A 54358-nucleotide genomic window follows, 5' to 3' on the forward strand; every position below is an offset into this window, starting at 1 on the left:
GCTCGCCGTCGAGCGATGTCGGCATGATGTTCCGCTACTTCGCAGCGGCGAATTCCTCTCCGACGGGGTCCAACTTCGAGCAATGGAACGACGAGAAGTTCGAAGCGGCGCTCAAGACACTCGCCGAGGCCACCGACGATGCGACCATCCTGAAGTACTTCAAGGAGGCGCACGAGCGGCTGGTCGACAACCCGCCGTGGCTCTACATCGTGCACGACCTGAACCCGCGCGCCTTCAGCAAGAACGTGCAGGGTTTCCAGCCGGCGCAATCGTGGTTCGTCGATCTGACGACCGTCAGCTTGAAGTAGGAGCGGCCTGAGGCATCGTCCGCTGACGCCAGCGCGTCAGCGGACGCACAGTTTCGGAATCTTCGATAGCATCTCGAGCGAGCAGATTTCGGCTGGGAAGAGGGCCCAGACGGCCGCGAGGATGACGGCCAGGAAGATGAAGGGCCGCAGGACGCGAAAGACCACGGGCAGCAGCAACTGCAGCACCCAGTAGCCGACGAGCAGGCCGACGACGACCGCGAGCACGCGGTATTGCATGCTCCAGCTGTCCCATGGACCGAGATTCGCGCGGGCGAGCAGTTCGTTGAGATATTCCACGATCAATCGCGGAACGGATCGGTCATCAGGATCGTATCCTCGCGCTGTGGGCTTGTGCTGAGCAGCGCGACCGGACAGCCGACCAGTTCCTCGACGCGTCGCACGTACTTGATGCAGGTTGCGGGCAGCTCGGCGAAGGAGCGCGCGCCCTGGGTGCTTTCGCTCCAGCCCTCGAACTCTTCCCAGATCGGCTTCAGCTTGGCTTGTGCGCCCATGGTGAAGGGAAAGCGCTCGATGCGCTTGCCGTCAAGCTCGTAGCCGACGCAGACCTTGATCACCTCCTCGCCGTCGAGCACGTCGAGCTTGGTGAGGGCGATGCCGTCGATGCCGTTCAGCTTCACCGCCTGACGCACCATCACCGCGTCGAACCAGCCGCAGCGGCGACGGCGACCCGTGTTGGTGCCGAACTCCTTGCCGCGATCGCCCAGGCGCTGGCCGATCTCGTTCGTCAGCTCGGTGGGGAAGGGGCCATCGCCGACGCGCGTCGTATAGGCCTTGGCGATGCCCAGCACATAGCCGACCGAACCGTTGCCCATGCCGCTGCCGATCATGGCCTGCGCCGCCACGGTGTTGGACGAGGTGACGTAGGGATAGGTGCCATGGTCGATGTCGAGCATGGTAGCCTGCGCGCCTTCGAACAGGATGCGCTTGCCGGCGGCGCGCAGCCCGTCGAGCCGCTCCCACACATCTTCCGCGAAGGGCAGGAGCTTCGGCGCGAGTTCCAGCAGCTCGGCCGTCAGCCTGGCCGGATCGATGGTCGGCTGGCCGAGGCCCGTGCGCAGTGCATTGTGATGCGCGAGCAGCGTATTGACCTTGAGCGGCAGCATGTCCGGTTCGGCGAGATCGCCGACGCGGATGGCGCGGCGGCCGACCTTGTCCTCGTAGGCGGGGCCGATACCGCGGCGCGTCGTGCCGACCCGGATCACGCCGGGCGCGTCCTCGCGCCAGCCGTCGAGGTCGCGGTGCAGCGGCAGGATCAGCACGGCATGGTTGGCGATCTTCAGGCTGGCCGGAGTCACCGACAGGCCCTGCTCGGTGACCTTGCGCACTTCCTCGAGGAAGTGCCACGGGTCGATCACCACCCCGTTGCCGATGATCGAAAGCTTGCCCTCGCGCACCACGCCGGAGGGCAGCAGCGCCAGCTTGTAGGTCTGGTTGCCGATGACCAGCGTATGGCCGGCATTGTGACCACCCTGGAAACGCACCACGACCTCGGCGCGCTCGCTCAGCCAGTCGACGATCTTGCCTTTGCCTTCGTCGCCCCACTGGGCGCCGATCACTGCCACGTTGGCCATTGCATTTTCCTTCGGCCGGTTCCCTTCACACACGAAAACGCCTCCCCGGGGCCGGTTCCGGAGAGGCGTGATGTCGGATAGCACTTCCCCCCGCTCGTAGCGAGGCGAAATGCATCCTCAGAGGGGAACGGCCTCTCCGTCGATCAGGGCATGGCTGCAGCGCAGCCGCTTTGCTTCGGCTCGCGGCTCGGGTGCTGCGACGACAGCGCGCACGACGGCATAGCCCTTCGCCTGCCAGAACGACGCATCATCCCACCGCGTTCCCATCCCGACATAGAGCCGTGGCCGTTCCTGCGGCGGCTCGGAGGCGGCCAGCACGGCGTCCATGTAGACGGTGAAACCGGTCGCCGGCTCGCTGACGCCGTCCTCTGGATAGCCTGCAGAATAGCGCCCGCCCCGTGCCAGCTCCTCGCGGCCCTTGAGGGCGAATACCGAGAAGGAAACACCCGTCTGGTACTCGAGGCCACGATACTCCACCGGATCGATCGTCAGCGGCAGGTCGGGCTCGGCCGCGACGATGAGCTTCACGACGTCGGCGAGGCGTGCAGCTTCCGAGGCGGCCGCTGCCGGTAGTTCCAGGGCGGCGAGCTGCGCGATACCCTTGTCGGCAGGCCCGGCGGCGCGCAGGAGGCCGGCAAAAAGATCCGCCACCTTCTTGTCGTCGGCCGCCTTGGTGATGCCGCCTTCGTCCTTGCGATCGAGCGCCCGCCGCAGGCGGTTCAACGCCTCGCCGGACTGTTTCAGGCCATTGGCCACGGCGGCGACCAGTGTTGGCAGGTTGAGATCGACCGTCAGGTCGGAAACGCCGATGGTGCGCAGCGCATCGACCGCCAGCAGGACGGCTTCGGCATCGGCCTCGGCGCTATCGACGCCAATCAGCTCGGTGCCGACCTGGGCGAACTGCCGCTCGGGCTTGAGTGCGCTGCCGCGCACCCGGATCACGTTGCCGCCGTAGGACAGGCGCAGCGGCCGCGGTTCGTGCTTGAGACGCGTCACGGCAATGCGGGCGACCTGGACCGTCATGTCGGGACGCACACCCATCATGCGCTGCGAGACCGGATCCATGAGGCGGAAGGTCTGCGAGGCGAGCGCGGCGCCCGGCCCACCCAGCAGCGACTCCTCGAATTCCACCAAAGGCGGTTTCACACGCTCGTAGCCGAACGCGGCGAAGCGCTCGATGGCGACGTCGATGGCACGTGCTTCGCGCGCGGCATCGGGCGGCAGCAGATCGGCCAGTCCTGCCGGGAGCAGGCCGCGATGGTCGTTGTCGTTGGATGTCATGGTGCCGCTTGATAGCCGATTGCGCCGTCTTTGGGGAGACGGGCGCGAGACGGTGAGGGGGAGGGGCCGCTCGTTTTCCCGACGCGCATGGGTTATTGCTCCCCCGCTATGAGTTCCGCACCCCGCCCGGCCGTTTCCGTGGTGGCGCCCTGCTACAACGAGCAGGACGCCCTGCCCGAGTTCTTGCGCCGGGTCGGCGCCGTCCTGGACGGGATCGGAGGGACCAGCGAAATGGTGCTCGTCGATGACGGGTCGCGCGATCGCACCTGGGATGTCCTGGCGGAGGCGGCCGGCCGCGATTCCCGGATCGTCGCCGTGCGCCTGATGCGTAATCACGGCCACCAGCTCGCCCTCACGGCCGGGCTCTCCGTTTGCCGGGGCGAGCGTATCCTGATCATCGACGCCGACCTGCAGGATCCGCCCGAGCTGTTGCCCGACATGATGGCGCTGGTCGATCAGGGGGCCGACGTGGTGTACGGCCAGCGTCGGCAGCGCGAGGGCGAGAGCCTTTTCAAGCGCGCCACGGCCGCCGCGTTCTATCGTCTGATCGCCCGCCTGACCGACGTGCAGATCCCGCCCGATGCCGGCGACTTCCGCCTCGTCACGCGGCGGGTGCTCGACCTGCTGCTCGCCATGCCCGAGCGCCATCGCTTCATTCGCGGCATGGTGGCCTGGATCGGCGGACGGCAGGTGCCATTGATCTACGACCGGCACGCGCGGGTGGCGGGCGAGAGCAAGTATCCGATCGCCAAGATGGTCCGGTTCGCCGCCGACGCGATCACGTCTTTCTCCGTCGTGCCGCTGATGGCGTCGATGACCATCGGCTGGATCATGGCGGCGCTGGGCTTCGGCTTCTTCATCTACTCGATCGTGGGCTGGTGGGGCGGCCACACGCTGCCCGGCTGGACGTCGCTGATGGCCGCGGTCGGCCTTCTGGGCGGCATGCAGTTCCTGATGCTGGGCATCATCGGCGCCTATCTCGGCCGCCTCTACGACCAGAGCAAGGGACGGCCCTTGTTCATGATCCGCGACATCGTCGGCGGCCGGAATGGGGGCGCGGAGTGAGCGCGTCCGATCCGCAATCCTGGTCGGGCGAGCCGGCCGAGTTCGACGACTATGCGGCCGAATACGAGGGCGGTCTCGACAATCCGATCAAGCGCCTGATGGGGAGTTCACCAGACCAGTTTATCGCCGTGAAGGCGCGCTGGCTGCTGCGCCGTGAGCCCGCCCTGCAGAGCGGCGGGCTTTCGGTGCTCGACTATGGCTGCGGCATCGGCAGCCTGATGCGTGTCCTGATCGGGCTCGGCGCCAAGGGATCCTTCACCGGCTGTGACATCTCGACCGGCATGCTGCGCCAGGTCGAGCGCCGCTGGCCGCGCGAACTGGGCGCGCCGCCGCACCTGGCGCCGCAGCAGGGCGCCCGCACGCCCTTCGCCGACGCAAGCTTCGACATCGTCATGATCAGTGCCGTGTTGCATCACGTGCCGGTCGTGGACCGGCCGGCGGTCTATGCCGAGCTGGGTCGCGTGCTCAAGCCCGGCGGCCGGATCCATGTCTTCGAGCACAATCCGCGCAATCCGCTGGTGCCCTACGTCATCGCCCGCACGCCGATCGACCGCAACGCCATTCTCCTCGACGCGAACGAGGTCCGGCACGGGTTGCTCGACGCCGCACGCTACGAGCTCGACACCGACTACCTCATGTTCATGCCGCCCGGCCTGGCCTTTCTGCGCGGCATCGATCGCCTGCTGACATGGCTGCCGATGGGCGCGCAGTATGCGGTCACGGCCCGCAAAGCGGCGTGAGGAGGGATGGATGGATCGACAGGTTTTCGAGGCCGAGCTGAAAAGTGAAGGCTACGACGAGATCGCTAACGGGACGACGCAGGGACCGAAGCACAATGCCGAGCACAGCCATCCCTACGATGTGAAGGCGATGGTGATCGACGGAGCGATAACGCTCGCGTGGGAAGGTCGGACGCAGACCTTCCGCCCCGGCGAGGTCTTCACCATGGCGCGCGGCTGTCTGCATACCGAGACGTTCGGCCCCGAAGGCGTCGTGACCCTGGTCGGTCGCAAGCACTAGTGACGAGGACGGCGCCAGCCTGGCAGCTTCTGCTGGCGTTCATATTGTCCCTGGCGATGCTCTGCGGCCTGATCGCCTGGCTGCAGAACGTCCACATCATCAGCTCGAATGGGATGTACAAGAGCATCCAGGCCGAGCCGTGGATCGCCAGCCCGTCGACCGCCCGACTCGACCCGTCGAACTACCTGTTCTTCCCGCTCTATGGCGTCAGCGCCCAATTGCTCGATGCGCTGGGCGTCCTGCGCGGCGTGCCGTGGAAGCAGTTCGCCTATCTCAATGCGTTCTGGGCAAGCATCGGCACAGCGATCGTCTACGGCTTTGTCCATCGTCTGACGGGCAGGGCTGCTCTCGCGGCATTGGCGTCGGTGTTCCATCTCGGATGCGGCTTTGTCCTGCTGCTATCGGTCATCAGCGAGGACATCATGCCGGGTTACGTGTTCGTCCTCGCCTCGATGGCGCTGGCCGGGCTGTGGTTCGACCGGCCGACATGGCGGCGCATCGCCATCGTCGGCGTGCTGTTCACCCTGGGCTGGCTGATCGAATGGCGGTTGATGTTCCCGACTCTGCCAGCGCTCGCGCTGGCGCTGCTGGTCGCGCCGGAGCCGATCGGGCGACGCCTCGGCCATGTGCTCGTACTGGTCGCGTCGATCCTCGCGACGTCGGGCATCGTCCAGCTCTCGTGGGAGGGACACAACGGTGCCATTGGGCTGCACGACATCCTGTGGACCGGCAAGGGCGTGGCCACCGGCTGGGCCGGAGTCACCTGGGAAAAGGCTTGGATGATGCTGTCCGGGGTCGGCAACTATCTGCTGCTGGTCGGCGGGTTCGTCGATCCTCGCTCGGCGCGCGAGGCCATGCTGCCGTTGTCGCTTTCCGTCCTGTTGCAGGCCGCGATCTTCGTTGCGAGCGTGATCGTCCTCTGGCCGCGGCGGCACGAGCCACGCCTGCGCGCCGTTGCCATCGTCTTCCTCGGCACGCTGGGCGCGGGGCAGGTCCTGAACTTCTATTCACAGCCGCAGGACCCGCAGATGCAGATCAACGTCATGCCGTGGCTCACGGTGGCGTGGGCGCTGCTGCTCGCGGCGGCACTGCCGGTGCGGCGAGGCGCTGCCATCGTGCTCGCGGTCCTGTCGTTCGCCCCCTTCGCCTGGAACGTCCCGGCGCTCGCCAGGTGGCGGGGCGACGACACGCGCTGGCTTGCGGCCACAGCGGCGCTGGAGAAGCGCTTCCCGCCGGACTCCACCGTTTTCCTCTACTTCGGCTACGAGCCGATCACGACCTGGAAATACGCTCTGTGGAGCCGCACCTGGGACTGGGACAACAAGGTCGCCATCCCGCCGGCACCGTCGGCCGATCCGAAGTTCAAGTGGATCGCGGTCAATGCTGGCGCGATTCGCCATCCCGGATGGACAGGGCCCGAGCACGCGGCGGCGCTGAAGCGGGACATCGACCTGGCACTGGATCGCGGCTATCGCGTCGTCGTCTCCGACATGTGGGCCTGGCCACCCGATATATTGGCGGCCTATCTCGGCACCGTTGCCGCCGCCGGTCGCAGCGATGCGATCTACCGCATGCTGCACGACCACTTCCGCGCGACCGAGGCGTTCAGGAATCCGATCGCCGGAACCTATTACGAGTTGCAGCGTCGCTGAGGCGACACGCGACAATCTCTCCACATTGACGGCGCACTCGTCGGCCCGTATATCGGCGGCGGGCCACGCTCCCCCACCGGAGTGCATTTCTTCTGTAAGGGAGAATGACAATGACGAAGCCGTCCATGCGTCCCGCGCGTCCCGATTTTTCTTCGGGCCCCTGCGCCAAGCGTCCGGGTTGGACACCGGAAGTTCTCAAAGATGCCGCCGTCGGGCGGTCCCATCGTTCGAAGCTCGGTAAGAAGAAGATTGTCGAGGCGGTCGACCGCACGCGCGCGATCCTCGGCATTCCGGCCGACCACCGCATCGCCATCGTTCCCGCGTCCGACACCGGCGCGGTCGAGATGGCGCTGTGGTCGCTGCTCGGCGCCCGCCCGGTCGACATGCTGACCTGGGAAAGCTTCGGCGAAGGCTGGGTCACCGACGTGGTGAAGCAGCTCAAGCTCAAGGACACCCGAACGCTCAAGGCGCCCTACGGTCAGATCGCCGACCTGAAGGCGGTCGACTGGACGCATGACGTCGTCTTCACCTGGAACGGCACGACCTCCGGCGTGAAGGTCCCCAACGGCGAGTGGATCGCCGACGACCGCGAGGGCCTCGCGATCTGCGACGCGACCTCGGCCGTGTTCGCCATGGACCTGCCGTGGGCCAAGCTCGATGTCGTGACCTGGTCCTGGCAGAAGGTCATGGGCGGCGAGGGCGCGCACGGCATGCTGGTGCTGTCGCCGCGCGCCATCCAGCGGCTCGAAAGCTACACGCCGGCCTGGCCGATGCCGAAGATCTTCCGCCTGACCTCGGGCGGCAAGTTCTCGGAGGCGATCTTCAAGGGCGACACGATCAACACGCCGTCGCTGCTCTGCATCGAGGACGCGATCGACGGGCTGAAGTGGGGCGAGGCTGTCGGTGGCCTCAAGGGCCTGATGGCGCGGTCCGAGGCCAATCTCGCCGTGCTCGAGAAGTTCGTCGAGGCGCGGCCGTGGGCGGCGTTCCTCGCGGCCGACAGGGCGATCCGCTCCAACACCTCGGTGTGCCTCGTGATCAAGGCGCCGTGGTTCACCGCGCTGCCGGCCGACAAGCAGGCTGCGGCCGCGAAGAAGATGGGCGATCTGCTCGAGACCGAGAAGGCAGGCTACGACGTCGGTTCCTACCGCGACGCCCCGCCGGGCTTGCGCATCTGGTGCGGCGCCACAGTCGAGAAGGCCGATCTGGAAGCGCTGCTGCCGTGGCTCGACTGGGCCTACGGCGAGATCGAGCGCGAGTTCAGCGCCAAAGCCGCCTGACCTTTCATTGGAGCGCGCCACTCCAGTGGCGCTCAAGAATCATGATTGCGCCACTGGAGTGGCGCGCTCCCCTGACTTGAGGAGTCTTTAGTAATGGCAAAGCCCAAGGTTCTCATTTCCGATGAGCTGTCCCCGCGCGCCGTCGAGATCTTCTCGGAGCGCGGTTGCGACGTCGATTTCAAGCCGGGCCTGAAGCCCGCCGAGCTGCGCGAGATCGTCGGCAACTACGAGGGCCTGGCGATCCGCTCGGCCACCAAGGTCACGGCCGAGGTCCTGGCCGTGGCCAAGAAACTCAAGGTCGTGGGCCGCGCCGGCATCGGCGTCGACAATGTCGACATCAAGGCCGCGACCGCGCACGGCGTCGTCGTGATGAACACGCCGTTCGGCAATGCCATCACCACCGCCGAGCACGCCATCGCGCTGATGTTCGCCGTGGCGCGCCAGGTGCCGGAGGCCAATGCCAGCACGCAGGCGGGCAAGTGGGAAAAGAACAAGTTCATGGGCACCGAGCTCAGCTTCAAGACGCTGGGCCTGATCGGCTGCGGCAACATCGGCTCGATCGTCGCGGAGCGCGCCATCGGCCTCAAGATGCGCGTCGTGGCCTACGACCCGTTCCTGAGCGACCAGCGCGCCACCGAGCTGGGTGTCGAGAAGGCGACGCTGGAGCAGGTGCTGGCCCGCGCCGACTTCATCACGGTGCACACGCCGCTCACCGAGCAGACGAAGAACATCCTGTCGCGCGCCAACCTGATGAAGACCAAGAAGGGCGTGCGCATCGTCAACTGCGCGCGCGGCGGCTTGGTCGACGAGCTGGCCGTCCGTGATTTGCTGGTCTCGGGCCACATCGCGGGCGCCGGTTTCGACGTGTTCGTCGAGGAGCCGGCCAAGAGCAACGTCCTGTTCGGCGCGCCAAACCTGGTCTGCACGCCGCATCTCGGCGCCTCGACAGTGGAGGCGCAGGAGAACGTGGCGCTGCAGGTCGCCGAGCAGATGGCCGACTACCTGCTTACAGGCGCGGTGACCAACTCACTCAACATGCCGAACGTCTCGGCCGAGGATGCGCCCAAGCTGGCACCGTATCTCGACCTCGCCGAGAAGCTGGGTGCCTTCGCCGGCCAGCTCACCGACACCGACATCAAGGCCGTGTCGATCGAGTACGAGGGCCAGGTGGCGAAGCTCAACGTCAAGCCGCTGACCCAGGTGGCGCTGATGGGCGTGCTGCGCCCGCAGCTCACCTCGGTGAACATGGTCAATGCGCCGGTGATCGCGCGCGAGCGCGGCATCGAGGTGGCGGAGGTCAAGCACGAGCGCGAAACCGACTACAATTCGATGATCCGCCTGTCGGTCACGACCGAGAAGTACACGCGCTCGGTGACCGGCACGCTGTTCGGCGGCAAGCATCCGCGCATCGTCGAGATCAAGGGCATCGAGATCGACGCCGAGTTCGCGCCGCACATGCTCTACATCACCAACGACGACAAGCCGGGCTTCATCGGGCGCCTCGGCACGCTGCTGGGCGAGGGCAAGGTCAACATCGCGACCTTCCATCTCGGCCGCGACAAGCCGGGTGGATCGGCCATTGCGCTGGTCCAGGTCGATCAGCCGATCTCGGCCGATCTGATGGGCAAGATCGTCGGCATTGAGGGCGTGGTGCAGGCCAAGGTCCTGGGCTTTTAGACCCGCCGACCGCGTGGGCGCGACCCTGCCGCGCCCACTTCGACGACCCTCCCTGCGGCCTCAGAGATCGATCTGGTCGAGGCCCCAGGTGATGCCGGCGACGTCGGGAAGCTCGCGCCCGTCATCCTTGCCGATTTCGGCCTTGATGAGTGCCGACAGCTTGCCGTTCATCGTCACGATGACTTCGGCGTTGCCCTTCCGGTCGATGGCGAGATTGTTCATCTCCATGGGATCGGTGGCGAGATCGTAGAGCTCGACATCGTTCCACTTGAACAGTTCGTCGATCGTCGCCGGATCGTTGTGGTCGACCGGTGCAAAGTAGCGGGTGAACCGATAGCGTCCGTCGAACGCCGACCGGACATGGCCCCGCTTCTTGAGATCGGGGCGGAAACCCTGCTTCTTGGCCTCTTCCTTCGGGTCCTTCCCGGCCATGACCGCCTTGGCGGCGAAGTCGAAGACGGACGCATCGTTGCTGGCGAGGCCGCTGTAGGTGAACAGGGTCGCAGGGCGGGCGGCGTCGATCGCCTGGCTGGCCGGATTGACGAGCAGCGGCGACAGGTCCCTGCCGGGCAGCACCTGTCCGGCGAGTTCTGCGGCACGATCAGCTTTCACGCCCGCCATTGAAAACATGGTGGGCAGCAGGTCGATGTGGCTGCTCAACGACCTGCATTTCTGGCCGCCCTGGACATCGGGATGCACGACGTAGAAGGGCAGGTGGTTCGTCTGCTGGTAGGCGAACGGGCCCTTGCCGCGCAGACCGTGCGCGCCGGCCATCTCGCCGTGATCGGACGTGAAGATGACGATCGTATTCTGGTCGAGCTGCAGCGCCTCCAGCTCGGCGAGCAGTGCCTCGATCGAGCGATCCACGTTGCGGATGCAGTTGATGTAGTAGTCGTTGAACCGCTTCCAGCGTGTTTCGTCGGGGGGTATGTGGCCCAGGATATAGTCCCAGACGCGGTCGAATTCGCCGTGCGCCCTGGGGCGGCCGGGCGCATCGAACGGTTGCCGCAGATTGTCGGGAACGGATACGTCCCAGGTCGACTGGTAGAGCTTGTGCTCGGGCGCGCGCGCCGCCTGAAGGCGCAGCTTGCCGGTGTCCTGCACGTTTTCGCCCGGTGCGTCCGTGTTGAAATACATGACGTCGTGCGGATTGACGAAGCTCACATACATGCACCACGGCTTGCCGTCGTCGCTCAGCGGGCGCCCCTTGGTGCGCAGCCAGTTGATGGCGCTGCCGGCCGTGATGTGGTCGAAGCCGTAGCCGCCCAGCGTGTGGCCGATCAGGTCGCCCGGGGAGAAATTGTCGGCAAAGCCATACCTCTCCATGTGTGGCGTCATGAACTTGTCGACGGACGTGGTGTCGAAATCCCGGCTCAGGTGCCACTTGCCCTTGTAGGCGGTGTAGTAGCCCGCCTTACGCAGCATCTGGCCGGAGGTCGGCGCCGCCAGGTCCTTCATCCAGGGCACGTCGAGATTCTCGAACATGCCGTTGTTCGCGGTCTGCAGGCCCGTCACGATCACCGACCGGGACGAGGTGCACATCGTCGCCGGGCACTGGTGGTTGGTGAAGGTCGTACCGGTGCGCTCCAGGCGCTCGTGGCCCGGCAGCGACAGGCCCTTCGGCCACCTGTCGTGGAAGCGTTCCTGATCGGTGAAGACGAAGAGGATGTTCAGCGGACCGCGGCTGCGCGAGACGGCGGGGGCAGTGCCCTGCGTCTGCGCCTGGGCGATCTCGACGGGCCCTCCAACGAGGGAGGCCGACGCCACGGCGGCCGAGGATTTCAGGAAGGTGCGTCGTGTCGTCGTGTGGGTGATAGTCATGGGTCGGGGGCCTGTCTCGATGAACGCCGCAAGCAGCGGCCGAAATTGAATGCACTGTCCAAATTTGAACGACAAGTTGAAAAAATGTAATCAACTCCGCGACATGAAGAAGCTCCCTCGACCGCGGCGAGAGGCACCTGCGACCAGACTGCCCAAGCGCGAACGCACGCGACGGCAGATCATAGAGGCTGCAATCGAGGTGATGGCGGAGCAGGGGCCGGCTAAGGCGTCCGTCCAGGAAATCGCGGCGCGCGCGAAAGTGACGACGGGCACCTTCTACAATCATTTCACGAGCAAGGCCGAGATCGTCGAAGCCGTCGCCGGCTGGTTCTCGACGACGATGCTGGAGGCGGCGCAGGATGCCCACCTGGCCTTTCACACCGGCGCCGAACGGATGGTCGATGGTTGCCGGCGCTATCTGCGGATCGCCCGGGAGAACCCACCGACCGCGATGTTGATCCTCGAACTCGCAACGACCTCGCCCCGAATGCTGAAGGCGATCGGCAAGTTCGTGCTGGCCGACGTGAGGCTGGGCATCCGCCAGAAGGAGTTTGCGATCTTCAGCGAGCAGGCGGCCGTGGACCTCGTCCATGGCTACATCATGCTTGCCATGCGCCACATTGCGTTGCGTCAACCATCGTCGAGCTACGAGCGCTCGGTCGTCGCGACCATTCTCCAGGGCCTCGGCGTGCCGTCGCAGCGAGCGCTGGCCCTGGCCGGTCGGGGGACGGGTCGCGGTAATTCTTGATCGCCGAAGCGGTCTGCACGACGTTGGGGCGGACCTTCGGAGCGTTGCCGGGCGGTCATCCCGGGGGAAGAGACATGGCGTCCGCGCGAAGCAGAACGTATCGTACCGTAGCCGGTTTCGTGGTCGCACCGATGATGCCGGCGCTCGTTCTCGCCGGCGTCGTGCTTGCAGCGGGCGGCGATTCGCAGACCTTGGGCTATGCCGCGTTCGCGGGTTACATCTCCTATCCCTTCACCCTGCTGGTCGGCCTGCCGGCGTTCCTGCTCATGCGCCGCAAGCGCTGGGACGGATTGCGGGCCTACGCCCTTGCCGGGCTGGCGCTGGGACTGACGTTCGTGGTCCTGTTTGCCGGCCTTGCGGGTTTTGACGGCGATGCGGCCGATCCTGCCTGGCTGAACCTGCTGGCCAACCTGGCGTTCATGCTGCCATTCGTTCTGGCCTGCGCAGTGGTGTCGTCCGTTGTGTTCTGGTTGATCGCGCGGCCCGACCTTCAGCGGGCTTGATGTCCGGGCGATGCCTTCATCCGCCTCATATCGCTATTAGAAGATATCCGTCGTGTCGTGTCCGGGCGGGACGTTAACGTCCGTGTCCCCGAAACGACGAGGTTCCGATGCCCCGTGTCAGTGAAATCGAAGAGGACGGCGGCGATCCCGTCCTAAAGATGGCCTTCGACCGGCAGCGCGAGATGTTCGGCGGCCTGCTGAATCCGACCAAGGTGATGGCGCACTGCCCGCCGATCCTTCGGGCAGCCGGCATGCTGGGACAGTCGATCGAGGAGTCCGGCCTTCTGCCGAAAGGTCTGCCGGCGCTGCTCTATGTGCGTGTCGCGACGATCAACGGTTGCCCGTTTTGAATCGACATCAATTCCAGCCGTGTGCTGGAAACGACGGAAGGCGGGATGGAGAAGCTGGCCGAGGTTACGGCCTGGCGCGACAGCACGCTCTTCAGCGAGGCCGAGCGGCTGGCTCTCGAATATGCGGAGCGGATCACCTACACCGACCGCAAGGTCGACGATGCGCTGGTCGATGACCTGAAGAAGCACTACAGCGACGCGCAGATCGTCGAGCTGACGGCGGCAATCGCGATGGAGAACTTCCGCTCGAAGTTCAATCCGGCCCTCGGCATCGAGGCGCAGGGCTTCTGCATGGTGCCCAGACGCGGCTAGACTGAGGGCAACGACAAAAGCCGGTGGGAACGATGACCGAGACCGTCCACTACATGGAGCGCACGAGGGACTACTATCGCGCGCTCGGCTATCCGTCCGACTATGTCTGGTCCCGCTTCGACACGGTCCCGTTCACGCATCTCGCCAAGCCCCTGCCACAGGTGAAGATCGGCCTCGTCACGACCGCAAGTCCGCCCGACCTCGGCAATCGCGATGCTTCCGGCAAGCGGCAGGTCTGGTCGGGCACGGTCTCGCTCGCACCGGCCAGGCTCTTCACCGGCAACCTCGCCTGGGACAAGGAATCGACCCATACCGACGATCGCGCCAGCTTCCTGCCGATCGAGGCGATCCAGCGGTGGGCATCGGAGGGCATGGTTGCCGATTTGACGGCGCGATTCCATGGCGTGCCCACCGAATACAGCCAGCGCAAGACGATGGAGATCGATGCGCCGCAGGTCCTGGGGCGATTGCGAGCCGACGGTGCCGACGCAGCGTTGCTGTCGCCGCTTTGACCCGTCTGCCACCAAACCGTGAGTTTGGTCGCCCGTCATCTCGAGGCTAACGGAATGCCGACCGTGATCATCGGTTCCGCCCTCGACGTCGTCGAACATTGCGGCGTGCCGCGCTTCCTGTTCACGGATTTCCCGCTGGGCAATCCGTGTGGGCCGCCGTGGCGACAGGACCTGCAGCGTACGATCGCGGGGCAGGCGCTTGCTCTCCTGCGCGATGCCGACGCGCCGCGCACCACGCGGCGGTCGGATGTGTCGTGGCCGTCGGACGACGACTGGCGCCCGCGCTATGGGCGCGTGAAGCCGGAGGATGCCGAACGACTGAGGGCACTGGGCGAAGAAAGACGCCGCACGCAGACTCAGGCACGGACGCCGGGGTAGAGCGGTTCGAAACCGCTATTCCATCTGGACGTTGAGTTCGCGCAGCTTCTTGCCCCAGAAGGCGTGCTCGTCGGCGACGAACTTGGTGAACTGGGCGCGGGTCCGGTCGGGCGGCATTTCCAGCCCGTCGCGCGCCAGCGCCTCCTCCCACTTGGGGTTCTTCATCGCTTCCTTGGTCGCCTTCTCAATCTTGTCGAGGATGTCGGGCGGCGTCTTGGCCGGGGCGAATAGGCCCTGCCAGCTGGTGACGACGACGTCGATCCCCTGTTCCTTCAGGGTCGGCACGTCCGGCATGGAACTGACACGCTTGTTGCCGGTCACCGCCAGCGCCTTGAGATTGCCCCCCTTCACCTGCGAGACCGCCGGGGGCAGCGACGAGAAGTTCATGGTGATCTGGCCGCCAATCACGTCGGCCACCGCCGGTCCCGTGCCCTTGTAGGGCACATGGGTGATCTTGACGCCGGCCGCTTCGGCGAACAGCGCACCGGCCAGGTGATTGTTGCCGCCCACGCCTGACGACGAGAAGGTGAGCTTGTCAGGATCCTTCTTGGCCAGGGCGACGAGTTCGGCGGCGTTCTTCACCGGCACCGAATTACCCACGACCAGCACGTATTGGTAGTCCGTGATCTGGCAGATCGGCGCCAGCGAAGCGATGGTGTCGATCATCCCTTTCTGGACGTGCGGGTTGATGATCACGTTGGTGCCGACCGCGACGAACAGCGTCTGGCCGTCCGGCTTGGCATTTGCGACGGCCCGCAGGCCGATCGATCCGGCCGCGCCGCCCTTGTTGTCGATGATGATCTGTTGCCCGATGACCGGCGTCATGACATGCGCCAGCTCGCGGGCGTTGATGTCCGTGCTGCCACCGGCGGCATAGCCGACGACGAAGGTGACCGGGCCGGTCGGCCAGTTGGCCTGGGCGCGCGAGACGGACGGCAGCAGCAGCGACGAGCCGCCGAGAGCCAGGGCGTGACGCCGGGTGATGGGGAGCATGCTCTTCCTCCTGTGGCGCGCGCGGTTCATCCGCGTCGCGCAACCTCGGTTTGTCGGGACCTTGAAGCCAATTCGTCCGGCCGGCAAGCGGGGCTCAGTTCTTCCCCGCGGCGTACTTGCCGGCGCCGTCGCCCGCGAGCTTGCCCAGCACCGCGCCGGAGACCAGGCCCGTGCCGCCGGGGTAGTTGTGATAGAACAGTCCGCCGACCAGCTCGCCCGCCGCGAACAGGCCGGGGATGACGTGGCCGTCGCTGCCCTCGACCTCGCCTTCGTTGGTGATCTTCAGTCCGCCGAAGGTGAAGGTGAGGCCGCAGGTCACGGCATAGGCCTCGAACGGACCCTGGTCGATCGTGTTGGCCCAGTTCGTCTTCGGGACCGCGAGGCCCCGCGTGCCGCGGCCGTCCTTGATCGCCGGGTTGAACGGTACCTCGGTCATGACGGCCGCGTTCCATTCCTTGATGGTCTTCAGGAACTGCTGCTCGTCCACGCCCTCGAGCTTCTTCGCCAGCTCCTCGATCGTGTCGGCGCGCACTTTCGTCATGCGCTTGATGCGATATTCGTCCCTCAGCTTGTCGAGCACCTTCGAGTCGAAGATCTGCCACGCGAACTGCTGAGGCTGGGACAGGATCACCGCGCCGTACTTGGCGTAGGTATAGTTGCGGAAGTCCGCGCCCTCGTCGACGAAGCGGAGCCCATTGGCGTTCACCATGATGCCGAGCGGGTAGGAGTGCTTCTGGAAATTGTCGCCGACATCGAGGTCGCCGAACTCCGGCGCGTTCATGTCCCAGCCCACGGCGTGGCTGCCCGACCAGTTGCCGTGCGGCTTGGCCCCGATCGCCAGCGCCATGTTGATGCCGGCGCCCGTGTTGAAGCGGGTGCCGCGCACCTTGGCGAGATCCCAGGTCGGCCCGAGATAGCGCGTGCGCATCTCGGCATTGCTCTCGAAGCCGCCGCAGGCCAGCACGACCGCCTTGGCGCCGATCTTCACCTTGCGGCCCTTGTGGCGGGCGATGACGCCGCGCACCACGCCGTCTTCCTCGATCAGCGACACCGCCGCCGTCTCGTAGTGAATCGGAATGCCGGCCTTCACCGCGGCCTTGTGCTCGAGGTCGACCAGGCCCGGCCCGCCGCCCCAGGCCTCGACCGCGAGGCCGCCCCAGAACTTGTACTTGCCGTTCACCTTGAAGGCCTGGCGGCCGTAGGAGGGCTGGAAGCGCACGCCCTTGGAGCGCATCCACTTCATGGTCTCGAAGGAGCGGCCGATCAGGATGTCGGTCAGTTCCGGGTCGCATCGATAGTTGGTCACGCGGCCCATATCGTCGAGATACTGGTCGGCGGTGTAGCTGCCGAAATCGACGTCGCGCTTCTCGTCCTCGGTGAGGTCGTAGAGCTGCACGAGGTCGTCGACGCCATGGAACACCACGCGCATGGCGCCGGCCGTGTAGGTGCTGTTGCCGCCGCGCTCCTCCTCGGGGGCCGCCTCAAGCATGGCGACCGAGGCGCCCGTCTCACGCGCCGCGAGAGCCGCGCACGCCGCCGCGTTCCCGGCACCCACCACCAACACATCGACCTGAAAATCGTCCACGCCTCGCTCCTCGATTCCGGCACCAGAATTGCAGTACAATAGGCGCAATGGGTGATCGTTTCGACCGTCTTGCGGCCCGGCACGCCAACGTCGAGGTCCTGCTACGCCGTCCCGGCATCGGGCACAACAACGGGCCGACCTTCGACATGTCGTGGGGGGCCTGGGTCTGGCGCCGCGCCGCCGCCAAGGCGTGGAAGTCACCCAGCCCCGAAGTGGCGAAAATGCGCGTGCGGCGGGCAGAACGTCTTGGAATCACCTACAAGGAACTGACCGCCGCGCTGATGAACACCGGCGCCAATCTGGGGGCCGCAGTGATGCCGCTGTCGCTCGCGGCCCGGGTACGCCGGGGTCCCAACCGGGAGGTCATCGTCGAAGCCCGTAACTCTGTGGCTGCGCTGGTCGCGAAATTCGGTGGCCGGCTGTTTCTGCTCGGCGATATCGATGCCGTGCCGGCCCTCACCGACGAGGAGCGCGCCCAGTTCCTGTCGATCGTCAACCGTGCCTTCGACGGCAAGGTCGAGGCGATCGGCTGGGGCCATGACGGCAAGGCGATCCGCACGATGCTCAAGGCGAATGCCGTCCCGCATCAGGAAGCGTTCCTGATCGGCGCCGGCGTCGTCCATCAAGTGCTGGGCGAGGCTGCGGGCCTGCCGTTCACCAAGGATATCGACACGTGGCTCAGCCCCTCGGGGTGAGGTATTTGATGGGGCATGACCTCATCGTTTGAACCGCCTCTCAAGGGCGTCCGCGTCGTCGAACTCACCCACACCATCCTGGGCCCGTCCTGCGGCATGATTCTGGCCGACCTCGGTGCCGAGGTGATCAAGGTCGAGCCGGTCGACGGCGACCGCACGCGCAAGCTGCGCGGCTTCGGCGCCGGATTCTTTGGTTACTTCAATCGCAACAAGAAGAGTTTGGCGCTCGACGCGGACTCGCCCGAGGGCCGCAAGGTGCTGGTGAAGCTGCTCGAGAAGGCCGACGTGCTGATCGAGAACTTTGCACCAGGCTCGATGGCCAAGCGGAAGTTGGGGCCGGCGGACCTCGAGAAGATCAACCCACGCCTCGTCTACTGCGCACTCAAGGGCTTCCTGCCCGGGCCGTACGAAAGGCGGCCGGCGCTCGACGAGGTCGTGCAGATGATGGGCGGGCTGGCCTACATGACCGGCCCCAGCGGCCGGCCGCTGCGGGCCGGCACCTCGGTAATCGACATCGTGGGCGGCATGTTCGGCGCCTTCGGGACCGTGCTCGCGCTGAAGCAGCGGGACCGGACGGGGAAGGGCGGGCTGGTCGAGAGCGCGCTGTTCGAATCGGTGGTCTTCCTGATGGGACAGCATCTGGCGATCACCGCGATCAACGGCGCCGCGCCGCCGCCGATGCCCGAGCGCGTGAGTTCGTGGGCGGTCTACGAGATCTTCAACACGGCCGATGACCTGCAGGTCTTCGTCGGCATCACCAGCGACGGCCAGTGGAAGCGCTTCTGCGAGTTCTTCAAGCAGCCGGAGCTCGCGGCCGATCCCAAACTCGCCACCAACAACCTGCGCATCGAGGCGCGGCCGTGGCTGGTGCCGAAGGTTGCCGCCGTGTTCAAGGCCTACACCAAGGAAGCACTCGAGCAGATGTGCCTCGAGGCTGATATTTCCTTCGCGCCCGTCGCCCGGCCGCAGGACCTGTTCGAGCATCCGCACCTGCTGGCCAACGGCTCGCTGGCGCCGACGACCCTGCCGGGCGGCGTGCAGACCCGGTTGCCGCTGCTGCCCTTCCAGATGATGGGCTGGCGTCCGCCGCTCGTCTCCAACCCGCCGGAGATCGGCCAGCACAATGACGAGGTGCTGGGGACGCTGGGCTATGGCCTCGCGGAGGTCGGCAGGCTGAAGGAAGCCGGCACGCTCGGTCCGCGATAGGACTGGCCTCGGATCCCGCGGGGAAGACGCACCGGCGCTCCAAGGGCGCCGTGACCGCTGCCCCTTTATTCCCCGACCTCCTGCGAATCCATCAGGCTCTTGACGGAATTCTGGCGAATAAACGAAACCAACGGAATAAACGAAACAAACGATTTGAAAAAACGCGACTTGGCACGTCGCGTGATCCCCCCGCCTGGGTGCCACCATCCGCGCCCGGGGTGGCATGAGAGAAACTGTCCAGATCAGGGGATAACTCTCAGGGAACGTATCTAGAACTTGTGTCAAGAACATTAGTTCTATCAGGGGGTTATTTGTTCCATTGCGGATTGGAACAAAATGGGTACATTGGCGCCACCAGACATTCGAACCTGCTGCGGACTTATCCGCATTGCCGCTCCTGACAGGGGCATGGGAAGAAGGAGAGAGCCAATGTCGGCGATGCTCAAGGTGGTCGAAAAAGAAGGCATGGAAAACAAGAACAAGGCGCTGGATGCCGCTCTCGCCCAGATCGAGCGTGCCTTCGGCAAGGGTTCCATCATGAAGCTCGGCCAGCGCGAGGCGCTGGAGATCGAGGCGATCTCGACCGGCTCGCTGGGCCTCGATATCGCGCTGGGCATCGGCGGCCTGCCCAAGGGCCGTATCGTCGAAATCTACGGTCCGGAAAGCTCGGGCAAGACGACGCTCGCGCTGCACGTGATTGCCGAGGCGCAGAAGAAAGGCGGTTCCTGCGCCTTCGTCGACGCCGAGCATGCGCTCGATCCGGGCTATGCCAAGAAGCTGGGCGTCGACATCGGCAACCTACTGATTTCGCAGCCCGACGCCGGCGAGCAGGCGCTCGAGATCGCCGATACGCTGGTGCGCTCCGGAGCCATCGACGTGCTGGTGATCGACTCGGTGGCCGCCCTCGTGCCGCGCGCCGAACTCGAAGGCGAGATGGGCGACTCCCTGCCAGGCCTGCATGCCCGCCTGATGAGCCAGGCGCTGCGCAAGCTCACCGCCTCGATCTCCAAGTCCAACACGCTGGTGATCTTCATCAACCAGATCCGCATGAAGATCGGCGTCATGTTCGGCAGCCCCGAGACGACGACGGGTGGCAATGCGCTGAAGTTCTACGCCTCGGTCCGCCTCGACATCCGTCGGATCGGCGCGCTCAAGGACAAGGACGAAGTCGTCGGCAACGCCACGCGCGTCAAGGTCGTGAAGAACAAGGTGGCGCCGCCATTCAAGGTCGTCGAGTTCGACATCATGTACGGCGAGGGTGTTTCCAAGAACGGCGAATTGATCGATCTCGGCGAGAAGGCCGGCGTCGTCGAGAAATCGGGCTCTTGGTACTCCTACGACGGCACCCGCATCGGGCAGGGCCGCGAGAACGCCAAGAATTACCTCAGGGAGCATCCCGAGGTCGCCAATGCGATCGAGAACAAGGTGCGCGCCAATGCCGGCATCCTTGCCAACGCCCTGATGGAGGGTGGCACGGAGGACGACGACGAGGAATAGGGAACCCCGATCCCCTGTCTCCGGGTCCCTAAGGGCGGTACCGCACCCCACGCGCGGTACCGCCCATTTTCTTATGCGCAAAGCGCATAAGAAAATGGGCGGTCAGGGCCGCTTGGCCGACATCCCCTTTAGGAACCGCTGGATCCACTCCGGCCCCGTGCGCCGTGCACTGGCCCTGGGACGGTTCTTCGCCCAATCCATCAGCAGCGCCAGCGGAAACCACTCCTCGCGCTCGTCCTGCAGTCCTCGGGCCGCCAGCGAGACCTTCGGCACCGGGACGGGTGTCACGCCTTTCTGCTCGGGCTCGGCACAAAGGTCCGCCGGCGAGGTAACGAGGTACTCGCGGCAGACCAGCGGCCGGTCCGGATGGATCGAGCAGCTCTCTTCCTCGAGGAAGGGGCAGGGGATACCCAGCGCGAAATAGGCGGTCGACAGCTCCCGGTCCGGCCGGCCCTTGCGCTCCTTGAGGTCGGCGGCGGCGAGGGCGGCCTCGGCGGCAGCGAACCGGCCTTCCAGCACGCCGCGCCGTTCTGCCGGCAGGGCGGCGACGGTTGACAGCAGCCGTTCACCCTCCGTGCGCGAGATCGGCACGAGCTGGCGACAACAGGCCCCGCAGCCCTTGCGGCAGGAGATCGCCTTGCCGGCCTCGGCCGCCGCGACCACGGCGTTCACCAGCCCCTGCAGGGCCGGGACGATGTCGGCCGCGGGCACCGGCCCGCTCGGTACGGTGATCGGATGGGCGATCCGGAGGTCGCCCACGGAGAGGCGAAGAGTGGCGGTAGAATGGGCCTCGGCGGCCATTTCCCCTGGGTTCCCTGTTCTGGACTTGGCGGGCGGGCGCACGCTACAAGGCCGGCATGCAAAGCGTCAGCGAAATCCGTCGTACCTTCCTAGAGTACTTCCGCAAGAACGGCCACGAAGTCGTGGAGTCGAGCCCGTTGGTGCCTCGCAACGACCCGACGCTGATGTTCACGAACGCCGGCATGGTGCAGTTCAAGAACGTCTTCACCGGGCTGGAGACGCGTTCCTATTCGCGGGCGGCGACCTCGCAGAAGTGCGTGCGCGCCGGCGGCAAGCACAACGATCTCGAGAATGTGGGCTACACGGCCCGCCACCACACCTTCTTCGAAATGCTGGGCAACTTCTCGTTCGGCGACTATTTCAAGGAACATGCGATCGAGCTGGCCTGGACCCTCCTGACGAAGGATTACGGCCTGCCCAGGGAGAAGCTGCTGGTCACGGTGTTCCACACCGACGACGAGGCGGCCGGCCACTGGAAGAAGATCGCGGGCCTTTCGGACGACAGGATCATCCGCATCCCGACCTCGGACAATTTCTGGGCGATGGGCGATACCGGCCCCTGCGGCCCGTGCTCGGAGATCTTCTACGACCACGGCGAGGGCATCCCCGGCGGCCCGCCGGGCAGCCCCGACCAGGATGGCGACCGGTTCATCGAGATCTGGAACCTGGTCTTCATGCAGTTCGAGCAGGTGACCAAGGAGGAGCGCGTCGCGCTGCCCAAGCCGTCGATCGACACCGGCATGGGCCTGGAGCGTCTCGCGGCCGTGCTGCAGCACAAGCACAACAACTATGACATCGACCTGTTCCGGGCACTGATCGAGGCGGTGGCGCACGAAACCGGCGTCGATCCCGACGGCAAGCAGGGCGCCTCCCACAAGGTGATCGCCGACCATCTGCGCGCGACGTCGTTCCTGATCGCCGACGGCGTGCTGCCGTCGAACGAGGGCCGCGGTTACGTGCTGCGCCGGATCATGCGCCGCGCGATGCGCCATGCGCACATCCTGGGGGCGCAGGATCCAGTGGTCTTCAAGCTGGTACCGACCCTGGTGCGCGAGATGGGCGATGCCTATCCCGAGCTCTCGCGTGCCCAGCCGCTGATCACCGAGACGCTGAAGCTCGAGGAGACGCGCTTCAAGAAGACCTTGGGCACCGGCCTCAAGCTGCTCGAGGACGAGACGAAGGAGCTGAGCGCCGGCGGCACCCTGAAGGGCGAGGTTGCCTTCAAGCTCTACGACACTTACGGCTTTCCGCTCGACCTCACGCAGGACGTGCTGCGGGCGCGCGACATCAAGGTCGACACCGACGGCTTCGAGAAGTCGATGGACGAGCAGCGCGCCAAGGCGCGCGCGGCCTGGGCGGGCTCGGGCGAGACGGCGGACCAGGCGATCTGGTTCGACGTGCGCCAGAAGGCCGGCGCCACCGAATTCCTGGGCTATGACACCGAGCGCGCCGAGGGGCAGATCAAGGCGATCCTGCTCGACGGCAAGGAAGTCCAATCGCTGAAGGCGGGACAGACCGGCTGGATCGTGACCAACCAGACGCCGTTTTATGCGGAGTCGGGCGGCCAGCAGGGCGATACCGGCCGCCTGGTGAGCGGCGCCAACGAGGCGACGGTCGCCGACGTCCAGAAGATGGTGGGCGGCCTCCATGCCCATCACACCACGGTCGAGAAGGGCGAGCTCAAGGTCGGCGACGACCTGGTCATGACCATCGACCCGATCCGCCGCGCCCAGCTCCGCGCGCATCACTCGGCCACCCATCTGCTGCACGAGGCGCTGCGCCGCCATCTCGGCAAGCACGTCACACAGAAGGGCTCGCTGGTGGCGCCCGACCGGCTGCGCTTCGACATCAGCCACACCAAGGCGGTCTCGCCCGAGGAACTGCGCAAGATCGAGGACGAGGTGAACGATCGCATTCGCCACAATTCGGCGGTCGAGACGCGCCTCATGACCCCGGACGAGGCGATCGCCGCCGGCGCCATGGCGCTGTTCGGCGAGAAGTACGGCGACGAGGTGCGCGTGCTCTCGATGGGCGGCGACGCCGACGTTCCCGGTGGCGAGAGGTATTCGGTCGAGTTGTGCGGCGGCACCCATGCGCGCCGCACCGGCGACATCGGCCTGTTCAAGATCGTGGGCGAGGGCGCGGTCGCGGCCGGCGTCCGCCGCATCGAGGCGCTGGCCGGCAATGCGGCCGAGGCCTTCGTCCGCCACCAGGCCGACCTGCTGGCCGAGGCGGCGGCGACTTTGAAGGTGCGGCCCGAGGATCTGCCGGCGCGTCTGGCGGCGCTGGTCGAGGGCCAGAAGAAGATCGAGCGGGAACTGTCCGATGCGCGCAAGGCGCTGGCACTGGCCGGCGGCGGAGCAGACGGTGCTTCCGCGGCCGACGAGGTGCGTGACGTTGGCGGAGTCAAGCTGATCGGCCGTGTGCTGAACGGCGTGCCGGGCAAGGACCTGAAGGGCATGGCCGATGAGTTCAAGAAGAAGCTGGGCTCGGGCGTCGTGGCGCTGATCGGCGTCGAGGACGGCAAGGCCTCGGCTGTGGTCGGCGTGACCGAGGATCTCGCCAAGACCCACAGCGCGGTGGAACTCGTGAAGGCGGGGGTGGCGGCGCTGGGCGGCAAGGGCGGCGGCGGCCGGCCCGACATGGCGCAGGGCGGCGGGCCCGACGGAACCAAGGCGTCCGATGCGCTGAAGGCGATCGAGGCGGCGCTGGCTGGCACGGCATGAAGCTCGCTATCGCCCTCGTGATGGCGGCGGCGGTGATCTCGGCCTGCGCGCCCAAGGACTTCTCCAAGGAAGGCAGCGACGCGGAGCAGTTCACCAAGGACGAGTCGCAGTGCCGCACCCAGGTCCGCGCGCGGGCCCAGCAGGAGCGCAACATCGACGACCAGCGGCGGGCGACTTTCGCGGCCGAGCGGGAGCGTTACGGCCAGCAGGGCCTGTACTCCGACATGGCCAACCAAGGGTACAAGTATAACTTCGAGCGTGGCATGGCGACCTGCATGGAGGCCCGTGGCTGGGCGCCCAAGCAGAACGGGCCGATCCCCATGCCCAAGCTGACCTGGTGAGATGGGCGTACTGACGGTTCTCCTGCTTTATCTGGCCTGCGGCGCGGCGACCTTCCCCCTCACCATCATGCTGGTCCGGGGCGCCGTGTCGGTAGCGGCGCCGTCGCGCGCCACACCCGCCTTTCACCGGCGGCTGGACAGTGCCATGGGCTGGTCGATCACCGTCTGGATCCTGGGCGTCTTCGTCTTCTATGCGACGGCCGTCCTGCTCGAGCGACAGAAGCCCTGCGAGGACCAGCGAACCAACCAGCTCACCTACGAGTGCAAGAAGTTCCTCGGCGCCATCAAGTAGGGCGCCATCAAATGGAACGGCGGCGTTTCGACAGCACCGTCCATAGGCCACGCGCCGCGAACTCCACGAGGATGCCGAACAGGACCAGGATGAAGGCGTTCACCGGCAGGGCATACATGTGGCTGGGCAGCGCCAGGATCGCCTGGGCGAGGAACAGGCCGAGAAAGGCCAGCGATATGGCTTCAATCGGCAGACCCTGCGGAAGGCCCACGCGCCGCCACAGACCCAACCAGGTCGATACCAGCAGGTGCACGAGACCGATCGCCAGGACGATGCCGAAGGGCGGGCCCGGATGCAGCGTCGGCACGGCGAGCAACTGCAGCGCCTTCTCCCAGTAGATGCGTGCCAACTCGACCGGATCCTCGACGATGCGGTCGACGTAGAGCCTCCACATCAGTCGGAAATATTCGGGCGAGCAGAAGACGATCCCGGCCTTGTTGGCGAGATCCTCGCCATAGTCGTCGTCGTAGCGGATGCCCCACTTGTTCTCGACGAAGCCGAGCCCGAGATAGAGCGTGTGCGACAGGCCGTGCGTCTGCAGGCGTTCGGCCGGCGCCATGGGGAAGGCGGCATCGCGCGCCAGTGTCACCCATTTCGGCGCGAGCAATGCGCCGGCGGCCAGCACGATGACGAGCGCGGAGCGGAGGAGGGCGCGGGCCGGGCGTGGTCGCTGCAGGAACGCCATCGCCGCAACCGCGCCCAGGGTCAGCGCGAAGCCCATCAGGCCGATCGACTCGCGGACCAGAGTGACCACGGCGAGCGCCACGATCCCGCCCGCGATCCAGGCCCGGCCGCTGCGCGTCGCGATCGCCAGCGGCAGGATGCCCGCCAGGCTCACCATGCCGATGAAGGCCCAGTGCGGCGAGGTGCCCATCCAGCCCAGGAACTCGGCCGGCCCCAGCGCCAGCAGCACGATCGAGGCAATCCAGGCCCGCAGCGAGAACAGCAGCCCCGCCAGGGCCACCAGGCCGATCGTGTTGAGGAGCGTGCTGAGCCGCGCCACGTCGACCAGGGTGGCGCGCTTGCCCGTGATCGCGGCCCAGGCGCTGAGCAGCAGGGCGTGGCCCGGATCGTCGGCGATGGCGCGCTCGGAGATCGGGATCAGCCGGCCGTCCTCGCACAGCGCCAGCCAGACGCCGCGCGACACCGTGCATTCGGTACTGTCGAGCCAGATGTTGGTGGCGCGCCAGTCGGACGGCATGATGTCGGCCATGTAGCCGTAGCGCCGGACGTCCTCGAAGGTTCGCGCGAATGGCCCCCATACCAGCCCTGCCACGCAAACCGCGAAGGCGAGCCACTTCACCGCCGATCCCATCCGGTCTTCCTGATCCTCTCGCGGACCAGGTTCGGTCCTCACGGGGGAACATCCTCGACCGGAACGTGAATGCCAAGCCATTGCGCGCTAGGATGAACGACATGTCGATCAAACGGCTGTTGGCGGTCTTCTCCATACTGGCCCTGTCGCCCGGCTGCGAAACACGGGCGGAACGCGAGGCGGCGTTCGACAATCAGCTTCGCGCGATGGCGGGCGCGCCGGAGGCCGGGCTGCTGAACAACATGGGCCGAATCCCCGACAATACCTACCAGCTCGAGGACGGAAGCAAGATCCTGCAATGGCGGTGGGATACGTCGTACATCGATCCGGGGATGCCGCCGATGTACACGCGCTTCGGCGGCTGGGGGTGGGGCTGGGGCGGTGGCTGGTGGGTCCCGATGGGCGGGTTTCCGCCGACCCTGGTGCGCCAGAGCTGCATCGTCGAATGGACGATGGTGGCGGGCACGGCGCAGGGATATCGCTGGCAGGGCGCGGGCTGCCAGAAGGTGACGCCATGAATAAGCCGGCCGGTCACCTCCAGATGGGGGTCGCCGACCGGCTCATCGAGGGCCGTCCTTACCAGTAGGTCGGGACGCCGTAGTACTTGTCGACCTGGCGGCCGTAGTCCGGCGTCCAGCTGAAATTCTCCGCATCGTCGTAGGTCGGAGCGCCTTCCAGGATCTTCTTGTCGAGGGCCACGACATAGCCGCCCTGGCGCTCGTCGTACTTCAGCGTCGACCACGGCAGCGGATGATGCTTCTCGCCAATGCCGAGGAAGCCGCCGAACGACATGACGGCGTAGATGGCGCGGCCGCTCACCTTGTCGATCATGATGTCCTCGACGGTGCCGAGCTTGTCGCCCTGCAGATTGTAGACGTCGGTTCCGGTGACGCGCTCGGCGGCGATCAGGTTTCTCGGCGTCAAGGTAAGGTCGGTCATCGCTCTCTCCTGTTCGATGGTTGGGGTGCCTGAGGAACGCGGGCTTACCCAGCCAGTTGCCGGAGGTCGCAAAGACTTCACATTCCGGAACGCCTCATTCCGCCGACTTGCGCAACCTTTCGCCGACGGCGGCGACCATCGCCTCGTAGGAGGAGAGGTCCCGGGCAGTGCCGGCGCGGGGCAGCGCGCTGTAGCGCTGGCGGCCGAAGTCGGTCAGGCGCGCAACGCCGGCCTCGATCTCGACCAGCGACAGGGCTTTCAGGCGCATGAGGTCGCGCGGTGCCAGGTCCTTCAGCGGGGATATGCCGAGCGCGACACGGCGTAGCGTCACTTCCTCGTTGGGACTGAGTGGAGCATCCAGGCTGCGTGACATCGTCTTCCCCGTACACAACTAGAGGCCCATCCTGCCTGCTGGGCAAGCGCAACTGGCCGCATCTCCGGTGCGGTTTCTCCTTGGGAGGTTAACTAGCGGACGGAAGCGGCGATGGCATGACGCCGCCTGTGACATTGCTGCGACCGGAAGGGCGCTTTTCCACCGCCCCTCGTCGTCGCTGTCGCTGCCGGGCGTCAGGCCCGTGCGTGGGCGTGGAAGACCTTGCTGTCGATGCGCCAATCGCCGTCGCGCCGGACCATCACGAAGAAATCCGTGTAGCGCGTGCCGCGCCAGTCGAGCGCTTCGAGCCGCGCCATCGCCGCACCTCCGGCCGGCTCGATCGACACGACGCGCGCCTGCAGCCCGGGCGCGGGACCGCCGCGTGTGACGGCATCGCAGAATTCGCCGAGGCTCCAGGTCACAGGCTTGCCGCCGTAGCTGCCGCTCACGCGGGCGCCCTCCGCGAAGGCCGAGCGCAGCAGGGCGATGTCGCCCGTCCGCGCGCCGTCGATGTAGCGCTGCAGCGTCTCCGCGATGGCGCCGGGCACGGCAAAGCTCTCGATCTCGTCGTTCAAGGTCATGTCTGCCTCCTCTGAATGGCGGCTACAATCCAGCAAACCGGGCGGGCATGTCCTTGCGTTCATGCCTCGGATGGCGGCATTCAATGGCATGGTATTGCTCGAATCAGGGCCGAGGAGGCGATAGGTGCCAAACGACGATCTCGACGCTATCGACCGGCGAATCCTCGCGGTGCTGCAGGCCGACGGCCGTCTCAGCAACGTCGACCTCGCCGAGAAGGTCGGCCTGTCGCCGTCACCGTGTCTGCGCCGGGTCAACCGACTGGAGCGCGAGGGCTATGTCGAAGGCTATCGCGCGGTGCTGGGCCGCAAGCGCATCGGGCTCGGCCTCACCGTGTTCGTCGGCGTGAAGATCGAGGGCCATGCCGACGATCGCGCCACGACCTTCGAGCAGGAGGTCGTCGCCTGCCCGGAGGTCGTCGCCTGCCACATGGTGGCGGGCGATGCCGACTATCTGCTCGAAGTCACGGTGCCCGACCTCGACGCCTACCAGCGCTTCCTCGTCGGAAAGCTGCTCAACCTGCCGCTGGTCCGCGAGGTGAAGAGCACCATCGCGATCCAGACGTTGAAGGCAGGGGCCGTCCTGCCGCTGGGGCATCTGGCGCCGTAGAGTTTCTTTCGCCTCGTCCGTACCCATCTACCTCACCCTGAGGAGGCCGCATCGCGGCCGTCTCGAAGGGTGGGCTGCAGGCGTGGTGCTCGTGCCCATGCTTCGAGACGCGCTCCGCTGGAGCGCTCCTCAGCATGAGGTGGAAGGTGAGTCTCGGCGCGTCGTTACTCTGCGGCGCGCACACCCTGCGTAGCGGGCGCGATGCCCTTCATCGTGCCGCCGTAGCGGTCGGTGAAGGCGGTCGTGTCGATCTCCTCCAGCTCGACCTCGCGGTTGAGCACGCGCTCCTTCCACTTCAGCAGTTCGGGGTGCGCGCCCTGGAACTCGGGCATGACTTCCTTCGCGAACAGCTCGAGCGATTCGCAGATATCCTCGTGGCGGTTCTTGCCGGCCTGGTTCAGCAGCACGACCTGGTCGATGTTCGAGGCCTGGAACTTCTTCAGCTTGCGGCGGATGGTTTCCGGTGAGCCGATCAGGCCGCCGCGCAGCGCCGCGGCATGCTGCTCCGGATTGGCCTTCTTCCACTTCTGGTATTCGTCCCACATGTTGACCGTGCCGGCGGCCGGCCGGCGCCGGTCGGCCGACTGGCCGTAGAAGCGCAGCGCGAACTGGAAGAACGTGTCGCCGTCGGCGCGCTCGCGCGCCTCCTCGTCGGTCTTGGCACACATGAAGAAGCTGACCAGCGCGATGTTGGGATTGCTCCTGTAGTCGGCGAGCTTCTTCTGCCGCTTCACGAAGGCGTTGTAGTAGGCGTGCACCCAGGCGTGCGCGGCATCGGCCGAGACGAACTGGAAGCCCAGCGCGCCCATGCCCCATTCGCCGGCCTTGGTCAGCGTCTGCAGCTGCGAGCAGGCGACCCAGAGCGGCGGGTGCGGCTTCTGCAAGGGCTTCGGCACGACCATGCGCAGCGGGATGTTCCAGACCTTGCCCGCGTGCTCGCTGGGCCCGTCCTTGAACATCGGCATGATGGCGCGGACCGCTTCCTCGAAGATCTCGCGCTTGTTCTCCATGGTGACGCCGAACGGCTCGAGCTCGGTGATCGAGGCGCTCTCGCCCATGCCGAACTCGCAGCGCCCGTTCGACAGCAGGTCGAGCGTCGCCACGCGCTCGGCGACGCGCGTCGGATGGTTGGTCGTCAGCTGGAAGATGCCGTGCCCCAGCCGGATGTTCCTGGTCCGCTGGCTCGCCGCCGCGAGGAAGGACTCAGGCGAGGGCGAGTGGGAATATTCTTCCAGGAAGTGATGCTCGACCTGCCACGCATGGTCGTAGCCCAGCCGGTCCGCCAGCTCGACCTGGTCGAGCGCGTTCTGATAGAGCCGATGCTCGTCTCCCGGCGCCCACGGACGGGGCAGTTGCAGCTCGTAGAAGATGCCGAATTTCATGTCGTTCCTCCTTGGACGGGAGCATGACGTGGATTTGCGCTGGCGCAAATGGGCTGCAGCCGATCAATGAACTGGGGGACGGAGGCGCAGGGGTACAATATCTAGCGCCAGCGGTATTATAATACCCCTTCAAAATCAGCGAATTTCTATTTCGTCTGAATCGTTTATTGCGTTTGTTTCGTTTATTCGCCGGAACGCCGACTTTCCGACGGCCTGCTGATCGACATCCGGCCTGGGTGATATCATACCACATCAACCCACTATGGCGCAGCTTCTGGGCGCCCCCCGCAATTTCAGCAGTGTGATGATCTATCGCTTGCACCTGTGATAGCGAGTGATATCATGCGGATATGGCGCAACTCCTGGTCCGAGACCTCCCTGAAGCCCTCGTGCTGGCGCTCAAGGAACGTGCCGCCGCCAACGGCCGCAGCGCCGAGGCCGAGCACCGCCTGATCCTGGAAGAAGCCCTGAGAAGCGGCCGCAACGAGTTCCGCAAGCGCGCTGCGCGCCTCCGCGCCGGAACTGTCGGCAGGATACAGGGCGAGTCGGCCGATCTCATCCGCGAGGATCGCGACTCCCGATGACCATCGTCGTCGACGCCTCGATCGCACTGAAGTGGGTGCTTGAGGAGCCGGGGAGCGACGCCGCCGAAGAGCTGCTGGAGAGGGATCTCGCGGCTCCCTCGCTCTGGTTGCTGGAGGCCGGGAACGCCCTATGGCGCCGCACGGTCCGCGGAGAGTTGACGCAAGCGGAAGCCGGGGAGCGGCTGGCCGAGCTCACGAAAGCGCCGGTTGCGAGCGTGCCGCTGGAGCACGACCTTCCGGAGGCGATGCGCCTGGCGCTCCAACTCAACCACCCGGTCTACGACTGCCTCTACCTGGCGCTCGCGAAGCGCCTCGGGACCTACGTCGTCACCGCCGACGCCCGATTCTGTCAGGCGGTGGCGAGCCATGGGACGCATATCGGGCACATTCGGGTTTTGTCGCCGAAGATTCGAGGCCCAGGCCCACGCATGTAGCGGACCATTAGGGCTGTCCCGCGTCCAGCGTGTCAGTGCACGCGTTACATCAGTTCGTAATATGCCAGTGCGCCTTGGCGAGATCGATTAATTCAACGCGAGTGTACTGGTGGACCTTGCCATTGTTGTCACGAGGATAGCGGAACTTCTGTCCATTAGGGTCGATGTCGTGAATATGCTTCACAAGTTGACCGCAATAGTTCGTCCAACTGTCTGCTGAAGAAATGCCGACACCAGAATCTACAGCGACATAGGCGAGCTTCCACAAGCCTAACAGATCGTGTCGCCGCGAAGTATCCGCCTCGATGCCTGTCGCTTCGCTGTACCGAGCAATGACTTCCTTAAGGTGAAGTTCGACAGAGTGTCGGGCAAGGCTGAATGCAGGCATCAACAAGTAGTCGCGGTTTGGCCACCATCGAATAAGAGGTATGACTATTTCCTCGAAAGCGTTTCGGTATCCGTAAGCATAGAAGGCGGTTGTCTGCGTCCATGAAGCGGGAGGGCGCTCATGGCGAAGGAACGGTCGAAATTTGGGAGAGACAAGATCGAAGTCTTTCTCTTCGAGTAACGAAAAGAAATCAGTGGTCACTTCTGCTTATCCGTCGACAGCCACTAGTGCCTGGCGGCGACTCTGTCCTCACTCCGCCGCCGCTTTCATCGCCTCCGGGTTGCGCCACTGGTGGAGCAGGTCGGCTTCCTTCTTCTTGGCCTTTTCCAGATGCGCGTCCTTCACGTGGCCGTAGCCGCGGATGTCGTCGGGGATGCTCGCGAGCTTGATGGCGAGCGCGTGGTTCTGGGCTGACAGGCCGGCCAGCAGTTCGGCGACCAGCGCCTCGTAGTCGGCGATCAGGCGGCGTTCGGTCTTGCGTTCCTCGGTGTAGCCGAACACGTCGAACCTGGTGCCGCGCAGGCCCTTGAGCTTGGCCAGCATCCGGAAGGCCGGGAGCATCCAGGCGCCGAACTCCTGCTTGATGAGCTGGCCGGTCTGCGGGTCGCGGCTGGAGAAGAGCGGCGGGGCGAGGTGGAACTTGAGCTTGTAGTCGCCCTCGAACTGCCGGCTGAGGCCGGCCTGGAAGGCGGCTTCGGTGTAGAGGCGGGCCACCTCGTACTCGTCCTTGTAGGACAGGAGCTTCGAGTAATAGAGCGCGACGGCTTCCGCGAGGCCCGTCTGGCCGATCTTCGTCTCGGCGGCGCACACCTTGTCGACCAGCGCCTTGTAGCGCTGGGCCAGCGCCGCGTTCTGGTAGCCGGTCAGGTGCTTCGTGCGGGAGGCCACGATCTCGTCGAGCGTCTTGGGCTGCGTGCGCGTGAAGGCGACGACGTTGGCCTTGGTCGGCTTGGGCGCGACCAGCTTCTCGACGGCGGCGCGGTCGGCGGCGGCGCGGCGGCCCCAGCGGAAGGCGGCGAGGTTCATCGGCACCGCGGCGCCGTTCAGCTCGATGGCGCGCTCGATCGTTTCGTGCGCGAGCGGGATCAGGCCCTTCTGGTAGGCGTAGCCCAGCACGAACATGTTGGTGGCGATCGAATCGCCCATCAGCGCCGTGGCGATGCCCGTGGCGTCGAGGAACTCGACCGCATCGGCGCCGGCCGCAGCCTCGACCGAGAGCTTCAGCGTGTTGGCCGGGAAGGCGAGGTCGGGATGGCGGGTGAACTCGCCGGTGATGGTCTCGTGCGTGTTGACGACGGCATGCGAGACACCGGGCTCGAGGCTCGCCAGCGCGCTGGGGCTGGCGCTGACGACCAGGTCGCAGCCCAGCAGCACGTTGGCGCCGCCGGCGGCCAGGCGCACGGCGTGCAGCGCCTCGGGGGTCGCGCCGATGCGGACATGGCTGATCACCGCGCCGCCCTTCTGCGCCATGCCGAGCTGGTCGAGCACGGTCGCGCCCTTGCCCTCGATATGGGCGGCCATGCCCATGATGGCGCCGATGGTGACGACGCCGGTGCCGCCGATGCCGGTGATGAGGACGCCGTAAGGCTTGTCCTCGACCGACGGGAGAATCGGGGCGGCAGGCAGTTCCGGCTCCTGCGCCGCGACGCCTTCAACCTTCTTCGCGGTCACCGCCTTGCCCTTCTTCAGCGTGCCGCCCTCGACACTCACGAAGGAGGGGCAGAAGCCGTTCAGGCAGGAAAAGTCCTTGTTGCAGGAGGACTGGTCGATGGCGCGCTTGCGGCCGAACTCGGTCTCGACCGGCACGACGGAGAGGCAGTTCGACTTTACGGAGCAGTCGCCGCAGCCCTCGCACACCGCCTCGTTGATGAAGACGCGCTTGTTGGGATCGGGGAAGGTTCCGCGCTTCCGGCGGCGGCGCTTCTCCGCGGCGCAGGTCTGGTCGTAGATCAGGACCGAGACGCCCTTGACCTCGCGCAGCTCGCGCTGGACCTCGTCGAGCTGGTCGCGGTGATGGAAGGTGACGCCCGGCGCCCATTCGGTGCCGAGCGGGTACTTGTCCGGCTCGTCGCTCACCAGGGCGATGCGGCGCACGCCCTCGGCGTGGACCTGCTGGCTGATCGTCCAGGGATGGACGTTGCCGTCGTGCGGCTGGCCGCCGGTCATGGCCACTGCGTCGTTGTAGAGGATCTTGTAGGTGATGGTGGTGTTGGTCGCGACGGCGTGCCGGATCGCGAGATAGCCCGAATGGAAATAGGTGCCGTCGCCCAGGTTCTGGAAGACGTGCGGCATGTCGGTGAAGTGGCTGGCGCCGACCCACGGCACGCCCTCGGCGCCCATGTGGGTGAAGGTCCTGGTGTTGCGCTCCATGCCGATGGCCAGCGTATGGCAGCCGATGCCGGCCATCGCCATCGAGCCGTCGGGCACTTTGGTCGACGTGTTGTGCGGGCAGCCGGAGCAGAAATAGGGGACGCGGGCGAGGCCCGCCTCGTTGCGCACCTGGCGGCCGGCGCGGCGCTTCAGCGCCTGGAAACGCTCCTTCGTGCGGCTGCTGAAGGCGTCGAGGCCGAAGCGGGCGACGATGGCCGAGGCGATCTCGAAGGGTGTCAGCTCGCCGTCGGTCTTGAGCAGCATCTGGCCGCGCTCGTCGGTCTTGCCGACCACGACGGGGCGGCGGTCGGCGGGGGCGTTGAACAGCGCGTCCTTGAGCTGCTGCTCGATCAGGTTGCGCTTCTCCTCGATCACGAGGATCTCGCGCTTGCCCGCGGCGAAGGCGGTGGCGCCCTCGGTCTCCAGCGGCCAGACCATGCCGACCTTGTAGATCGCGAGGCCGAGGCGCTCGGCCTCTTCGTCGCCGACGCCCAGCTCATCCAGCGCCTGGCGCACGTCGAGATAGGACTTGCCGACCGTGACGATGCCGAAGCGGGCGTCGGGCCGGCCGAGCATCAGTCGGTCGAGCTTGTTGGCGCGCCAGTAGGCCAAGGCGGCGGGCTGCTTGATGGTGACGACGCGGCGCTCCTGGCCCAGCCAGTCGTCGGGCCAGCGGATGTGCACGCCGTCGGGCGGCAGGACAAAATCGGTGGGGGTGTGGATCTCGACCCGGTGCGGGTCGACGTAGACCGAGGCCGAGCTGTCGACCGTCTCGCTCAGGACCTTGAAGGCGACCCACAGGCCCGAATAGCGCGACATCGCGAAGGCATGCAGCCCCCAGTCGAGATATTCCTGGACGCCGGCCGGGTGGAGGACCGGCATGCCGGCCGACATGAAGGCAGGCTCGCTCTGGTGGGCGACGGTCGAGGATTTCGCCATGTGGTCGTCGCCGGCGAGGGCTACGACGCCGCCGTGCTTGGAGGTGCCGGCATAGTTGGCGTGCTTGAAGACGTCGCCGGAGCGGTCGACGCCCGGGCCCTTGCCGTACCACATGCCGAACACGCCATCGTAACGCGCGCCGGGGTAGAGGTGGATCTGCTGGGTGCCCCACAGGGCGGTGGCGGCCAGGTCCTCGTTGGTACCGGGCTGGAACTCGATATGGCTCTTCTTGATGAACTTCTTGGCCTGCCACAGGGCCTGGTCGAAACCGCCCAGAGGGGAGCCGCGATAGCCGGAGATGTAGCCGCCGGTATTCAACCCGGCCGCGAGGTCGCGCTGGCGCTGCATCATGGGGAGGCGCACCAGCGCCTGCGTCCCGGTCAGATACACGCGTCCGCGTTCGAGAACGTACTTGTCGTCCAGGGTCACCGCGAGGGACATGGCAACCTCCCTGACATTTCAACATGGGGACGGTAGCGACGTTTGCACGTGTCGGGCAATGCGGAAGGCGATCGGGTCCGAAAAACGACGGTTTACGTCAGGGCGACCGGGCGGCAACCCCTCGCCGTTTCACGGTGTCACCTTCGAATGAAATGTTGTAAGCGTCCGCCGCCATGACTTCAGTCCTCGTTACAGGTGTCGCCGGGTTCGTCGGCTCCCACGTCGCCCGCGCCCTGCTGGCGCGGGGCGAATCGGTCGTCGGGATCGACAATTTCAGCGACTACTACGATCCGGTCCTGAAGTTCGCGCGGGTCAAGCCGCTGCGCGAGACGGCCGGCTTCACCTTCATCGAGGGCGACATCTCCGATCGCGGGACGATGCTGGGCCTGGCCGACCGTCCCGGCGGCCTCGACCGGATCGTCCACCTGGCCGCCCAGCCGGGCATCCGCCATTCCAAGACCGACCCTTATATCTACGTGCAGACCAACGTGATGGGGCATCTCGTCCTGCTGGAGCTGGCGCGCCGGCTCGGGCCGCAGCTCCGGCACCTGGTCTATGCCTCGTCCTCGTCGGTCTATGGCGGCAACGACAAGATCCCCTTTGCCGTCGAGGACCGGGTCGACCATCCGGTGTCGCTGTACGCCGCCACCAAGCGGTCCGGCGAGCTGATGACCGAGACCTACGTGCACCAGTACGGGCTCAAGGCGACCGGCCTGCGCTACTTCACGGTCTACGGGCCCTGGGGGCGGCCCGACATGTCGCCCTACATCTTTGCCCGCGCGATCCACGAAGGCCGCACGATCCCGCTCTACCACCACGGCAAGCTGAAGCGCGACTTCACCTACGTCGACGACATCGTGGCCGGCACCCTGGCGGCGCTCGACCGGCCGCCGGAGACGGCCGGGCACCGGCTCTACAATCTCGGCGGCTCGCGCAGCGAGGAGATCCTCGACGTCATCGCCCTGTTCGAGAAGGCGCTGGGCCGGAAGGCCGTCATCGAGCTGAAGCCCGGCGAGCCCGGCGACATGCAGGAAACCGCCGCCGACATCGACAGCACGACCCGCGACTTCGGCTGGACCCCCAAGGTGACCGTCGAGCAGGGCATCCCGCTCTTCGTCGACTGGTTCAAGGAATACAATCGGCTCTGAGCCGAGCGTAGCTCGGCTCCCTGAGCATCATCTGACCACTTTGCCGTCGTCTCGACCGGAGCATCGCGTAGCGAGGCGGAGTGGAGAGACCTTCTCTCCACCAATAGCCGATCAATCGTAGAGAGAAGGTCTCTCCACTCCGCGCTGCGCGCTCCGGTCGAGACGACGGGTGTTGGGGCATATGCGATTGCCCCAATCTGAAAGGGGGCGTTTGGAGGAGCCTTGAAAGCAAGATGACGGGCAGGTTCATCCTCACCGGGGCGCCGGGGGCGGGGAAGACGGCGGTGGTGCGGCAGCTCGAGCTGGAAGACTTTGCCGTGGTCGAGGAGGCGGCGACCGACGTCATCGCCCTCGAACAGGCAAAGGGCGTTACCGAGCCCTGGACCGATCCGGGCTTCATCGACCGGATCGTGGCGCTGCAGCGGCAGAGACGGCTCGCAACGACGGGTGATATCCAGTTCCACGACCGGTCCGCCTTCTGCACCGAGGCGCTGGCCACGTTCCTCGGGCATCCGCTCTCCGGCCTGCTGCGTACTGAAATCGAGGATCTGAAAGGTTCGGGCTTCTACCAGCGTCGCGTCTTCTTCGTGCGGCTGATGGGCTTCATCGAGCCGACGGCGGCGCGCCGGATCGGGCTGGAGGATGCAAGGCGCTTCGAGGCGGTGCATGAGCGCGTCTACCGCGCGCACGGCTTCGAGTTGGTGCCCGTGGAGCCGGGAAGCGTGGTAGATCGGGCGGGCCGGATCAGGCACTCCCTCTAGGCACGCTGCAGGTCGCGCCCCATATCGGAAAGCGACGCAAGGAGTTAGTCGATGAACGTAGTGTTGGGCGATCTGCCGACCTGGAACTTGGCCGACCTTTATTCCAGCCCCTCGGGAACGGATCTCGACGCCGACCTGAAGCGCGCCGCGGCCGAGGCGGAGGCCTTCGCCAAGGACTATGAGGGCAAGATCGTCGGACTCGACGGCAGGGCGCTGGGCGGCGCGATCGTCCGCCTCGAGGCGATGAGCGACCTGCTGGGCCGCATCGGCTCCTATGCCCAGCTCTATTCGGCGCAGGACCAGTCCGACCCCGAGCGCAACCGCTTCGCGCAGGACATTTCCGAGAAGCTGAACGACATCGGCTCGAAGCTCCTGTTCTTCCGGCTGGAGATCAACAAGATCGAGGATGCCGATCTCGCGGAGAAGCTGAAGGCGCCGGAACTCGCGAAGTATGCGCCGTGGCTGCGCGACGCGCGCCTGTTCCGGCCGCACCAGCTCTCCGACGAGCTGGAGAAGTTCCAGCACGACCAGTCGGTGGTGGGCAGCAGCGCCTGGTCGCGCCTGTTCGACGAGACGATCGCGCGGCTGCGCTATCCGTTCGGCAACGAGATGCTGAGCGAGCCGCAGATCCTCGACAAGCTCTCAAACAAGGACGCCACGGTGCGCAAGGAAGCCGCCAAGTCGTTCGGCAAGGTGCAGGGCGACAACATCGCCGTCTTCTCGCTGATCACCAACACGCTGATCAAGGACAAGGAGATCGACGATCGCTGGCGCAAGTACGCCCGCCCGCAATCGTTCCGCAACCTGGCCAACGTGGTCGAGGATGAAGTCGTCGACGCGCTCGCGGCCTCGGTGAAGGCGGCCTATCCGAAGCTCTCGCATCGCTACTACAAGCTCAAGGCCAGGTGGTTCGGCGTCGAGACCATGCCCTACTGGGACCGCAACGCGCCGCTGCCCGAGCATGACGACCGCACGATCCCCTGGCCCGAGGCCGAGAAGATCGTGCTCGATGCCTACAACGCCTTCTCGCCCGAGCTGGCCGCTGTCGGCCGCAAATTCTTCGGCACCGGCTGGATCGACGCACCGGCGCGGCCGGGCAAGTCGCCGGGCGCCTTCGCCCATCCGACCGTGCCGTCGGCGCATCCCTATCTGCTGCTGAACTACCAGGGGAAGGTGCGGGACGTCATGACGCTCGCGCATGAGCTGGGCCATGGCGTGCACCAGGTGCTGGCGGCCCGGCAGGGCCCGCTGATGGCCGACACGCCGCTGACGCTCGCCGAAACCGCTTCGGTGTTCGGCGAGATGCTGACCTTCCAGTCGCTGCTCAGGACGGCGCCCGACAAGGCGACGCGCAAGGCGATGCTGGCCGGCAAGGTCGAGGACATGCTGAACACCGTGGTGCGCCAGATCGCGTTCTACGATTTCGAGTCGCGCATCCACATGGCGCGGCGCGAGGGCGAGCTGACGCCCGACGCGATCGGCGAGATCTGGATGGCGGTGCAGAAGGAGAGCCTCGGTTCGGCCTTCACCTTCGACGACGAGTACAAATACTACTGGTCCTATATCGGCCACTTCATCCATTCGCCGTTCTACGTCTACGCCTACGCGTTCGGCGACTGCCTGGTGAACTCGCTCTATGCCGCCTACCAGGCGAAGCCCGACGGCTTCCAGGAGAAGTATCTCGACATGCTGCGCTCGGGCGGCGTGAAGCGTCACAAGGAACTGCTGGCACCGTTCGGCCTCGACGCCTCCGATCCGGCCTTCTGGGACAAGGGCCTCGACGTGATCTCGGGCTTCATCGATGAACTCGAGAAGCTGTAGCGACGAATGTTGACAATCCTGAGCGGTCGCAGGCAGATTCATCAGTGGGTGGATACGACCCGCTGCTTGCGCCCCAGGGTATGGTGAACGTATCGCGGCCTTCAGAGGCATCCCTTTGCCACGGCAAACGGATCAGTAACGCAAGCGACTGATTTTTCCGTTGTGCCGATGCAGAGGATTGAACGATGCGCGACTATCGTGATGCAAAAGCCATGGCACAGACGCTGCGCCAGGCCCTCAAGGAACGATCGACTTCACTGACCCACAGCGAATGCCTGGAGCTGATTGCCAGGATATTCGGTGTTGCCGACTGGAACACGCTGTCGGCCAGGATCGGTGCGGCACCGCCGGCATCGCCTGCGGAAGCGCCGGCGGTCAGGATGCCCGTCCTGCCGCTCCGCGATCTGGTGCTCTTTCCCGACATGACGACACCGATCTACGCCATGCGCCTGAAGTCGGTGGCGGCGATCGGACAGGCGATGGCCGGCGACAAGGAGATTTTTTTCGTCACACAACGTCGTGTCGCCGACGATGATCCCGCGACGGACGACCTCTACAGCTTAGGTGTCGTCGGGAGATTGATCGACATCGTGAAAATGCCCGACGGTTCGATCAAGGCGATGGTGCAGGGCCTGCGGCGGGCTCGCGCCACCCGCATCGATGCGGGCCATGCGTGCCTGGTCGCGGAGCTTGCGCCGGTCGAGCGCGAAGGAGCGGCCAGGGAGGAGGCGGCGACGGTCTCGCGCGAACTGCTGCAGCGCTTCGCGGCCCACGCCAACATTGACCTGGCGTCGCCGCCGCAGGCGCTGGTGCAATTGCCGCATCTACAGGATCCTGGACGTATCGCAGATGCCATCGCCCAGTATCTGTCGCTCAGCATCGAGCAGCGACAGCAGGTCCTGGAGGCCACCGACGTCGTCGACCGGATGCGGATGATTCTGGCCCTGATGTCGCGGGACCAGCGGGCGGCCTGACCGTCGAGGTGGCAACCGCACCCGATCGACCCTATATCGGTCGGGATGCGGGATGAAAACTTCATAGCCCGGGCATGAGCCAGGACGAGGGCGATTCCCTCGGCGGCCGGCTCGGGCGCTATGCGCGGGTCGGCACGTCGGTTGGCGGGCTGGCGGTCAAGCTGGCGGGGCAGCGCTATCTCGGCCTGTCGCTGGATCGCGACAAGCATGCCGGCGAGCTGAAGGCTGCGCTGGGCGGGTTGAAGGGCCCGCTGATGAAGGCGGCGCAGCTGCTCGCCACCATCCCCGACGCGCTGCCGCCGGAATATGCCCGTGAGCTTGCGCAGCTGCAGGCCAACGCGCCGGCCATGGGCTGGGCCTTCGTGCGCCGACGCATGGCCACGGAACTCGGGCCCGACTGGCAGGCCAAGTTCGCCCGCTTCGACAAGGAGGCGTCGTTCGCCGCCTCGCTGGGCCAGGTCCACCGCGCGACGCTGCTCAATGGACGCGAGGTGGCGGCCAAGCTCCAGTATCCCGACATGTCCTCGGCGCTGGAGGCCGACCTCAATCAGCTCAAGGTCGTGTTCGCGATCGGCCAGCGCTTCGATCCGGCGATCCGCACCGACGAGATCCATGCCGAGATCACCAGCCGCCTGCGCGAGGAACTCGACTATCGCCGCGAGGCCCGGCACGCGGCCCTATACCGCCACATGCTGCGCGACGAGGCCCGCGTGCATGTGCCCGGGGTGGTGGCCTCACATTCGACCGAACGCCTGCTCACCATGGACTGGCTGCAGGGCGAGCCGTTGCTCAACTGGAAGACCCGTTCGCAGGAAGAGCGCGACGCGCTGGCCATCGCCATGTTCCGCGCCTGGTACGTGCCGTTCTATTTCTACGGCGCCATCCACGGCGATCCGCATCTCGGCAACTACTCGGTGCGGCCGGACGGTTCGGTGAACCTGATGGATTTCGGCTGCATCCGCATCTTCCCGCCGCGCTTCGTGCGCGGCTCGATCGAACTCTATCGCGCGCTGATGACCGACGACGAGGCGCGCGCCGTGGCGGCCTACGAGGATTGGGGCTTTACGGGCCTCAGCAAGGAGATGGTCGCCATCCTCAACCGCTGGGCCGCGTTCCTGTATGGCCCGCTGATGGACGACCGCCCGCGACGCCTCACCGAGGGGATGGCCGAGGGCTACGGCCGCGAGATGGCGCAGAACGTGTTCGGCGAACTGCGCAAGATGGGCGGTGTGCGGCCGCCGCGCGAGTTCGTGTTCATGGACCGCGCCGCCATCGGCCTCGGCTCGGTGTTCATCCATCTCCGAGCCTCGATCAACTGGCACCAGCTCTTCGAGGGCCTGATCGACGGCTTCGACGTCGACGCGCTGACGCAGCGGCAGGATCTGGCCCTGAAGGAAGCCGGGCTGGCGTGAACATCCTGGTGACCGGTTCGTCGGGCTGGCTTGGCCAGACCCTGGTGCCGAGACTTGCGCGCGACGGGCACAAGGTCGTGGGGCTCGATCCGGAGCCGGGCGCCACGACCAGCGTCGTGGGCTCGGTCGTCGATCGCGCGCTGGTGCGTCGTGTCATCCGTGACGAGGGCATCACGGCGATCGTGCATGCCGCGGCGCGCCACAAGCCGCACATCGAGACCCACGACAATTCCGAGTTCGTCGCCGTCAACGTGCAGGGGACGCTGAACCTGCTGGAGGAGGCCGTGGCGCCGGGCTCACCGGTCGATCGCTTCGTCTTCACCTCCACGACCTCGCTCATGATCTCGCAGGAGATTCGCGACGGGAAGGCGGGCGGGGCGAAGGAGGCGGTGTGGATCGACGAGACGATGACGCCGCTCAAGCCGCGCAACATCTACGGCGTCACCAAGCTCGCCGCGGAAGAGTTGTGCCGCCTGTTCAATCACCTGCACGGGCTGCCCGTTCCGGTGCTCCGCACGTCACGATTCTTCCCGGAGGAAGACGACATGGCGCATGCCATCGTCCAGTCGGGCGAGAACACCAAGGCCAACGAGTTTCTGTTCCGCCGCCTCAGCGTCGAGGATGCGGCCGAGGCGCATGTCGTGGCGTTGGCGAGGGCGAAGGAGGTCGGTTTCGACACGTTCATCGTCTCCGCGCCGACGCCGTTCCGGCGCGAGGATTGCCGCGAGCTGATCGCCGACGCACCCTCGGTGGTGGCGCGCCTGTTCCCCGACTATCGCGCGCTCTATGAACGGCGCGGCTGGACGATGTTCGACACGATCGACCGCGTCTACGACGCCGGAAAGGCGGAGCGTGTGCTGGGCTTCAAATGCCGCACGGACTTCCGGGCGATCCTCGCAGGGTTGCGCTAGCGGCAACTAAATTTGAATGCCGGCGTTTGATCGGTATGCGTACCTCCACCCCCAAGCGGCTTCTCGCGGCGGCTGTGCTTCTCGCAGTCGCTACGGCTCTATCGGGTTGCGGCGTCGTTGCTTTCCCGGTCAGGGTCGCAAGCGCAACGGCCAAGGTCGTTCCGGTCGCAGGCGATGTCGTGGCCTACCCGCTGGACACGACCGCCGACGTGATCGACTAGCCGCGCACCTTCGGCATCATGATGAGATCCCACGGGCTGGGCACGTCGCCGTGCGGCACCCAGACGAGCGCGGGCGCATTGAGCGCAAAGGCCTTGTGCAGGGCGTCTTCCAGCTGCCTCGCATCGAGCGCCTTGAACGAGGCGATGCCGAAGGACTCGGCCAGCTTGGCGAAGTCGGGGTTCTGCAGGTCCGAGGCGATCAGGCGGTTGCCGTAGCGCTCCTGCTGGATGCGCTTCACGTTGCCGAAGGCGCCGTTGTCGAACACCACCACGACGACCGCGATATTGTGGCGGACGGCGGTTGCCAGTTCGCCCACCTGGTACATGAAGCCGCCGTCGCCGGCGATCGCCAGGACCTTGCGGCCGGGCATGGCTGCCTTCGCGCCCAGCGCCGTGCCGAATCCCCATCCGAGATTGTCCTGGTAGCCGGGCGACAGGAAGGTGCGCGGCTTCTCGATGGGCAGCGCCACGCGGGACGCGAAACCCATCTGCGAGACCTCGTCGACGAAGATGCCGTCCTCCGGCAGCGCGTTGCGGATCGCCTTCAGGAACGAGACCTGCGGCTCCAGCTTCGACAGGCGCTCGGCGAACCAGGCGCGATGGCCGTTCAGCTCCTCGGCGCGTGACGCCCGCTCGCGGTTGTGGCGGGCGAGGGACGCGATCAGCGCGCGGAGCTGCGGAGCAGCATCGCCGACCAGCGCGGCATCGGGCTTGCGGAAGCGCTCCGGCTCGTCGGGATCGATGTCGACCCGTACCACTTTCAGTCTGTCGTCGATGCCCCAACTGCCGTTCTGGATGAAGAAGCGCGTGCCGACGGCGAGGACCGCGTCGGCGTCCTTCCACAGGCGATGGCCGATCGGCATGTCGACCGCGAGCCGGTGCGAGGAGGGAATGATACCGCGCCCGCGCCGGTAGGAGCTGACCGGCGCTTCGAGCATCTCGGCGAGCTTGATGATCTCGGCCGAGGCGTCCAGGGCGCCGCCGCCCAGCACGATGATCGGCCGCTCCGCGTTGCCGAGGATTCTGGCAGCCGTCTCGACCGCCTCGTCGTCGATCGACTCCGGTGGCAGGGGCAGCGGCGCGTCGGGGATCACCACCTCGCTGCGCTTCGCCCAGGTGTCGAGCGCGCATTCCAGCGCCACGGGGCGCGGCCGGCCCGAGGTGGCCTGCCAGATCGCCTGGCTGACCAGGGTGGGCGCCTCCTGCGGGCTGCGGATGCGCTCGGCCCATTTGGTGATATGGCGCATCAGGCCGAGCTGGTCGTGGATCTCGTGCAGGTGGCCGTGGCCGCGGTCGATGTCGGCCTGCGGGATCTGGCCGATCAGCCCGATCACCGGCGCGTTCATGCCATAGGCGGTGAGGAGGGCGGCGCCGGCATTGAGCAGGCCGGGGCCCGGCACGACGCCGAAGGCCTGCGGCCTGCCGGTCGCGAGCGCCGCACCCAGCGCCATATAGGCCGCCGTCTGCTCGTGCCGAGGATGGATCACCCGCAGCCGGTCCGAAGCATGATAGAAGGCGTCGAACAACGGATCCTGATGCAGGCCGGGCAGGGCATAGACCGTATCGAGACCGTGGAGCAGGAGGGTTTCGACCGTGGCTTCGGCAGTGCTGAGACGAGGCATGCTGGCTCTCTGGAGGCGGTGGGGAGTGCGATCAAGGCGATGACATGCGGTTGATGTTGTACGCGGTGCTCGCCTTCGGGGCGATAGCGCTCCTGTTGTCCCTCCTGTCCTGGGTTGCGGAGCGTCGACTGGAAGCGCTCGCCGCGGCGTACATCACTGACGATCCGGCGAGGCTGCCGGACGTGCCGGTGGCGCTCGTGCTGGGCGCCGCACCGATCGGACCCGAAGGTGGCCCCAACCGCTACTTCGTCTACCGGCTCGATGCCGCGGCCGCGCTCTACAAGGCCGGCAAGGTGAAGTACCTGCTGGTGAGCGGCGACAACAGCCGCGCCGGCTACGACGAGCCGACGGCGATGCGCGCAGGGCTGATCGAGCGTGGTGTGCCGCCCGAGGCGATCTACCGCGACTTCGCGGGCGTCAGGACATGGGATTCGATCGTGCGGGTCGAGTCGGTGTTCGGTCAGTCACGCGTGATCATCGTGTCCCAGCGCTTCCACCTTTCTCGCGCGATCTTCCTCGCCCGCGAGCAGGGGATCGAGGCCTGGGGCTTCGAGGCGCAGGACGTGAAGCGCGCCTACAGCCTCGTCACCGAGCTGCGCCGCTATCCGTCTGCCCTGCGCGCCTATTTCGACGTCTGGTTCGACACGCCGCCGAAATACACCGGCCCGAGCATCGTGATCGGCAAGGACCCGCCGAATTGATGACAGGAGAAGCGTCACGCTCCTAACGAGGCTTCGGCGCCTCGGGCGAACTTGCCCACTCTCGGAACTCGGGCACCGGGGAGACGACGGGCCTGCCGGCGAAATGATTGTCGAGGTTGCGGCAGACCAGGTCGGTCATGCGGCGCTGGGCGTGCTGCGTGCCGCCGCCGAAGTGAGGCGTCATCACGAGCTTGTCGAGTTCGAGCAGCTCGGTGCCGGTGTAGGGTTCCTCGTCGAACACGTCGAGCGCCGCGCCCTCGATGACGTCGTTGCGCAGCGCGTCGGCCAGCGCCGCCTCGTCGACCGCCCAGCCACGCGAGATGTTGACCACGTGGCCGCGCGGACCCAGTGCCTTCAGCACCTCGGCGTTGATGATGTGCCGGTTGGAAGCATCCGACCGCAGGCAGACGATGAGATAGTCGCACCAGGTGGCGAGCGCCATCACATCCCGGAAGTACTGGAAGTCGACGTCGCTGCGCTTGTTGCGGTTGCAGTAGCCGATCTCGACGTCGAAGCCTTTTAGGCGCCGCGCGACCTCCAGGCCGATGGCGCCCAGGCCCAGGATGCCGACCTTGCCGCCCGTCAAACCGGCGATGGCGCCGAAGCGGTTGGGGATGCGTTGTTTCCACTCGCCATGCCGGATCATCTTGTCGGCGCGCACCAGGCGGCGCGTCGAGGCGAGCAGGATGCCGACCGCCAGCTCGGCCACGTCCGGTGCGTTGGCGTCGGCGCCGTGCGTGACCATGATGTTGCGCCGCCGCGCCGCTTCGAGATCGACGCGCTCGTAGCCCGTGCCGTAGCAGCAGAACAGCGACAGCCTCGGCAGGGCCGCCATCATCGCGTCCGAGATGCCGACGCTGCCGGTGCTGACGATCGCCTGCACCGTCGCGGCGGTGCCGGCCGGGATGTCGGCGACGGTGGGCGTCGGACTGTCCATGTGGCCGATGATCCGGCAGCGTTCGCTGAACGAAGCGAGCGTCGCTTTTGTGAAATGGAAGCCGGTCAGGATGTGCGGTTGGTCAGCCATGGTCGAGCCCTAGCATGGGACATGGGTGCGGGTAAGCCGCAGGCGTCCGCGCGGCGAAAAACCGGCTTGGCAAAGAACGGAACGCTGTGCAAGGTGCAGCGCACGATGCGTCCTGCCGCGTTCAAACGGATCCAAAGCGCTCCATGAAAATCGCCCCATGAAAATCGCTATTGTCAAAGAACGCAGGCCCCACGAAACCCGTGTGGCCGCCACTCCCGAGACCGTCAAGAAGCTGAAGGCGCTGGGCGCGGAGGTTACGATCGAGGCAGGGGCTGGAACGGTCGCCGCGTATACCGACGAGGCCTATGCCGAGGCCGGCGCGACGATCGCGCCGGACGCGGCCTCGGCCATCGCCGCGGGCGACATCGTCTTCAAGATCCAGCGGCCGATGACGGCCGAGGAAGGGTTCGACGAGCTCGGCCTGCTGCGCCAGGGCCAGACCCTGATGTCGCCGCTCGGGGCGCTGACCAACAAGGAGCTGGTGCAGGCACTCGCCTCGCGCGGCGTCACCTCCTTCGCACTCGAGCTGATCCCGCGCATCACGCGCGCCCAGTCGATGGACATTCTCTCCTCGCAGGCGAACCTAGCCGGCTACAAGGCCGTGCTGCTGGCCGCGAACAATTACGGCCGCATCTTCCCGCAGATGATGACGCCCGGCGGCACCCTGGCGCCGTCGCGCAGCTTCATCATGGGCGTGGGCGTGGCCGGCCTGCAGGCGATCGCCACGGCACGGCGCCTCGGGTCCGTGGTGACCGCGACCGACGTGCGCCCGGCCACCAAGGAGCAGGTCCAGTCGCTCGGCGCCAAGTTCGTGGCGGTCGAGGACGAGGAATTCAAGGCGGCCGAGACGGCGGGCGGCTACGCCAAGCAGATGAGCCCGGAATACCAGGCCAAGCAGGCGGCGCTGGTCGCCGACCACATCAAGTTGCAGGACATCGTGATCACCACCGCGCTGATTCCCGGCCGCAAGGCCCCGGTGCTGGTGAGCGAGGAGATGGTCAGGACGATGAAGCCCGGCTCGGTGATCGTCGACATGGCGGTCGAGCAGGGCGGCAACTGCCCGCTGTCGGAGTTCGGCAAGGTGGTCGAGAAATACGGCGTGAAGATCGTCGGCCCGGCGAACCTTCCGGGCGAGCTGGCGACCGACGCCTCGGCGCTGTTCTCGCGCAACCTGCTGAACTTCATCACGCCGATGGTCGACAAGGAGACCAAGGCGCTCACGATCAACCTCGAGGACGAGGTCGTGAAGGGCACGCTGGTCACCCGCGACGGTCAGATCGTGCATCCCTCGCTGACCCAGGCTTAGGAGCGGCCCATGGACGACAAGATCGCAGGCGAGGCCTCCAAGCTCGCGACCCAGGCGCAGGACGTCGCCGCCCAGCTCAAGGCCCTGGCGCAGCAGATCACCGACGCGGCGGCGGCCAGCCCGGTCGCCATCCCCGACGGCCACATGCCGTTCGTGGCACTGCTGACCATCTTCGCGCTGTCCTGCTTCGTGGGCTACTACGTGGTCTGGCGGGTGACGCCGGCGCTGCATTCGCCGCTGATGGCCGTCACCAACGCCGTCTCCTCCGTGATCATCGTCGGCGCGCTGCTGGCGGCGGGCCTCAAGGGGCTGGGCGCGGCGCAGCTCTTCGGTTTCATTGCCGTGGCATTGGCCGCGGTGAACATCTTCGGCGGGTTCATCGTCACGCACCGCATGCTGTCGATGTTCAAGAAGAAGCCGGTCAAGAAGTAGTCGGCGGGAGCAAGGGATGTTCACCCAGGAACTGGCCGCCTACGGCTATCTGATCGCCGCCATCTGCTTCATCATGGCGTTGCGCGGCCTGTCCTCGCCCACGACCTCGCGGCAGGGCAACCTGTTCGGCATCGTCGGCATGGTGGTCGCCATCGGCGTCACCGTTCTGTCGCCAGGCGTCCTGTCGCCCTGGCTGATCCTGGCCGGCCTGGTGATCGGCGGCGCGATCGGCACCTTCGTGGCGCTGCGGATCCAGATGACGGCCCTGCCGCAGCTCGTGGCGGCCTTCCACTCGCTCGTCGGTCTGGCCGCGGTCTTCGTGGCCGCCGCCGCTTTCCTCTCGCCCGAGGCCTTCGGAATCGGCCTGCCCGGCAAGATCAAGGCCCAGAGCCTGATCGAGATGGGCTTGGGCACGGCCATCGGCGCCATCACCTTCACCGGCTCGGTCGTGGCCTTCGCCAAGCTGCAGGGCCTGGTCTCGGGCTCGCCGCTGGTCTTCAAGGGCCAGCATCCGCTGAACGCGCTGCTGGGCATCGCGCTGGTCGTGCTGCTGGTCTGGTTCGCGATGCGTGGCCACACCTCGACCTTCGTCCTCCTGGTCGTGCTGTCGCTGGCGCTGGGCTTCCTGCTGATCCTGCCGATCGGCGGCGCCGACATGCCGGTCGTGGTGTCGATGCTCAATTCCTATTCGGGATGGGCGGCGGCGGGCATCGGCTTCACCCTGGGCAACACGGCGCTGATCGTGACCGGCGCGCTGGTCGGCTCCTCGGGCGCGATCCTGAGCTACATCATGTGCAAGGGCATGAACCGCTCGATCTTCAACGTGATCCTGGGCGGCTTCGGCACCGACAGCGCCGCGGCCGGCGGGCCGGCCGTGAAGAACGACAAGCCGGTCAAGGCCGGCTCGGCCGAGGACGCGGCCTTCCTGATGAAGAATGCCCAGTCGGTCATCATCGTGCCGGGCTACGGCATGGCGGTGGCGCAGGCCCAGCACGCGCTGCGCGAGATGGCCGACCTCCTGAAGAAGGAGGGCGTGCAGGTGCGCTACGCCATCCATCCGGTGGCGGGTCGCATGCCCGGCCACATGAACGTGCTGCTGGCCGAGGCCAACGTGCCCTACGACGAGGTCTTCGAGCTCGACGACATCAACCGCGACTTCGCCTCGACCGACGTGGCCTTCGTGATCGGCGCCAACGACGTCACCAACCCGGCCGCCAAGACCGACCCCAAGAGCGCGATCTACGGCATGCCGATCCTCGACGTCGAGAAGGCGCAGACCGTGCTGTTCGTGAAGCGCGGCATGTCCTCGGGCTATGCCGGCGTCGACAACGAGCTGTTCTTCCGAGACAACACGATGATGCTGTTCGCCGACGCCAAGGTGATGTGCGAGAACATCGTGAAGGCGCTCGAGGGCTCCGCGCACTGAGCCGCTATCGCGCTGTCATCTTCGACATCGGCGGCGCGGTCGATCTCGAATTCGCCTGGGAGATGGCGCTCGACGGCGCCATTGCTTCGGCCTGCGGGCTGGAAGGCATCCGCGTCGATCCCGCGATGGTCGAGGAAGCCTCTGAACAGGCCGTCGCTGCCTTCGCGCCCGATGTCGTACGCTACATGATCGAGACGCTGTGCGGTGGTGAGCCGGCGACGGTGACGCGCGTGGCGCGAAGGGTCGAGGCGATGACCGGGCAACTGGACGCCTTCCAGATCCGGCCCGAGATCGAGGATCTGCTGAAACGCCTCAAGGCACGCGGCCTGGTGCTGGGTGCAGTCGAGCCGCGCTGGGAAAGGCTGGAGCGGGCAGGGATCGCGGCGCTGTTCACGCGCGATCACGATGTGCCGCCAGCCGAATGCATCCTGGTCGGCGACCGCATCGACGCCGACATAGCCCCCGCCAAAGCCGCCGGCATGGCCACGATCCAGTTCCGCTCAGGCCGCTGGCGCCGTCAGCGCCCCCGGTCTGCGGCTGAAACGCCCGATGCCGTGGTGACGGATGTGGCCGAACTGGAAATGGCGATACTGGCGCTCGCAAGTTCAGACCGAGGCGGCCGAACGACCTCATAGGAGCGCGCAACTCCAGTTGCGCTCATACTCATCGATACTAAAGGCATGAGCGCAACTGGAGTTGCGCGCTCCCTTGATTCCTTCCTTCGACCTCAACTCTCGTGCGCCCAAACAAAAAACCCCCGGGGATGCCGGGGGTTGTCGTCTCGTGCGAAGAGGGGAGGACTAGTAGCCCTCGCGCTCCATGCGCTTGCGCATCAGCTTGCGGGTGCGGCGGATGGCCTCGGCGCGCTCGCGGGCGCGGCGCTCGCTGGGCTTCTCGTAGTTGCGACGGAGCTTCATCTCGCGGAAGATGCCCTCGCGCTGCATCTTCTTCTTCAGGACGCGCAGCGCCTGATCGACGTTGTTTTCACGAACGAGAACCTGCACTTCGATCGCTTCCTTCCAATGCGGCTTTGGCCCGCGGATCGTCCGGGGCCGGAATTCAGAGGCCGGCTAGGTATCACAGGCGGATACCCTTGGGAACCCCCCGATTGGGGCCTATATTCCACGGATGACCGAGCAAAACACCCCGAATTCACCGGAAATGGACCCCGACGCCGCCCTCCGGGACCGGCTGGCGGACGAGTTCATGGCCGAGGCGGCCTTCGACGGCTGGACGCGGGGCGCCCTGGCGGCCAGCGGACGGGCGCTCGACCTGCCGGCGGGCGAGGCCGACCGACTGTTCCCGGGCGGTCCTCTCCAGGCGCTGGCCTACGTCAGCGAGCGCGCCGACCGGCGCACCGTCGAGGACATGGAGAAGGAGGGCGCTTCGGCCCTCAAGATCCGGGACCGCATCACGCGCGCGGTCCGCATCCGGCTGGAGCGCCATATCGGCCCACGCGAGGCGGCTCGCCGGGCGCTGTCGATGCTGTCGTTGCCGTTGAATGCCGGGCTGGCGTTGAAGCTGCTCTACAGGACGGTCGACGCCATGTGGTACGCGGCCGGCGACACCAGCACCGACTTCAATTTCTACACCAAGCGCGCCACCCTGGCGGGGGTCTATTCCTCGACGCTGCTCTACTGGCTGAACGACCGGTCGCCGGGCGCCGAGGCCACCTGGGCCTTCCTCGACCGCCGCATCGACGACGTCATGAAATTCGAGAAGCTGAAGGGGCAGGTCAGGTCGTGGAGCGGCCCGAAGCGGCCGGGGCGGACGGCAGCACGTAGGTGACGTGACCCATCTTGCGGCCGGGGCGGACTTCCGCCTTGCCGTAGAGATGCAGGCGCGCGGTCGGCTCGGCGAGGTAGCGCGGCCAGTCATTGGCCTCATCGCCGATCAAATTCTCCATGCGCGACGGCGCCAGCACGTCGACCGCGCCCAGCGGCAGGCCGCAGACGGCCCGCACCAGCTGCTCGAACTGGCTGGTCGCGCAGGCATCCATGGTCCAGTGGCCCGAATTGTGCGGCCGCGGCGCCATCTCGTTGGCCAGGACCTTTCCGTCCTTCGTCACGAACATTTCGAGCGCCACGAGGCCCACGAGATCGAGGCCCTGGGCCAGCTCGACGCCGAAGCGCTCGGCGGTCGCCAGCGTCGTGGCCGAAAGGCCTGACGGCACGGTCGTGGTGCGCAGGATGCCGTCGCGATGGACGTTGATGCCGATGGGGAAGCAGCGCGTCGTGCCGTCGAGCCCACGGGCGACGATGGCGGAGACCTCGCACTCGAAATCGACCATCGCCTCGAGGATGCACTCGCGCCGTCCGAGTCTCGCCCAAGCGGCTGAGAGTTCGGCCCGGTCGACGACGCGGGCCTGGCCCTTGCCGTCATAGCCCTCGGTGCAGGTCTTCAGGATGCCGGGCAAGGCGGTGGCCGCCGCGACGTCGGCTTCGGAGCGGATGGGCTGGTAGTCGGCGGTGCCGATGCCGAGCTTGCGCAGGAAGTCCTTCTCGCGGAGCCGATGCTGGGCGAAGTGGATCGGCTTCACGCCCGGCCGCACCGGCTTCAGCTTCTCGCATTCCAGGACGGCGCTCTCGGGCACGTTCTCGAATTCGTAGGTAACGACGTCGACCTGGCCGGCGAAGCGGGCGAGGGCCTCGGCGTCCTCGTAGGCGCCCCGGACATGGCTGGCGCAAACCTGGGCGGCGACCGGATGATCGTCGGGGGCGTAGACGATGCAAAGGTAACCCAGCCGCGCGGCCGCCAGGGCGGTCATGCGGCCCAACTGGCCACCGCCCAGGATGCCGATCGTCGATCCCGGCGGAAGAGGTTGAAAAGCCGGCATCAGCGGTGGGCTGGAGCGTCGTCTGAGGGGATCTTGGCGACAGCCAGCGATTGGCGGGTGCGCCAGGCTTCCAGCGCCGCCATGATCTTGGCGTCGCCAAGACCGACGATGGAGGCTGCCAGAAGGGCTGCGTTGACCGATCCGGCGCGGCCGATCGCGAGGGTGCCGACGGGGATGCCGGCCGGCATCTGGACAATGGAAAGAAGGCTGTCCTGCCCCTTCAGGGCAGCGCTTTCGACGGGAACGCCCAGCACGGGCAGCGGCGTCATGGCGGCGGTCATGCCCGGCAGATGGGCCGCCCCGCCGGCACCGGCGATGATGACCTTGAGGCCGCGTCCCTTGGCGCCCGAGGCATAATCCATCATACGCTTAGGCGTCCGGTGTGCGGAAATGATGCGCGCCTCGAAGGGGACTCCCAGGGCCTCCAGGGTCTCGGCGGCATGACGCATCGTAGCCCAGTCCGACTGGCTGCCCATGATGACGCCGACCACCGGCTGAGCAGCCGGACGCTTGGTGCTTTTCTTGGCCATGACTCTCTCAGGCGATGATATCGGGAATGAGCTGGCTTTCCAGCCGGATGATCTGGTCCTTCAGGCCGAGCTTGCGCTTCTTCAGGCGCTGGAGCTGGAGCTGGTCGAACGGTGGCTTCTCGACCAGGCGATCGATCACCTCATCGAGGTCGCGGTGCTCGCTCTTCAGGGCCTCGAGCTTGGCCTTGATGGTCTGTGAATCAGGAGGGTCAGACGACGTCAGGTCATTCATGCGGGGCGCACTCGTCCAGGCAGGCTAGCCACGTCGCTCCCGGCCGTGTACCCCGGAGCCCGCCCAAAGGGAAGCACGCAAAAGCCCCCCAGCAAGTCATAGGCAACCGTGTCGGATTTTCTCCCCCACCCGTTCTGGAACTTCTCGCTCGAACTTTATGCCGGCGAGGGCGTGGCCGAAGCCTGCCTCGACCTGCAGGACCGACGCGGCTGCGACGTCAACGTCCTGCTGTTCTGCTGCTGGCTGGGCGCCTCGGGCCGGCCGACCCTGACCGCCGAGCGGCTGCGCGCCATCCTGGCCGCGAGCGATGCCTGGCAGTCGGACATCGTGAAGCCGCTGCGCGAGATGCGGCGGCGATTGAAGGACAAGGTCTGGCCTGGCGCATTGCCCGAGACCGTGGATTCGGTCCGTCGCCGGGTTGCCGATGCGGAGCTGGCGGCCGAGCATGCCGAGCAGCTCACGCTGGCGAGCCTGCATGCGCCGCCCGCCGACCGTGACCGGTCGCCCGAAAAGCGCCTGCGGGCGGCGGTCGGCAATCTCGGTGTCTATGCCGTGTGCCTGGCGGTCGTGCCGGACGACAAGGACCGCAAGGCGGTCGCGACCTTGATGCGCGCAACCTTTCCCGCGCTCGCGCCGCCCGAAGTCGCGGAGGCCGTGGGCCTGGCGGCCTGAACGGGTCTGTTTCAGGGTTATGCACAAATCTTAACGACCGGTTGATGGATCGGTTGATTTGGCGTGACTCCACCCCAATGTCGGAGTCAGACTTCTGCTGTCCTCGCAACCAAACTCGGAGGTATCCGACTATGAGCACCGTGGACCACATCGAAGCGCTCAAGAGCAAGCACGCCACTCTTGAGCAAGCGATCCATCAAGAGATCACGCGGCCGCATCCCGACGACGATGCACTTTGCAGCCTCAAGAAGCGCAAGCTCATGATCAAGGACGAGATCGTCCGACTGAGCGAGCCAGCCTCCCACTAATTCTCAGGCAAGACCCGCCCAGCGGGCCAGAGCCACCGCGCCGACACCGCCGAACAGGCCGGGGGTGAACCCTCCGACCTTTCGGGTCATCACGGCAGCGACCGCTGCGCCGACGATGAAGGCGCCGCCCGTCTGTGCGAGCGGCACAATCGCGGCTGACACCAGCACGGCGCCGGGCGCGTGATCGAGCAACGCGGTCACGAAGCGATTGCGGCCGAACCAGCGCATGGCGACGAAGCCGCCGCCCTTCGCCGCCATGGCCGCGAGTGCCATCACGAAGATCGCGACGAGGTTCTCAGGACTGGCGGACATTGTCGCTCCTGAGATCCCGCAGCGCGCCGAAGACTCCACCGGCGATTCCACCGATCACGATGTACCAGTTGCCGCCGATCAGCCATCTGGCGGCAAAAGCGGCCACGATCGCGACCATCCAGGGCGCGATGTCGCGCTTGCCGCGGAACAGGATGGTGGCGACGACCACGAAGACGGCAATGCCCACGAAGTCCAGGCCGAGCCGTCGCGCCATCGTGGGATCGGAGAGGATACCGCCGGCCGCGAGATGTCCCGCCAGGGTCGAGCCTGACCAGATGCAGGCCATGACGAAGCCGCCGCCCAGGAACTTGCCGAGATCGCCGTGGCCGCGGCGATACTCCGCGATGTTGACGGCCCAGTTCTGGTCGACTGTCACGTACCAGACCGGCGGCTGCAGCCACCAGGGCAGATGCGGAAGGTGCGGTTGCAATGCCGCGCCCATTACGAAGTAGCGCAGGTTGGCCACGAACACCGATACGGCCAGCGCCACCAGCGGCAGCGGCTGGGCCCAGATGTCGAGCGCCACCATCTGGCTGGTGCCGGCCATGACGGTGAAGCTCATCAGCGTCGTCTCGAACGCGCTGAGGCCCTTCTGGGCGGCGGCGACGCCGAAGCCGATGCCGAAGGGCAGGGAAGCGAGGCCGGGCAGGATCATGCGCAGCGCGCCGGCCTGGAAACTGCGCCACGTCACGCGCGCGGAAGGGGACACGGAAACTAC

Annotated in this window: 59 protein-coding genes and 1 pseudogene; 38 read left to right on the forward strand and 22 right to left on the reverse strand. The window is 66.4% G+C overall.

Annotated features, from left to right (window positions below; genetic code table 11):
- Positions 1–308 (forward strand): annotated as a pseudogene (locus EPO41_RS06465) (4-phytase); the annotation flags it as partial.
- Between the two features lie 36 nt (positions 309–344).
- On the opposite strand, the gene EPO41_RS06470 reads toward EPO41_RS06465, so the two are convergent.
- The 3 genes from EPO41_RS06470 to EPO41_RS06480 all read right to left on the reverse strand — a co-directional run bounded on the left by EPO41_RS06470 (position 345) and on the right by EPO41_RS06480 (position 3181).
- The gene (locus EPO41_RS06470; RefSeq protein ID WP_296322087.1) at positions 345–605 is read right to left on the reverse strand and encodes a hypothetical protein; all 261 of its coding nucleotides are present in this window, start codon (positions 603–605) and stop codon (positions 345–347) included.
- A gap of 2 nt (positions 606–607) precedes the next feature.
- Entirely contained in the window at positions 608–1900 is a 1293-nt protein-coding gene (locus tag EPO41_RS06475; RefSeq protein WP_296322090.1) for an adenylosuccinate synthase, read from the reverse strand.
- 117 nt (positions 1901–2017) lie between these two features.
- On the reverse strand, positions 2018–3181 hold the full coding sequence (locus tag EPO41_RS06480) for an ATP phosphoribosyltransferase regulatory subunit (protein ID WP_296322092.1): 1164 nt from the start codon (positions 3179–3181) through the stop codon (positions 2018–2020).
- A 108-nt stretch (positions 3182–3289) separates the two neighbouring features.
- Here EPO41_RS06480 and EPO41_RS06485 point away from each other — a divergent pair, with 108 nt between their 5' ends.
- From EPO41_RS06485 to serA, 6 genes are all read left to right on the forward strand, one after another.
- A complete protein-coding gene (locus EPO41_RS06485) occupies positions 3290–4246 on the forward strand; it encodes a glycosyltransferase family 2 protein (RefSeq protein WP_296322095.1) in 957 nt (318 codons plus the stop codon).
- Positions 4243–4986, forward strand: coding sequence for a class I SAM-dependent methyltransferase (locus tag EPO41_RS06490; RefSeq protein ID WP_296322098.1), 744 nt, complete (start codon positions 4243–4245; stop codon positions 4984–4986). Before EPO41_RS06485 ends, EPO41_RS06490 begins: the two co-directional genes overlap by 4 nt.
- A 10-nt stretch (positions 4987–4996) precedes the next feature.
- The gene (locus EPO41_RS06495) at positions 4997–5266 is read left to right on the forward strand and encodes a hypothetical protein (protein WP_296322100.1); all 270 of its coding nucleotides are present in this window, start codon (positions 4997–4999) and stop codon (positions 5264–5266) included.
- The gene (locus tag EPO41_RS06500; protein ID WP_296322103.1) at positions 5266–6918 is read left to right on the forward strand and encodes a hypothetical protein; all 1653 of its coding nucleotides are present in this window, start codon (positions 5266–5268) and stop codon (positions 6916–6918) included. Before EPO41_RS06495 ends, EPO41_RS06500 begins: the two co-directional genes overlap by 1 nt.
- A 104-nt stretch (positions 6919–7022) precedes the next feature.
- Positions 7023–8198, forward strand: a complete 1176-nt coding sequence (locus EPO41_RS06505; protein ID WP_296322105.1) for a phosphoserine transaminase — start codon at positions 7023–7025, stop codon at positions 8196–8198.
- Between the two features lie 93 nt (positions 8199–8291).
- The gene (gene serA, locus EPO41_RS06510; protein WP_296322108.1) at positions 8292–9875 is read left to right on the forward strand and encodes a phosphoglycerate dehydrogenase; all 1584 of its coding nucleotides are present in this window, start codon (positions 8292–8294) and stop codon (positions 9873–9875) included.
- Positions 9876–9935: 60 nt separating this feature from the next.
- Here serA and EPO41_RS06515 read toward each other — a convergent pair whose 3' ends face one another.
- On the reverse strand, positions 9936–11696 hold the full coding sequence (locus tag EPO41_RS06515; protein WP_296322111.1) for a sulfatase-like hydrolase/transferase: 1761 nt from the start codon (positions 11694–11696) through the stop codon (positions 9936–9938).
- Between the two features lie 103 nt (positions 11697–11799).
- Here EPO41_RS06515 and EPO41_RS06520 point away from each other — a divergent pair, with 103 nt between their 5' ends.
- From EPO41_RS06520 to EPO41_RS06545, 6 genes are all read left to right on the forward strand, one after another.
- Positions 11800–12444 (forward strand): TetR/AcrR family transcriptional regulator, encoded by a 645-nt coding sequence (locus EPO41_RS06520; RefSeq protein WP_296322114.1) that lies wholly within the window; start codon positions 11800–11802, stop codon positions 12442–12444.
- A gap of 74 nt (positions 12445–12518) precedes the next feature.
- Positions 12519–12947 (forward strand): hypothetical protein, encoded by a 429-nt coding sequence (locus EPO41_RS06525; protein WP_296322116.1) that lies wholly within the window; start codon positions 12519–12521, stop codon positions 12945–12947.
- 107 nt (positions 12948–13054) lie between these two features.
- Positions 13055–13297 carry a hypothetical protein gene (locus EPO41_RS06530; protein ID WP_296322118.1) on the forward strand — a complete coding sequence of 81 codons (243 nt, stop codon included), beginning with the start codon at positions 13055–13057 and terminating at the stop codon, positions 13295–13297.
- A 45-nt stretch (positions 13298–13342) separates the two neighbouring features.
- Positions 13343–13609 carry a hypothetical protein gene (locus tag EPO41_RS06535; RefSeq protein ID WP_296322121.1) on the forward strand — a complete coding sequence of 89 codons (267 nt, stop codon included), beginning with the start codon at positions 13343–13345 and terminating at the stop codon, positions 13607–13609.
- A gap of 32 nt (positions 13610–13641) precedes the next feature.
- Positions 13642–14121: a hypothetical protein gene (locus EPO41_RS06540; RefSeq protein ID WP_296322124.1), complete on the forward strand. Its 480-nt coding sequence runs from the start codon at positions 13642–13644 to the stop codon at positions 14119–14121.
- A 54-nt stretch (positions 14122–14175) separates the two neighbouring features.
- Positions 14176–14499, forward strand: coding sequence for a hypothetical protein (locus tag EPO41_RS06545; RefSeq protein WP_296322127.1), 324 nt, complete (start codon positions 14176–14178; stop codon positions 14497–14499).
- A 15-nt stretch (positions 14500–14514) separates the two neighbouring features.
- On the opposite strand, the gene EPO41_RS06550 is transcribed toward EPO41_RS06545, so the two are convergent.
- Both EPO41_RS06550 and tcuA read right to left on the reverse strand, forming a co-directional pair.
- Positions 14515–15492 carry a tripartite tricarboxylate transporter substrate binding protein gene (locus EPO41_RS06550; protein WP_296322130.1) on the reverse strand — a complete coding sequence of 326 codons (978 nt, stop codon included), beginning with the start codon at positions 15490–15492 and terminating at the stop codon, positions 14515–14517.
- 94 nt (positions 15493–15586) lie between these two features.
- Positions 15587–17077: an FAD-dependent tricarballylate dehydrogenase TcuA gene (gene tcuA / locus EPO41_RS06555; protein WP_296322133.1), complete on the reverse strand. Its 1491-nt coding sequence runs from the start codon at positions 17075–17077 to the stop codon at positions 15587–15589.
- A gap of 47 nt (positions 17078–17124) precedes the next feature.
- On the opposite strand from tcuA, the gene EPO41_RS06560 reads away from it, so the two are divergent.
- From EPO41_RS06560 to recA, 3 genes are all read left to right on the forward strand, one after another.
- Positions 17125–17772, forward strand: a complete 648-nt coding sequence (locus EPO41_RS06560) for a hypothetical protein (RefSeq protein WP_296322137.1) — start codon at positions 17125–17127, stop codon at positions 17770–17772.
- 15 nt (positions 17773–17787) lie between these two features.
- Positions 17788–18978: a CaiB/BaiF CoA-transferase family protein gene (locus EPO41_RS06565; RefSeq protein ID WP_296322139.1), complete on the forward strand. Its 1191-nt coding sequence runs from the start codon at positions 17788–17790 to the stop codon at positions 18976–18978.
- Between the two features lie 429 nt (positions 18979–19407).
- Positions 19408–20475, forward strand: coding sequence for a recombinase RecA (gene recA / locus EPO41_RS06570; RefSeq protein WP_296322143.1), 1068 nt, complete (start codon positions 19408–19410; stop codon positions 20473–20475).
- A gap of 102 nt (positions 20476–20577) precedes the next feature.
- Here the strand turns inward: recA and EPO41_RS06575 are convergent, their stop codons facing one another.
- The gene (locus EPO41_RS06575; RefSeq protein WP_296322146.1) at positions 20578–21276 is read right to left on the reverse strand and encodes a YkgJ family cysteine cluster protein; all 699 of its coding nucleotides are present in this window, start codon (positions 21274–21276) and stop codon (positions 20578–20580) included.
- A gap of 56 nt (positions 21277–21332) precedes the next feature.
- On the opposite strand from EPO41_RS06575, the gene alaS reads away from it, so the two are divergent.
- Genes alaS through EPO41_RS06590 form a run of 3 tightly spaced genes read left to right on the forward strand, consistent with a single transcriptional unit; the run spans position 21333 to position 24635 of the window.
- Entirely contained in the window at positions 21333–24002 is a 2670-nt protein-coding gene (gene alaS / locus EPO41_RS06580; RefSeq protein WP_296322148.1) for an alanine--tRNA ligase, read from the forward strand.
- On the forward strand, positions 23999–24343 hold the full coding sequence (locus EPO41_RS06585) for a hypothetical protein (RefSeq protein ID WP_296322151.1): 345 nt from the start codon (positions 23999–24001) through the stop codon (positions 24341–24343). Before alaS ends, EPO41_RS06585 begins: the two co-directional genes overlap by 4 nt.
- A 1-nt stretch (position 24344) precedes the next feature.
- Positions 24345–24635, forward strand: coding sequence for a hypothetical protein (locus EPO41_RS06590; protein WP_296322153.1), 291 nt, complete (start codon positions 24345–24347; stop codon positions 24633–24635).
- A gap of 7 nt (positions 24636–24642) precedes the next feature.
- On the opposite strand, the gene EPO41_RS06595 is transcribed toward EPO41_RS06590, so the two are convergent.
- Positions 24643–25992, reverse strand: coding sequence for a hypothetical protein (locus EPO41_RS06595; protein WP_296322156.1), 1350 nt, complete (start codon positions 25990–25992; stop codon positions 24643–24645).
- A 59-nt stretch (positions 25993–26051) separates the two neighbouring features.
- On the opposite strand from EPO41_RS06595, the gene EPO41_RS06600 reads away from it, so the two are divergent.
- On the forward strand, positions 26052–26468 hold the full coding sequence (locus tag EPO41_RS06600) for a hypothetical protein (protein WP_296322158.1): 417 nt from the start codon (positions 26052–26054) through the stop codon (positions 26466–26468).
- A 58-nt stretch (positions 26469–26526) separates the two neighbouring features.
- Here EPO41_RS06600 and EPO41_RS06605 read toward each other — a convergent pair whose 3' ends face one another.
- From EPO41_RS06605 to EPO41_RS06615, 3 genes are all read right to left on the reverse strand, one after another.
- A complete protein-coding gene (locus EPO41_RS06605; protein ID WP_296322161.1) occupies positions 26527–26889 on the reverse strand; it encodes a PRC-barrel domain-containing protein in 363 nt (120 codons plus the stop codon).
- A gap of 94 nt (positions 26890–26983) precedes the next feature.
- Positions 26984–27262 carry a hypothetical protein gene (locus tag EPO41_RS06610; protein WP_296322164.1) on the reverse strand — a complete coding sequence of 93 codons (279 nt, stop codon included), beginning with the start codon at positions 27260–27262 and terminating at the stop codon, positions 26984–26986.
- Positions 27263–27456: 194 nt separating this feature from the next.
- Positions 27457–27843, reverse strand: a complete 387-nt coding sequence (locus EPO41_RS06615; RefSeq protein ID WP_296322166.1) for a nuclear transport factor 2 family protein — start codon at positions 27841–27843, stop codon at positions 27457–27459.
- A gap of 124 nt (positions 27844–27967) precedes the next feature.
- On the opposite strand from EPO41_RS06615, the gene EPO41_RS06620 reads away from it, so the two are divergent.
- Positions 27968–28450 (forward strand): Lrp/AsnC family transcriptional regulator, encoded by a 483-nt coding sequence (locus tag EPO41_RS06620; RefSeq protein WP_296322168.1) that lies wholly within the window; start codon positions 27968–27970, stop codon positions 28448–28450.
- A gap of 164 nt (positions 28451–28614) precedes the next feature.
- Here the strand turns inward: EPO41_RS06620 and EPO41_RS06625 are convergent, their stop codons facing one another.
- Positions 28615–29832, reverse strand: coding sequence for an LLM class flavin-dependent oxidoreductase (locus EPO41_RS06625; protein WP_296322170.1), 1218 nt, complete (start codon positions 29830–29832; stop codon positions 28615–28617).
- A gap of 350 nt (positions 29833–30182) precedes the next feature.
- On the opposite strand from EPO41_RS06625, the gene EPO41_RS06630 reads away from it, so the two are divergent.
- Both EPO41_RS06630 and EPO41_RS06635 read left to right on the forward strand, forming a co-directional pair.
- Positions 30183–30416, forward strand: coding sequence for a hypothetical protein (locus EPO41_RS06630; protein ID WP_296322176.1), 234 nt, complete (start codon positions 30183–30185; stop codon positions 30414–30416).
- The gene (locus EPO41_RS06635; protein ID WP_296322179.1) at positions 30413–30850 is read left to right on the forward strand and encodes a type II toxin-antitoxin system VapC family toxin; all 438 of its coding nucleotides are present in this window, start codon (positions 30413–30415) and stop codon (positions 30848–30850) included. The genes EPO41_RS06630 and EPO41_RS06635 overlap by 4 nt, the downstream gene beginning before the upstream one ends.
- Before the next feature lie 49 nt (positions 30851–30899).
- Here EPO41_RS06635 and EPO41_RS06640 read toward each other — a convergent pair whose 3' ends face one another.
- Together EPO41_RS06640 and EPO41_RS06645 are read right to left on the reverse strand one after the other, a co-directional pair.
- Positions 30900–31439 carry a hypothetical protein gene (locus EPO41_RS06640; protein ID WP_296322184.1) on the reverse strand — a complete coding sequence of 180 codons (540 nt, stop codon included), beginning with the start codon at positions 31437–31439 and terminating at the stop codon, positions 30900–30902.
- A gap of 48 nt (positions 31440–31487) precedes the next feature.
- Positions 31488–34988 carry an indolepyruvate ferredoxin oxidoreductase family protein gene (locus EPO41_RS06645; RefSeq protein WP_296322186.1) on the reverse strand — a complete coding sequence of 1167 codons (3501 nt, stop codon included), beginning with the start codon at positions 34986–34988 and terminating at the stop codon, positions 31488–31490.
- Between the two features lie 173 nt (positions 34989–35161).
- Between EPO41_RS06645 and EPO41_RS06650 the strand changes: the two genes are divergently transcribed.
- The 7 genes from EPO41_RS06650 to EPO41_RS06680 all read left to right on the forward strand — a co-directional run bounded on the left by EPO41_RS06650 (position 35162) and on the right by EPO41_RS06680 (position 42236).
- Positions 35162–36136 carry an NAD-dependent epimerase/dehydratase family protein gene (locus tag EPO41_RS06650; RefSeq protein ID WP_296322189.1) on the forward strand — a complete coding sequence of 325 codons (975 nt, stop codon included), beginning with the start codon at positions 35162–35164 and terminating at the stop codon, positions 36134–36136.
- A gap of 233 nt (positions 36137–36369) precedes the next feature.
- On the forward strand, positions 36370–36897 hold the full coding sequence (locus tag EPO41_RS06655) for an AAA family ATPase (RefSeq protein WP_296322191.1): 528 nt from the start codon (positions 36370–36372) through the stop codon (positions 36895–36897).
- 51 nt (positions 36898–36948) lie between these two features.
- Positions 36949–38718, forward strand: a complete 1770-nt coding sequence (locus EPO41_RS06660; RefSeq protein ID WP_296322194.1) for a M3 family oligoendopeptidase — start codon at positions 36949–36951, stop codon at positions 38716–38718.
- Between the two features lie 185 nt (positions 38719–38903).
- Positions 38904–39692: an LON peptidase substrate-binding domain-containing protein gene (locus EPO41_RS06665; protein ID WP_296322197.1), complete on the forward strand. Its 789-nt coding sequence runs from the start codon at positions 38904–38906 to the stop codon at positions 39690–39692.
- Positions 39693–39766: 74 nt separating this feature from the next.
- Positions 39767–41104, forward strand: a complete 1338-nt coding sequence (locus tag EPO41_RS06670) for an AarF/ABC1/UbiB kinase family protein (protein WP_296322201.1) — start codon at positions 39767–39769, stop codon at positions 41102–41104.
- On the forward strand, positions 41101–42015 hold the full coding sequence (locus tag EPO41_RS06675; protein ID WP_296322203.1) for an NAD(P)-dependent oxidoreductase: 915 nt from the start codon (positions 41101–41103) through the stop codon (positions 42013–42015). The genes EPO41_RS06670 and EPO41_RS06675 overlap by 4 nt, the downstream gene beginning before the upstream one ends.
- Positions 42016–42050: 35 nt before the next feature.
- On the forward strand, positions 42051–42236 hold the full coding sequence (locus EPO41_RS06680; protein WP_296322206.1) for a DUF6726 family protein: 186 nt from the start codon (positions 42051–42053) through the stop codon (positions 42234–42236).
- Here EPO41_RS06680 and EPO41_RS06685 read toward each other — a convergent pair.
- Positions 42233–43858, reverse strand: a complete 1626-nt coding sequence (locus tag EPO41_RS06685; RefSeq protein ID WP_296322209.1) for a thiamine pyrophosphate-dependent enzyme — start codon at positions 43856–43858, stop codon at positions 42233–42235. The genes EPO41_RS06680 and EPO41_RS06685 overlap by 4 nt on opposite strands.
- 44 nt (positions 43859–43902) lie before the next feature.
- Here EPO41_RS06685 and EPO41_RS06690 point away from each other — a divergent pair, with 44 nt between their 5' ends.
- Positions 43903–44559, forward strand: coding sequence for an ElyC/SanA/YdcF family protein (locus EPO41_RS06690; protein ID WP_296322212.1), 657 nt, complete (start codon positions 43903–43905; stop codon positions 44557–44559).
- Between the two features lie 22 nt (positions 44560–44581).
- Here EPO41_RS06690 and EPO41_RS06695 read toward each other — a convergent pair whose 3' ends face one another.
- Positions 44582–45586, reverse strand: a complete 1005-nt coding sequence (locus tag EPO41_RS06695; RefSeq protein WP_296322217.1) for a 2-hydroxyacid dehydrogenase — start codon at positions 45584–45586, stop codon at positions 44582–44584.
- Positions 45587–45743: 157 nt separating this feature from the next.
- Between EPO41_RS06695 and EPO41_RS06700 the strand changes: the two genes are divergently transcribed.
- The 4 genes from EPO41_RS06700 to EPO41_RS06715 are packed head-to-tail and all read left to right on the forward strand — an operon-like array spanning position 45744 to position 49385.
- On the forward strand, positions 45744–46892 hold the full coding sequence (locus tag EPO41_RS06700; protein ID WP_296322222.1) for a Re/Si-specific NAD(P)(+) transhydrogenase subunit alpha: 1149 nt from the start codon (positions 45744–45746) through the stop codon (positions 46890–46892).
- A gap of 9 nt (positions 46893–46901) precedes the next feature.
- Positions 46902–47324, forward strand: coding sequence for an NAD(P) transhydrogenase subunit alpha (locus EPO41_RS06705; protein ID WP_296322225.1), 423 nt, complete (start codon positions 46902–46904; stop codon positions 47322–47324).
- 16 nt (positions 47325–47340) lie between these two features.
- On the forward strand, positions 47341–48750 hold the full coding sequence (locus tag EPO41_RS06710) for an NAD(P)(+) transhydrogenase (Re/Si-specific) subunit beta (protein ID WP_296322228.1): 1410 nt from the start codon (positions 47341–47343) through the stop codon (positions 48748–48750).
- Positions 48708–49385 (forward strand): HAD family hydrolase, encoded by a 678-nt coding sequence (locus EPO41_RS06715; protein ID WP_296322232.1) that lies wholly within the window; start codon positions 48708–48710, stop codon positions 49383–49385. Before EPO41_RS06710 ends, EPO41_RS06715 begins: the two co-directional genes overlap by 43 nt.
- A 165-nt stretch (positions 49386–49550) precedes the next feature.
- Here the strand turns inward: EPO41_RS06715 and rpsU are convergent, their stop codons facing one another.
- On the reverse strand, positions 49551–49754 hold the full coding sequence (gene rpsU, locus EPO41_RS06720; RefSeq protein ID WP_020696578.1) for a 30S ribosomal protein S21: 204 nt from the start codon (positions 49752–49754) through the stop codon (positions 49551–49553).
- Positions 49755–49878: 124 nt separating this feature from the next.
- Between rpsU and EPO41_RS06725 the strand changes: the two genes are divergently transcribed.
- A complete protein-coding gene (locus tag EPO41_RS06725; RefSeq protein WP_296322235.1) occupies positions 49879–50538 on the forward strand; it encodes a COQ9 family protein in 660 nt (219 codons plus the stop codon).
- Here EPO41_RS06725 and EPO41_RS06730 read toward each other — a convergent pair.
- Genes EPO41_RS06730 through EPO41_RS06740 form a run of 3 tightly spaced genes read right to left on the reverse strand, consistent with a single transcriptional unit; the run spans position 50486 to position 52348 of the window.
- On the reverse strand, positions 50486–51586 hold the full coding sequence (locus tag EPO41_RS06730) for a 5-(carboxyamino)imidazole ribonucleotide synthase (protein ID WP_296322238.1): 1101 nt from the start codon (positions 51584–51586) through the stop codon (positions 50486–50488). The genes EPO41_RS06725 and EPO41_RS06730 overlap by 53 nt on opposite strands.
- Positions 51586–52116, reverse strand: coding sequence for a 5-(carboxyamino)imidazole ribonucleotide mutase (purE, locus tag EPO41_RS06735; RefSeq protein WP_296322241.1), 531 nt, complete (start codon positions 52114–52116; stop codon positions 51586–51588). The genes EPO41_RS06730 and purE overlap by 1 nt, the downstream gene beginning before the upstream one ends.
- Positions 52117–52123: 7 nt before the next feature.
- Positions 52124–52348: a YdcH family protein gene (locus tag EPO41_RS06740; RefSeq protein ID WP_296322244.1), complete on the reverse strand. Its 225-nt coding sequence runs from the start codon at positions 52346–52348 to the stop codon at positions 52124–52126.
- Between the two features lie 108 nt (positions 52349–52456).
- Here EPO41_RS06740 and EPO41_RS06745 point away from each other — a divergent pair, with 108 nt between their 5' ends.
- Both EPO41_RS06745 and EPO41_RS06750 read left to right on the forward strand, forming a co-directional pair.
- Positions 52457–53020 (forward strand): TIGR02444 family protein, encoded by a 564-nt coding sequence (locus EPO41_RS06745; protein ID WP_296322247.1) that lies wholly within the window; start codon positions 52457–52459, stop codon positions 53018–53020.
- Positions 53021–53151: 131 nt separating this feature from the next.
- Positions 53152–53328: a YdcH family protein gene (locus EPO41_RS06750; RefSeq protein WP_296322249.1), complete on the forward strand. Its 177-nt coding sequence runs from the start codon at positions 53152–53154 to the stop codon at positions 53326–53328.
- Positions 53329–53331: 3 nt separating this feature from the next.
- On the opposite strand, the gene EPO41_RS06755 is transcribed toward EPO41_RS06750, so the two are convergent.
- Complete coding sequence (locus EPO41_RS06755; protein WP_296322252.1) at positions 53332–53640, reverse strand: hypothetical protein; 309 nt, start codon at positions 53638–53640, stop codon at positions 53332–53334.
- On the reverse strand, positions 53624–54331 hold the full coding sequence (locus EPO41_RS06760; RefSeq protein ID WP_296322255.1) for an AzlC family ABC transporter permease: 708 nt from the start codon (positions 54329–54331) through the stop codon (positions 53624–53626). Before EPO41_RS06760 ends, EPO41_RS06755 begins: the two co-directional genes overlap by 17 nt.
- Positions 54332–54358: the final 27 nt, after the last annotated feature.

It is taken from the genome of Reyranella sp. (assembly GCF_004297265.1).
In the GTDB taxonomy this organism is placed as follows: domain Bacteria; phylum Pseudomonadota; class Alphaproteobacteria; order Reyranellales; family Reyranellaceae; genus Reyranella.

Excerpts from the sequence above, each read along its gene's own strand:
- EPO41_RS06475 (WP_296322090.1), bottom strand. The coding sequence starts at position 1,900 with ATGGCCAACGTGGCAGTGATCGGCGCCCAGTGGGGCGACGAAGGCAAA.
- EPO41_RS06740 (WP_296322244.1), bottom strand. The coding sequence starts at position 52,348 with ATGAATGACCTGACGTCGTCTGACCCTCCTGATTCACAGACCATCAAG.
- EPO41_RS06585 (WP_296322151.1), top strand. The coding sequence starts at position 23,999 with ATGAAGCTCGCTATCGCCCTCGTGATGGCGGCGGCGGTGATCTCGGCC.
- EPO41_RS06610 (WP_296322164.1), bottom strand. The coding sequence starts at position 27,262 with ATGTCACGCAGCCTGGATGCTCCACTCAGTCCCAACGAGGAAGTGACG.
- EPO41_RS06635 (WP_296322179.1), top strand. The coding sequence starts at position 30,413 with ATGACCATCGTCGTCGACGCCTCGATCGCACTGAAGTGGGTGCTTGAG.
- EPO41_RS06690 (WP_296322212.1), top strand. The coding sequence starts at position 43,903 with ATGCGGTTGATGTTGTACGCGGTGCTCGCCTTCGGGGCGATAGCGCTC.
- EPO41_RS06590 (WP_296322153.1), top strand. The coding sequence starts at position 24,345 with ATGGGCGTACTGACGGTTCTCCTGCTTTATCTGGCCTGCGGCGCGGCG.
- EPO41_RS06495 (WP_296322100.1), top strand. The coding sequence starts at position 4,997 with ATGGATCGACAGGTTTTCGAGGCCGAGCTGAAAAGTGAAGGCTACGAC.
- EPO41_RS06545 (WP_296322127.1), top strand. The coding sequence starts at position 14,176 with ATGCCGACCGTGATCATCGGTTCCGCCCTCGACGTCGTCGAACATTGC.
- EPO41_RS06530 (WP_296322118.1), top strand. The coding sequence starts at position 13,055 with ATGCCCCGTGTCAGTGAAATCGAAGAGGACGGCGGCGATCCCGTCCTA.
- EPO41_RS06605 (WP_296322161.1), bottom strand. The coding sequence starts at position 26,889 with ATGACCGACCTTACCTTGACGCCGAGAAACCTGATCGCCGCCGAGCGC.
- EPO41_RS06630 (WP_296322176.1), top strand. The coding sequence starts at position 30,183 with ATGGCGCAACTCCTGGTCCGAGACCTCCCTGAAGCCCTCGTGCTGGCG.
- EPO41_RS06660 (WP_296322194.1), top strand. The coding sequence starts at position 36,949 with ATGAACGTAGTGTTGGGCGATCTGCCGACCTGGAACTTGGCCGACCTT.
- EPO41_RS06625 (WP_296322170.1), bottom strand. The coding sequence starts at position 29,832 with ATGAAATTCGGCATCTTCTACGAGCTGCAACTGCCCCGTCCGTGGGCG.
- EPO41_RS06540 (WP_296322124.1), top strand. The coding sequence starts at position 13,642 with ATGACCGAGACCGTCCACTACATGGAGCGCACGAGGGACTACTATCGC.
- EPO41_RS06525 (WP_296322116.1), top strand. The coding sequence starts at position 12,519 with ATGGCGTCCGCGCGAAGCAGAACGTATCGTACCGTAGCCGGTTTCGTG.
- EPO41_RS06730 (WP_296322238.1), bottom strand. The coding sequence starts at position 51,586 with ATGCCGGCTTTTCAACCTCTTCCGCCGGGATCGACGATCGGCATCCTG.
- EPO41_RS06670 (WP_296322201.1), top strand. The coding sequence starts at position 39,767 with ATGAGCCAGGACGAGGGCGATTCCCTCGGCGGCCGGCTCGGGCGCTAT.
- EPO41_RS06480 (WP_296322092.1), bottom strand. The coding sequence starts at position 3,181 with ATGACATCCAACGACAACGACCATCGCGGCCTGCTCCCGGCAGGACTG.
- EPO41_RS06655 (WP_296322191.1), top strand. The coding sequence starts at position 36,370 with ATGACGGGCAGGTTCATCCTCACCGGGGCGCCGGGGGCGGGGAAGACG.
- EPO41_RS06535 (WP_296322121.1), top strand. The coding sequence starts at position 13,343 with ATGGAGAAGCTGGCCGAGGTTACGGCCTGGCGCGACAGCACGCTCTTC.
- EPO41_RS06710 (WP_296322228.1), top strand. The coding sequence starts at position 47,341 with ATGTTCACCCAGGAACTGGCCGCCTACGGCTATCTGATCGCCGCCATC.
- alaS (WP_296322148.1), top strand. The coding sequence starts at position 21,333 with ATGCAAAGCGTCAGCGAAATCCGTCGTACCTTCCTAGAGTACTTCCGC.
- purE (WP_296322241.1), bottom strand. The coding sequence starts at position 52,116 with ATGGCCAAGAAAAGCACCAAGCGTCCGGCTGCTCAGCCGGTGGTCGGC.
- EPO41_RS06650 (WP_296322189.1), top strand. The coding sequence starts at position 35,162 with ATGACTTCAGTCCTCGTTACAGGTGTCGCCGGGTTCGTCGGCTCCCAC.
- EPO41_RS06515 (WP_296322111.1), bottom strand. The coding sequence starts at position 11,696 with ATGACTATCACCCACACGACGACACGACGCACCTTCCTGAAATCCTCG.
- EPO41_RS06705 (WP_296322225.1), top strand. The coding sequence starts at position 46,902 with ATGGACGACAAGATCGCAGGCGAGGCCTCCAAGCTCGCGACCCAGGCG.
- recA (WP_296322143.1), top strand. The coding sequence starts at position 19,408 with ATGTCGGCGATGCTCAAGGTGGTCGAAAAAGAAGGCATGGAAAACAAG.
- EPO41_RS06615 (WP_296322166.1), bottom strand. The coding sequence starts at position 27,843 with ATGACCTTGAACGACGAGATCGAGAGCTTTGCCGTGCCCGGCGCCATC.
- EPO41_RS06565 (WP_296322139.1), top strand. The coding sequence starts at position 17,788 with ATGACCTCATCGTTTGAACCGCCTCTCAAGGGCGTCCGCGTCGTCGAA.
- EPO41_RS06645 (WP_296322186.1), bottom strand. The coding sequence starts at position 34,988 with ATGTCCCTCGCGGTGACCCTGGACGACAAGTACGTTCTCGAACGCGGA.
- EPO41_RS06520 (WP_296322114.1), top strand. The coding sequence starts at position 11,800 with ATGAAGAAGCTCCCTCGACCGCGGCGAGAGGCACCTGCGACCAGACTG.
- EPO41_RS06485 (WP_296322095.1), top strand. The coding sequence starts at position 3,290 with ATGAGTTCCGCACCCCGCCCGGCCGTTTCCGTGGTGGCGCCCTGCTAC.
- EPO41_RS06685 (WP_296322209.1), bottom strand. The coding sequence starts at position 43,858 with ATGCCTCGTCTCAGCACTGCCGAAGCCACGGTCGAAACCCTCCTGCTC.
- EPO41_RS06600 (WP_296322158.1), top strand. The coding sequence starts at position 26,052 with ATGTCGATCAAACGGCTGTTGGCGGTCTTCTCCATACTGGCCCTGTCG.
- EPO41_RS06695 (WP_296322217.1), bottom strand. The coding sequence starts at position 45,586 with ATGGCTGACCAACCGCACATCCTGACCGGCTTCCATTTCACAAAAGCG.
- EPO41_RS06665 (WP_296322197.1), top strand. The coding sequence starts at position 38,904 with ATGCGCGACTATCGTGATGCAAAAGCCATGGCACAGACGCTGCGCCAG.
- EPO41_RS06505 (WP_296322105.1), top strand. The coding sequence starts at position 7,023 with ATGACAATGACGAAGCCGTCCATGCGTCCCGCGCGTCCCGATTTTTCT.
- EPO41_RS06700 (WP_296322222.1), top strand. The coding sequence starts at position 45,744 with ATGAAAATCGCTATTGTCAAAGAACGCAGGCCCCACGAAACCCGTGTG.
- EPO41_RS06680 (WP_296322206.1), top strand. The coding sequence starts at position 42,051 with ATGCGTACCTCCACCCCCAAGCGGCTTCTCGCGGCGGCTGTGCTTCTC.
- EPO41_RS06560 (WP_296322137.1), top strand. The coding sequence starts at position 17,125 with ATGGGTGATCGTTTCGACCGTCTTGCGGCCCGGCACGCCAACGTCGAG.
- EPO41_RS06750 (WP_296322249.1), top strand. The coding sequence starts at position 53,152 with ATGAGCACCGTGGACCACATCGAAGCGCTCAAGAGCAAGCACGCCACT.
- EPO41_RS06725 (WP_296322235.1), top strand. The coding sequence starts at position 49,879 with ATGACCGAGCAAAACACCCCGAATTCACCGGAAATGGACCCCGACGCC.
- EPO41_RS06550 (WP_296322130.1), bottom strand. The coding sequence starts at position 15,492 with ATGCTCCCCATCACCCGGCGTCACGCCCTGGCTCTCGGCGGCTCGTCG.
- serA (WP_296322108.1), top strand. The coding sequence starts at position 8,292 with ATGGCAAAGCCCAAGGTTCTCATTTCCGATGAGCTGTCCCCGCGCGCC.
- EPO41_RS06575 (WP_296322146.1), bottom strand. The coding sequence starts at position 21,276 with ATGGCCGCCGAGGCCCATTCTACCGCCACTCTTCGCCTCTCCGTGGGC.
- EPO41_RS06755 (WP_296322252.1), bottom strand. The coding sequence starts at position 53,640 with ATGTCCGCCAGTCCTGAGAACCTCGTCGCGATCTTCGTGATGGCACTC.